Annotated in this window: 47 protein-coding genes (2 of these 47 running past the window's edge); 22 read left to right on the top strand and 25 right to left on the bottom strand. The window is 73.4% G+C overall.

Annotated features, from left to right (window positions below):
• Nucleotides 1–1,092, bottom strand: the 5' portion of a protein-coding gene (locus tag ACIQZN_RS11145; RefSeq protein ID WP_403990673.1) for a lysine N(6)-hydroxylase/L-ornithine N(5)-oxygenase family protein. 255 nt of this gene lie to the left of the window's left edge; the window shows 1,092 of its 1,347 coding nt (coding positions 1–1,092); its start codon is at nt 1,090–1,092; its stop codon lies beyond the left edge, outside the window.
• Between the two features lie 247 nt (nt 1,093–1,339).
• Here ACIQZN_RS11145 and ACIQZN_RS11150 point away from each other — a divergent pair, with 247 nt between their 5' ends.
• Nucleotides 1,340–2,287 (top strand): methionyl-tRNA formyltransferase, encoded by a 948-nt coding sequence (locus ACIQZN_RS11150; protein WP_403990676.1) that lies wholly within the window; start codon nt 1,340–1,342, stop codon nt 2,285–2,287.
• A gap of 58 nt (nt 2,288–2,345) precedes the next feature.
• Here ACIQZN_RS11150 and ACIQZN_RS11155 read toward each other — a convergent pair whose 3' ends face one another.
• From ACIQZN_RS11155 to ACIQZN_RS11190, 8 genes are all read right to left on the bottom strand, one after another.
• A complete protein-coding gene (locus ACIQZN_RS11155; protein WP_403990679.1) occupies nt 2,346–3,746 on the bottom strand; it encodes an MDR family MFS transporter in 1,401 nt (466 codons plus the stop codon).
• Nucleotides 3,743–13,723 (bottom strand): amino acid adenylation domain-containing protein, encoded by a 9,981-nt coding sequence (locus tag ACIQZN_RS11160; RefSeq protein ID WP_403990682.1) that lies wholly within the window; start codon nt 13,721–13,723, stop codon nt 3,743–3,745. Before ACIQZN_RS11160 ends, ACIQZN_RS11155 begins: the two co-directional genes overlap by 4 nt.
• Before the next feature lies 1 nt (nt 13,724).
• Nucleotides 13,725–14,510: an ABC transporter ATP-binding protein gene (locus tag ACIQZN_RS11165; protein ID WP_403990684.1), complete on the bottom strand. Its 786-nt coding sequence runs from the start codon at nt 14,508–14,510 to the stop codon at nt 13,725–13,727.
• Nucleotides 14,507–15,502 (bottom strand): FecCD family ABC transporter permease, encoded by a 996-nt coding sequence (locus ACIQZN_RS11170; RefSeq protein ID WP_403990687.1) that lies wholly within the window; start codon nt 15,500–15,502, stop codon nt 14,507–14,509. The genes ACIQZN_RS11165 and ACIQZN_RS11170 overlap by 4 nt, the downstream gene beginning before the upstream one ends.
• Entirely contained in the window at nt 15,499–16,524 is a 1,026-nt protein-coding gene (locus ACIQZN_RS11175; RefSeq protein WP_403990690.1) for a FecCD family ABC transporter permease, read from the bottom strand. The genes ACIQZN_RS11170 and ACIQZN_RS11175 overlap by 4 nt, the downstream gene beginning before the upstream one ends.
• The gene (locus tag ACIQZN_RS11180) at nt 16,521–17,522 is read right to left on the bottom strand and encodes an ABC transporter substrate-binding protein (RefSeq protein ID WP_403990693.1); all 1,002 of its coding nucleotides are present in this window, start codon (nt 17,520–17,522) and stop codon (nt 16,521–16,523) included. Before ACIQZN_RS11180 ends, ACIQZN_RS11175 begins: the two co-directional genes overlap by 4 nt.
• 95 nt (nt 17,523–17,617) lie before the next feature.
• Entirely contained in the window at nt 17,618–18,496 is an 879-nt protein-coding gene (locus tag ACIQZN_RS11185; protein WP_403990696.1) for a siderophore-interacting protein, read from the bottom strand.
• Nucleotides 18,493–18,732 carry a phosphopantetheine-binding protein gene (locus ACIQZN_RS11190; RefSeq protein WP_403990699.1) on the bottom strand — a complete coding sequence of 80 codons (240 nt, stop codon included), beginning with the start codon at nt 18,730–18,732 and terminating at the stop codon, nt 18,493–18,495. The genes ACIQZN_RS11185 and ACIQZN_RS11190 overlap by 4 nt, the downstream gene beginning before the upstream one ends.
• Before the next feature lie 483 nt (nt 18,733–19,215).
• Here ACIQZN_RS11190 and dhbC point away from each other — a divergent pair, with 483 nt between their 5' ends.
• On the top strand, nt 19,216–20,412 hold the full coding sequence (gene dhbC, locus ACIQZN_RS11195) for an isochorismate synthase DhbC (protein ID WP_403990702.1): 1,197 nt from the start codon (nt 19,216–19,218) through the stop codon (nt 20,410–20,412).
• A gap of 69 nt (nt 20,413–20,481) precedes the next feature.
• Here the strand turns inward: dhbC and ACIQZN_RS11200 are convergent, their stop codons facing one another.
• On the bottom strand, nt 20,482–21,144 hold the full coding sequence (locus tag ACIQZN_RS11200) for a lysophospholipid acyltransferase family protein (protein WP_403990704.1): 663 nt from the start codon (nt 21,142–21,144) through the stop codon (nt 20,482–20,484).
• A 113-nt stretch (nt 21,145–21,257) separates the two neighbouring features.
• Nucleotides 21,258–21,851, bottom strand: a complete 594-nt coding sequence (locus ACIQZN_RS11205) for a TetR/AcrR family transcriptional regulator (protein ID WP_403990707.1) — start codon at nt 21,849–21,851, stop codon at nt 21,258–21,260.
• Nucleotides 21,852–21,923: 72 nt separating this feature from the next.
• Here ACIQZN_RS11205 and ACIQZN_RS11210 point away from each other — a divergent pair, with 72 nt between their 5' ends.
• The gene (locus ACIQZN_RS11210) at nt 21,924–22,736 is read left to right on the top strand and encodes a class I SAM-dependent methyltransferase (RefSeq protein WP_403990710.1); all 813 of its coding nucleotides are present in this window, start codon (nt 21,924–21,926) and stop codon (nt 22,734–22,736) included.
• Here ACIQZN_RS11210 and ACIQZN_RS11215 read toward each other — a convergent pair.
• Together ACIQZN_RS11215 and ACIQZN_RS11220 are read right to left on the bottom strand one after the other, a co-directional pair.
• Nucleotides 22,733–24,688, bottom strand: coding sequence for an acyl-CoA dehydrogenase (locus ACIQZN_RS11215; protein WP_403990713.1), 1,956 nt, complete (start codon nt 24,686–24,688; stop codon nt 22,733–22,735). The genes ACIQZN_RS11210 and ACIQZN_RS11215 overlap by 4 nt on opposite strands.
• Nucleotides 24,689–24,825: 137 nt before the next feature.
• On the bottom strand, nt 24,826–26,316 hold the full coding sequence (locus tag ACIQZN_RS11220; RefSeq protein WP_403990716.1) for a DHA2 family efflux MFS transporter permease subunit: 1,491 nt from the start codon (nt 26,314–26,316) through the stop codon (nt 24,826–24,828).
• A gap of 256 nt (nt 26,317–26,572) precedes the next feature.
• On the opposite strand from ACIQZN_RS11220, the gene ACIQZN_RS11225 reads away from it, so the two are divergent.
• Complete coding sequence (locus ACIQZN_RS11225; protein ID WP_403990719.1) at nt 26,573–27,169, top strand: TetR/AcrR family transcriptional regulator; 597 nt, start codon at nt 26,573–26,575, stop codon at nt 27,167–27,169.
• A gap of 6 nt (nt 27,170–27,175) precedes the next feature.
• Here ACIQZN_RS11225 and ACIQZN_RS11230 read toward each other — a convergent pair whose 3' ends face one another.
• Both ACIQZN_RS11230 and ACIQZN_RS11235 read right to left on the bottom strand, forming a co-directional pair.
• Nucleotides 27,176–27,451, bottom strand: a complete 276-nt coding sequence (locus ACIQZN_RS11230; RefSeq protein WP_403990722.1) for a hypothetical protein — start codon at nt 27,449–27,451, stop codon at nt 27,176–27,178.
• Nucleotides 27,360–28,391, bottom strand: a complete 1,032-nt coding sequence (locus ACIQZN_RS11235; protein WP_403990726.1) for a hypothetical protein — start codon at nt 28,389–28,391, stop codon at nt 27,360–27,362. Before ACIQZN_RS11235 ends, ACIQZN_RS11230 begins: the two co-directional genes overlap by 92 nt.
• Before the next feature lie 180 nt (nt 28,392–28,571).
• Between ACIQZN_RS11235 and ACIQZN_RS11240 the strand changes: the two genes are divergently transcribed.
• Nucleotides 28,572–29,957, top strand: coding sequence for an MFS transporter (locus ACIQZN_RS11240; protein ID WP_403990729.1), 1,386 nt, complete (start codon nt 28,572–28,574; stop codon nt 29,955–29,957).
• A gap of 54 nt (nt 29,958–30,011) precedes the next feature.
• On the opposite strand, the gene ACIQZN_RS11245 is transcribed toward ACIQZN_RS11240, so the two are convergent.
• Nucleotides 30,012–30,491, bottom strand: coding sequence for an NUDIX hydrolase (locus tag ACIQZN_RS11245; protein ID WP_403990732.1), 480 nt, complete (start codon nt 30,489–30,491; stop codon nt 30,012–30,014).
• Nucleotides 30,492–30,520: 29 nt separating this feature from the next.
• Nucleotides 30,521–32,116, bottom strand: coding sequence for an apolipoprotein N-acyltransferase (gene lnt / locus ACIQZN_RS11250; protein WP_403990734.1), 1,596 nt, complete (start codon nt 32,114–32,116; stop codon nt 30,521–30,523).
• A 194-nt stretch (nt 32,117–32,310) separates the two neighbouring features.
• Here lnt and ACIQZN_RS11255 point away from each other — a divergent pair, with 194 nt between their 5' ends.
• On the top strand, nt 32,311–33,450 hold the full coding sequence (locus ACIQZN_RS11255; protein WP_403990737.1) for an O-antigen ligase family protein: 1,140 nt from the start codon (nt 32,311–32,313) through the stop codon (nt 33,448–33,450).
• Here ACIQZN_RS11255 and ACIQZN_RS11260 read toward each other — a convergent pair.
• Together ACIQZN_RS11260 and ACIQZN_RS11265 are read right to left on the bottom strand one after the other, a co-directional pair.
• Nucleotides 33,398–33,961 (bottom strand): hypothetical protein, encoded by a 564-nt coding sequence (locus ACIQZN_RS11260; protein WP_018102770.1) that lies wholly within the window; start codon nt 33,959–33,961, stop codon nt 33,398–33,400. The genes ACIQZN_RS11255 and ACIQZN_RS11260 overlap by 53 nt on opposite strands.
• A 69-nt stretch (nt 33,962–34,030) precedes the next feature.
• A complete protein-coding gene (locus ACIQZN_RS11265; RefSeq protein WP_403990741.1) occupies nt 34,031–34,813 on the bottom strand; it encodes a glutamate racemase in 783 nt (260 codons plus the stop codon).
• A 58-nt stretch (nt 34,814–34,871) separates the two neighbouring features.
• Between ACIQZN_RS11265 and ACIQZN_RS11270 the strand changes: the two genes are divergently transcribed.
• On the top strand, nt 34,872–36,044 hold the full coding sequence (locus ACIQZN_RS11270) for a glycosyltransferase (RefSeq protein WP_403990743.1): 1,173 nt from the start codon (nt 34,872–34,874) through the stop codon (nt 36,042–36,044).
• A 21-nt stretch (nt 36,045–36,065) separates the two neighbouring features.
• Here the strand turns inward: ACIQZN_RS11270 and ACIQZN_RS11275 are convergent, their stop codons facing one another.
• Together ACIQZN_RS11275 and ACIQZN_RS11280 are read right to left on the bottom strand one after the other, a co-directional pair.
• Nucleotides 36,066–37,421, bottom strand: coding sequence for a TerD family protein (locus ACIQZN_RS11275; RefSeq protein ID WP_403990872.1), 1,356 nt, complete (start codon nt 37,419–37,421; stop codon nt 36,066–36,068).
• 127 nt (nt 37,422–37,548) lie between these two features.
• Nucleotides 37,549–38,658 (bottom strand): DUF5954 family protein, encoded by a 1,110-nt coding sequence (locus ACIQZN_RS11280; protein WP_403990746.1) that lies wholly within the window; start codon nt 38,656–38,658, stop codon nt 37,549–37,551.
• Nucleotides 38,659–39,033: 375 nt separating this feature from the next.
• Here ACIQZN_RS11280 and ACIQZN_RS11285 point away from each other — a divergent pair, with 375 nt between their 5' ends.
• The 3 genes from ACIQZN_RS11285 to ACIQZN_RS11295 all read left to right on the top strand — a co-directional run bounded on the left by ACIQZN_RS11285 (nt 39,034) and on the right by ACIQZN_RS11295 (nt 43,097).
• Nucleotides 39,034–39,510: a DUF6643 family protein gene (locus ACIQZN_RS11285; RefSeq protein WP_403990749.1), complete on the top strand. Its 477-nt coding sequence runs from the start codon at nt 39,034–39,036 to the stop codon at nt 39,508–39,510.
• A 225-nt stretch (nt 39,511–39,735) separates the two neighbouring features.
• Entirely contained in the window at nt 39,736–40,335 is a 600-nt protein-coding gene (locus ACIQZN_RS11290; RefSeq protein WP_403990750.1) for a hypothetical protein, read from the top strand.
• Nucleotides 40,336–40,670: 335 nt separating this feature from the next.
• Nucleotides 40,671–43,097, top strand: a complete 2,427-nt coding sequence (locus ACIQZN_RS11295) for a right-handed parallel beta-helix repeat-containing protein (RefSeq protein WP_403990752.1) — start codon at nt 40,671–40,673, stop codon at nt 43,095–43,097.
• On the opposite strand, the gene ACIQZN_RS11300 is transcribed toward ACIQZN_RS11295, so the two are convergent.
• Nucleotides 43,057–45,615 carry a hypothetical protein gene (locus tag ACIQZN_RS11300; protein WP_403990754.1) on the bottom strand — a complete coding sequence of 853 codons (2,559 nt, stop codon included), beginning with the start codon at nt 45,613–45,615 and terminating at the stop codon, nt 43,057–43,059. The genes ACIQZN_RS11295 and ACIQZN_RS11300 overlap by 41 nt on opposite strands.
• A 153-nt stretch (nt 45,616–45,768) precedes the next feature.
• Here ACIQZN_RS11300 and ACIQZN_RS11305 point away from each other — a divergent pair, with 153 nt between their 5' ends.
• Together ACIQZN_RS11305 and ACIQZN_RS11310 are read left to right on the top strand one after the other, a co-directional pair.
• Nucleotides 45,769–46,602, top strand: a complete 834-nt coding sequence (locus ACIQZN_RS11305; RefSeq protein WP_403990757.1) for a DeoR/GlpR family DNA-binding transcription regulator — start codon at nt 45,769–45,771, stop codon at nt 46,600–46,602.
• Between the two features lie 48 nt (nt 46,603–46,650).
• Complete coding sequence (locus ACIQZN_RS11310) at nt 46,651–47,103, top strand: SRPBCC family protein (RefSeq protein ID WP_403990760.1); 453 nt, start codon at nt 46,651–46,653, stop codon at nt 47,101–47,103.
• A gap of 4 nt (nt 47,104–47,107) precedes the next feature.
• Here the strand turns inward: ACIQZN_RS11310 and ACIQZN_RS11315 are convergent, their stop codons facing one another.
• Nucleotides 47,108–48,244, bottom strand: a complete 1,137-nt coding sequence (locus ACIQZN_RS11315; protein WP_403990762.1) for a PLP-dependent cysteine synthase family protein — start codon at nt 48,242–48,244, stop codon at nt 47,108–47,110.
• A 226-nt stretch (nt 48,245–48,470) separates the two neighbouring features.
• Between ACIQZN_RS11315 and ACIQZN_RS11320 the strand changes: the two genes are divergently transcribed.
• The 6 genes from ACIQZN_RS11320 (at nt 48,471) to ACIQZN_RS11345 (ending at nt 52,089) form a co-directional block, all read left to right on the top strand.
• Complete coding sequence (locus ACIQZN_RS11320) at nt 48,471–48,812, top strand: hypothetical protein (protein WP_403990763.1); 342 nt, start codon at nt 48,471–48,473, stop codon at nt 48,810–48,812.
• A gap of 186 nt (nt 48,813–48,998) precedes the next feature.
• Complete coding sequence (locus ACIQZN_RS11325) at nt 48,999–49,517, top strand: ATP-binding protein (protein ID WP_328898927.1); 519 nt, start codon at nt 48,999–49,001, stop codon at nt 49,515–49,517.
• Between the two features lie 82 nt (nt 49,518–49,599).
• On the top strand, nt 49,600–50,175 hold the full coding sequence (locus ACIQZN_RS11330; RefSeq protein WP_403990766.1) for a TetR/AcrR family transcriptional regulator: 576 nt from the start codon (nt 49,600–49,602) through the stop codon (nt 50,173–50,175).
• 29 nt (nt 50,176–50,204) lie between these two features.
• A complete protein-coding gene (locus ACIQZN_RS11335; protein WP_403990769.1) occupies nt 50,205–50,603 on the top strand; it encodes a cupin domain-containing protein in 399 nt (132 codons plus the stop codon).
• Between the two features lie 11 nt (nt 50,604–50,614).
• Nucleotides 50,615–51,196 (top strand): DUF4865 family protein, encoded by a 582-nt coding sequence (locus tag ACIQZN_RS11340; RefSeq protein ID WP_403990771.1) that lies wholly within the window; start codon nt 50,615–50,617, stop codon nt 51,194–51,196.
• Complete coding sequence (locus tag ACIQZN_RS11345) at nt 51,190–52,089, top strand: phosphotriesterase (protein ID WP_403990774.1); 900 nt, start codon at nt 51,190–51,192, stop codon at nt 52,087–52,089. The genes ACIQZN_RS11340 and ACIQZN_RS11345 overlap by 7 nt, the downstream gene beginning before the upstream one ends.
• A gap of 6 nt (nt 52,090–52,095) precedes the next feature.
• Here ACIQZN_RS11345 and ACIQZN_RS11350 read toward each other — a convergent pair whose 3' ends face one another.
• Nucleotides 52,096–53,310, bottom strand: a complete 1,215-nt coding sequence (locus ACIQZN_RS11350; protein ID WP_403990776.1) for an ROK family protein — start codon at nt 53,308–53,310, stop codon at nt 52,096–52,098.
• Nucleotides 53,311–53,442: 132 nt separating this feature from the next.
• Here ACIQZN_RS11350 and ACIQZN_RS11355 point away from each other — a divergent pair, with 132 nt between their 5' ends.
• The 3 genes from ACIQZN_RS11355 (at nt 53,443) to ACIQZN_RS11365 (ending at nt 55,919) form a co-directional block, all read left to right on the top strand.
• Nucleotides 53,443–54,666, top strand: coding sequence for an MFS transporter (locus tag ACIQZN_RS11355; RefSeq protein WP_403990779.1), 1,224 nt, complete (start codon nt 53,443–53,445; stop codon nt 54,664–54,666).
• Between the two features lie 79 nt (nt 54,667–54,745).
• The gene (locus ACIQZN_RS11360) at nt 54,746–55,120 is read left to right on the top strand and encodes an SCO4225 family membrane protein (protein WP_403990782.1); all 375 of its coding nucleotides are present in this window, start codon (nt 54,746–54,748) and stop codon (nt 55,118–55,120) included.
• Nucleotides 55,121–55,163: 43 nt separating this feature from the next.
• Nucleotides 55,164–55,919, top strand: coding sequence for a maleylpyruvate isomerase family mycothiol-dependent enzyme (locus tag ACIQZN_RS11365; RefSeq protein WP_403990785.1), 756 nt, complete (start codon nt 55,164–55,166; stop codon nt 55,917–55,919).
• A 26-nt stretch (nt 55,920–55,945) separates the two neighbouring features.
• Here ACIQZN_RS11365 and ACIQZN_RS11370 read toward each other — a convergent pair whose 3' ends face one another.
• Nucleotides 55,946–56,689, bottom strand: a complete 744-nt coding sequence (locus ACIQZN_RS11370) for a TetR/AcrR family transcriptional regulator (RefSeq protein ID WP_403990788.1) — start codon at nt 56,687–56,689, stop codon at nt 55,946–55,948.
• A gap of 139 nt (nt 56,690–56,828) precedes the next feature.
• Here ACIQZN_RS11370 and ACIQZN_RS11375 point away from each other — a divergent pair, with 139 nt between their 5' ends.
• On the top strand, nt 56,829–56,865 hold the 5' portion of the coding sequence (locus ACIQZN_RS11375) for a nitroreductase/quinone reductase family protein (protein ID WP_403990791.1). The gene runs 434 nt beyond the window's last position; only the first 37 of its 471 coding nucleotides appear in the window; the start codon lies at nt 56,829–56,831; its stop codon lies beyond the right edge, outside the window.

Raw genomic sequence — 56,865 nt, forward strand, 5'->3', positions numbered from 1 at the left:
GCCCAGGAGGCCCAACGGGTCGGCCGGGCTGTACCCGGTGGCGAACACCACGACGTCGGCGTCGAGCACGGTCTCCTCGCCGGTGACGAGGGACTTCACTGTGGCGCGCACCGTGTCCGGGGTCTCCTCGGCCGCGGTGAGCCGGGACACGTTGAGGAAGCGCAGCCGCTCGGTGCCGAGCACCTTCTCCTGGTACATCTGCCGGTACAGGTCATCGATCAGATCGATGTCGACCACGGAGTAGTTGGTGTTCCCGTGGTAGTCCATCAGCCGGCGCTTGACGTTCTCGGGCGCCGCGTAGAACTCGTCCACCGCGTCCGGGTCGAAGATCTTGTTGGCGAAGCTGCTGTCGTCGGCCGGGCTGTAGCCGTAGCGGGAGAAGACCGCGCATATCTCGGCGCCGGGGAAGCGGCGGTGCAGATACGCGACGTTCTCGGCGGCGCTCTGCCCGGCGCCCACGACGACGAAGCGGGAGGGCGAGGTGCCGTCCAGCTCGCCGACCCGGGTCAGCAGTTCGGAGTTGTGCCAGACGCGGTCGCCGCGCTCGACGCCCTCGGGCACCAGCGGGCGCAGTCCCGTGCCGATGACGAGGTTGCGGGCGCGGTGGACCGTCAGCCCCTCGCCGGACCGGACGGTGACGTCCAGGTACTCCACGACGCCGTCCTCGACCACCTGGGTCACCCCGACGACCTCGTGGTCGTAGGAGACGAGGTCGTCCACCTGGGAGGCGGCCCACTCGAAGTAGTCGTGGAACTCGACCCGCAGCGGGAAGAGGTTCTTGTGGTTGATGAAGTCGATCAGGCGTCCCCTGCTCTTGAGGTAGCAGAGGAAGCTGAACTCACTGGCCGGGTTGCGGAGCGTCACCAGGTCCTTGAGGAACGAGACCTGCATGGTGGCGTCGTCGATGAGCATGCCCCGGTGCCAGCCGAAGGCCGGTTGCTGCTCGAAGAACTGGGCCGTCACCGCTTCCCGCGTCCCGGAGCGCGCGTTGTGCTCGCTGATCGCGATCGCCATGGCCACATTGGACGGGCCGAAGCCGATACCAATGAGGTCGTGGACCGGTGCTGCGTCGCCAGGACGAGCCTGTGACATGTCACTCCCATCGTGCGGGGAAGCCGCCTGTCGGATGTGGGGAACGGGCGAAGGACGGGCACGCCGAAACAGCGGCCCGATGAACTTAGGTGAGCCTAAGCTAATCAGTCAACGCTTGTCGATAGGTGCGATTCGGGCACCTCCGGCACAGGGTCACCCCAACTGGGGCACTCCGCACCTCCGTTGCAAGATAAGGTAAGCCTTGCTTTACTTACCTGTCTTTGTTTCTACGTCGAGGAGGAACCCCATGCGGGTCGTCATGTTCGGTTACCAGACCTGGGGCCACCGCACCCTGCAAGCCCTCCTGGACTCCGAGCACGACGTGGTGCTGGTCGTCACCCACCCCAGGAGCGAGCACGCCTACGAGAAGATCTGGAGCGACTCCGTCGCCGATCTCGCCGAGGAGCACGGAGTCCCGGTCCTCATCCGCAACCGCCCGGACGACGACGAGCTGTACGAGGCTCTGAAGGCCGCCGAGCCCGATGTCATCGTGGCCAACAACTGGCGTACGTGGATCCCGCCGCGCATCTTCGCGCTCCCCACCCGGGGCACCCTGAACGTGCACGACTCGCTGCTGCCGAAGTACGCGGGCTTCTCGCCGCTGATCTGGGCGCTCATCAACGGCGAGAGCGAGGTCGGCGTCACCGCGCACATGATGAACGACGAGCTGGACGCCGGCGACATCGTCCGGCAGGAGTCCGTCCCGGTCGGCCCGAGGGACACCACCACCGACCTCTTCCACAAGACCGTCGACCTCATCGCCCCCGTCACCACCAAGGCACTGGCCCTGATCGCGGACGGGCAGACGGAGTTCACCCCGCAGGACCGCTCGCAGGCCACCTTCTTCCACAAGCGCGCCGAGGAGGACATCCGGATCGACTGGACCTGGCCGGCCGAGGACCTGGAGCGTCTGGTGCGCGCCCAGTCGGCCCCGTACCCCAGCGCCTTCGCCTTCCACCGGGGCAAGCGGATAGAGATCCTGGCCAGTGTGGTCTCCGAGGGGCGTTACGGCGGAACGCCCGGCCGGATCTTCTACCGCGAGGGCGAGGGCGTGGTCATCGTCGCCGGCGCCGACGCCCGCACCGGTCGCAACCACGGACTGGCCGTCACCCGGGTCCGCACCGAGGACGGCCGCGAGCTGCCCGCGACGGAGTACTTCACCTCCATGGGCGGCTACCTGACCAGCCGCCCCTGACCCCACATGGGTGTGCCCCCGGCCCGAAGGCCGGGGGCACAGCCATGTGTCCTGCCGGTCAGCCCTTCCGGGGCCGGGTACGGGGCAGCCGCGTCGCGGCGGCCGCGGCGAACAGGCAGAAGCCGAGCACCCACCAGAAGGTGTCGCCGAAGGCCGCGGGGACGTCCGCGCCCGTGGCGGCGAGCCGGTTCTCCAGGATCACCGCCACCGCCGCCGTGCCGACCGAACCGCCCACGGTGTTGAGGAGGTTGAGCGCACCGGCCGCCCGGGGCAGCTGCTCCGGCTCGATCCGGCTGTAGACGATGTTCATCACGGGCGCACCGACCATCGACATCCCGAAGCCCCGCACCACCAGCGCCGAGGCGATCACCGCGTCCGGGACCCCGTGCCCCAGCCAGGTGAACGGGGCGGTCCCGGCGACGATGAGCACGATGCCGGCGACCACCAGGGTCCTCGGCGCGACCTTGCTGATGGTCCGGTTGACGAGCACCGAACCGGCGGCCGCGCCCAGCCCCTGGGGGGCGAGCAGCAGCCCCGCCTCCCAGGCCGACATCCCCCGCCCCGACTGGAAGTACAGCGGCAGCAGGAACGTCGTGCCGAACACCGAGGCCCCGAGCACCACCAGCGCGAGCGCGGCGGCCCCGAAGGGCGGTCGGGCGAACAGCCGGGGGTCCACCAGCGGGGTCCCCCGGGTGCGCAGCCCGTGCACGGTGAACGCGACCAGCATCACCACCCCGGCCACCACGCCGATCGTGGCCGGGACGGCGCGGTCGTGGGCGACCTCGGTCAGCCCGTACACCAGCACCGCGAGCCCCGGTGAGAGCAGCAGCGCCCCCCGCAGGTCGAACGCGGTCCGCTGCGGGGCCGGGGGCACCACCGGCACGTAACGGCGGGCCAGCAGGACCGCGGCCGCGCCGATCGGCAGGTTGACCAGGAACAGCCAGGGCCACGGCGCGACCGCGAGCACGGAGCCCCCGGCGAGCGGCCCGAACACCGGGGAGAGCAGCGGGACCACGGCGACGATGCTGATCACCTTGCCGGTGCGGCCGGGGCCCGCGACCCGGGCGAGCAGCGCCTGCCCGGTCGCGGGGAGCAGGCCGCCGCCGAGCCCCTGGATCACGCGGAACACGATGAGGCTGGTCGCCGACCAGGCCGAGGCGCACAGCACCGAGCCGACCAGGAACACGCCGATGGCCGCGAGCCAGACCCGCCGGCCGCCGAACCGGCCGGCCAGCCAGCCGGACGCGGGGACGGCGGCGACGACGGCGAGCAGGTACGCGCTGGAGACCCACTGGATCTCGGCGACCGAGGCGTCGAACTCCTCGGTGAGCCGGTCGAGTCCGACGCTGACGATGGTCGCGTCGAGCGTGGCCATGAACGTGCCGAGGACCAGGATGAACGCGATCCGCAGCAGCTCCCGGTCCACGCGCTCGGCGGGCGGGGCGGGTGCCTCGGTCATCGGTCCTCCAGGAGGGCGCTCACGTCTGCGTCCAGGTGCTGCTCCATGTTCCGCAGCAGGTCGACCAGTTGGCCGGCGAGCCCGTCGGTGTCGGTGCCGCCCCGGTGGGCGAGCACACCGGTCCAGCCGTCGCCGTCCGGCATGACGGTCAGCGTGGCGGGGTGGTGGGTGGACTCCCGGAAGCGCGTGGCGAGCACGGTGAGTCCGGGCGCGGGTTCACGCAGGCGGTCCGGGTCGACCGGGTAGTTCTCGAAGACGACCATGCTGTCGAAGAGCCTGCGTCGGCCGGTGAGCCGTTCCAGGTCGGACAGGGCCACATGGTGGTGCTCGACCAGGTCGCGCTGGCGGCCCTGGAGGTCGGTGAGCGCGGCGGCGAGGGTGCCGGTGAGCCGGGCCCGTACCGGCACGGTGTTGGCGAGCAGGCCGATGATCTCCTCCACGCCCTCCAGCGCCGGGGGCCGGCTCGACACCATGGCGCCGAAGCAGACGTCCCGCCGCCCGGAGCGCCGGGCCAGCAGCACCGACCAGGCGCCCTGCACCAGGGTGTTCGGGGTCAGCCCGCGCCGCGCGGCGAGCCGGGTGAGCCCGGCCACGAGCGCCGCGTCGAACGTGATGACCTCGGGCTCCTGCCAGGCCGGGCCGCTCCCGTCGCCGCCGAGGTGGTCGCCCTCGGGCAGCCCGTCCAGCTCGGCCGCCCAGGCGTCGAGGTCCGGCTCGTTCGCCGCGCACCAGTCCAAGTAGTCCGCGAACGGCACGGGGTCCGGCAGGGCGGGGGCGGTGCGACCGGTCCGCGCGGTGTACAGGGCGAAGAGCTCGCCGAGGATGCGTGGGGCGGACCAGCCGTCGGACAGGGCGTGATGGCTGGTCAGGACGAGGTCGGCGCGGTCGGGTCCGAGCCGGATCACGGTGATCCGGTAGAGCGGGCCGCGCGCCAGGTCGAAGGGATCGGCCAGGTCGGCGGCGAGCACCTCGTCGGCAGGGGCGTCGGTGACCCGGAACTCCGGCCGGGGCGCGTCCGGGATGACCGCGAGCGAGGCCGGGAAGACCGCGCCCAGGTTGGGGTGCCGGGCCAGCAGATCGTCGCCGGCGCCCCTCAGCGCCTCGGTGTCGAGCGGGCCCGCGAGCGAGAACACCGACTGCACGGTGTACGGGTCGGGGCGCTCGGTGCGCGAGTGCCGCAGCATCACCTCCTGCAACGGGCTCAGCGGCTGTACGGCGGCGACCGGCCGGTCCCCGAGCGCGACGGTCTCCGGCGCGGCGGCGACCCGCAGCAGCGCGGCCCTCAGGTGGACCGCCAGCTCCTCGATCTCGGCGCCGGTGAACAGCGCCCGGGGCCAGGTGATCCGCACCCCGAGCGCGTCGTCGCGCACCAGCGCGTTGACCATCAGGCTGTACGGCAGGGGCATCGGACCGGAGCCGTCGGAGCCGAGCGGGTCGGCGTCCGGGGCGGGCTGCCACGGCGTCTCGGTCTCCGGGGCGCCGGGGTACTGGCCGAGGTAGTTCCAGGCGAGCTCCGGGCGGACCGGGTCGAGCAGGCCCGCCGTGGTGAGGATGCCGTGTCCGAGGCCGTCGCCCTGGGCGCGCAGCCGGTCCCGGACCGCCCGCACGTCGTCGGAGGCGTCGAGCCGGACGGGGTGGATCGCGGTGAACCAGCCGACGGTCTGGGAGAGGTCGACCTCGCGCGGCCGGCCGTGGCTCTCCAGGGCGACCAGCAGTTCGGGGACGCCGCGCCAGTCGCGTACCGCCTGGGCGAGCGCCGTCAGGAGGACGGCGTCCGGGGTGGTGCGGTGGGCGGCGGGCAGGGTGGTGACGAGGGCGCGGGTGGTGTCCGCGTCGAGCCGGATCTCGTGGTGCGCGGCGGTGCCCACGGTGTCGCGGGCGGGGTCGAGCGGGCGGGTGAGGGGCTCGGTCGCCGTCATCCGCCGCCAGTGCGGGAGTTCGGCGCGCCGGTCGGCCTCGCGCAGGGTGCGGGCCCAGCCGAGGAAGGACTGCCCGTGCCGGATCAGCTCTCCCCCGTCGTGGGCGTGCCGGAGGTCGTCCAGGAGGATGCGCCAGGAGACGCCGTCGGCCACCAGGTGGTGGGCGATCAGGACGAGCCGGCCGGGGCGGTCGGGCCCGGCGTCCACCCAGACCGCGCGCAGCATCGGTCCGGTGCGCGGGTCCATCGCCGCGCGTGCGGCGGCGGTCGCGGCGTCGGCGGCGGCGCGCGGGTCGCCGTTCGCCGGCACGCGGGTCAGGACGTCGGCGCCGCTGAGTTCGCCGGCCGGGGGGATGTGAAGGGTGTCGTCGTCGAGGCGGGCGCGCAGCACGTCGTGCCGGGCCAGCAGGGCATCGAGCACGGCCCGCCAGCTCTTCTCGTCGCCGCCGGCCGGGACGCAGACCTCCACCCACTGGCAGAAGCCGTCGGCGGCCTTCCCCGCGCGGTGCAGCAGGTCCCGCATGACCGGGGTCAGCGGGGCGTCCCCGACCGCCGGGGCGGCCTCGCCGTCCAGGGCGCGGGCCCGGGCCGCGATACCGGCGACGGTCTCGCCGTCGAACACGTCCTTCGGGCTGAGCCCGAGCCCCTGGCGGCGGACCCGGGAGACCAGCTGGAGGGAGACGATGCTGTCGCCGCCGACGTCGAAGAAGTTGTCGTCGGGGCCGATGTCGTCGCGGCCCAGGACGTCCCGGAACACGGCGAGCAGCAGTGCTTCCGCCTCGGTGGCCGGTTCGCGCCGGGCGGCGGAGACGGTGGCGGGGGCGGGCAGCGCCGAGGCGTCGAGCTTGCCGCTGGGGCTCAGCGGCAGCCGGTCCAGCGGCACGAGCGCGGTCGGCACCATGTGGTCGGGCAGCCGCTCGGCGAGGTACGCGCGCACCCCGGCGGTGTCCAGGTCGGCGTCGTCGGTCGGGATGACGTAGCCGACGAGCCGCCCCTCCCGCATCACGACGGCGCTGGCGCGGACGTCGGGGTGCCCGGTGAGCGCGGTCTCGATCTCGCCGAGCTCGACGCGGAAGCCGCGCACCTTGATCTGGTGGTCGGCGCGGCCGAGGAAGACCAGCTGCCCGTCGTGGCGCCAGCGCACCAGGTCGCCGGTGCGGTACATGCGGGTGCCGGGCGGGCCGTACGGGTCGGCGACGAACGCGCCGGAGGTCAGCCCTGGACGGCCGAGGTAGCCGCGGGCCACGCTCGGGCCGCCGAGGTAGAGCTCGCCGGTGACGCCGACGCCGACGGGCTGGAGTCCGCCGTCGAGCACATAGGCGCGGACGTTCGGGTCGGGGCGGCCGATGGGCAGCGGTCCCCCGTCGTCCGGGTCGTAGTGCCAGGTGGTGGAGTTGATGGTGACCTCGGTGGGCCCGTAGGCGTTGAAGAGCGCCCGGCGGCCCCGGCCCCAGCGGTGGGCGAGCTCCGGGTCGAGCCGTTCGGCGCCGACGACGAAGAACACGTCGGGGTCGACGGTGCGGTCGTCGGGCATCGCGGCGAGGAACGACGGCAGCAGGTTCACTCCGGTGACCCGGTGCTCCACGATGTAGTCGAGGAGTTCGTCGCCGGGTACGCGCACCTCCTCGGGCGCGATGACGGACGTACCGCCGGACAGCAGCGGCACCATGGTCTGCCAGAACGCCACGTCGAAGCTGGTCGACGCGAAGTGCAGATAGCGGTCGTGCTCGGTGACGCCGACGACCTCCTCCTGGAGGGCGATCAGGTCGGGCACGCCCCGGTGGGTGACGCCGACGCCCTTGGGGCGGCCGGTGGTTCCCGAGGTGTAGATGACGTACGCGAGTGCGTCGTCGGTGAGCCGGGCACGGGCCCCGGCCGGGTCGGTGTCCGGTACGGAGGCGAGGGTGGCCGGGTCGTCCAGGCGCAGGACGGGGATCTCGCGGTCGACGGGCAGCTCGGCACCGGTCGTCACGACGGCCGCGGGCAGGATGTCGTCGAACATGTACGCGAGCCGTTCGCGCGGGTAGGCCGCGTCCATCGGCACGTACACCGCGCCCGCCTTGGCGACGCCGAAGAGCGCGACGGTCATCTCGATGTCCCGGCCGATGAGGACCGCGACCGGGTCCTGCGGGCGGACGCCCTGGGCGATGAGCGCGTGCGCGAGGCGGTTGGCCTGCCGGTCGAGTTCCTCGTACGAGAGGCTGCGGTCACGGCAGACCAGCGCCTCCCCGGCGGGCTTGCGCCGGACCCAGCCGGCGAACTCGTCCAGCCAGTGGCCGCGTTCCTTGACGGCGACGATCTCGGTGCCCGTACGCAGCATGCGGGCGCGCTCATCGGCGTCGAGGGCGGGCAGCGCGACGGCGGCCCTGCCCGGGTCCTCGGTGATCTCGTGGAGCAGGTTGCGCAGCCAGCGGCCGTAGTCGCGCACGGTGTCCCGGTCGAACGCGCCGGGCTGGTAGCCGAGGCCGACGGTGATCTCGTCGCCCGGGATCACGATGACGGTGAGCGCGTAGTGCGTGGCGTCCGTGATGTCGACGCCGGTGAGGTCGAGCCCGGGGGCGAGCGGGGTGCGGGTGCGGCTGGAGAGCGGGAAGTTCTCCATGACGAGCATGGTGTCGAAGAGTTCGCCGATGCCCACGGCCCGCTGGATGCCGGGCAGTCCGACGTGGTGGTGCTCGACGAGGGCGACGCTCTCCGCGTGCACCTGGGCCATCAGGTCCGTCGCCGTGCGGTCCGGGGTGTACCGGACGCGTACCGGGACGGTGGTGCCGAGCTGGCCGATCATCGATTCGACGCCGTCGACCTCGGCGGGCCGGCCGGAGACCGGGCAGCCGAACACGACGTCGCGGCGGCCGGTGAGCCTGCCGAGGAGCAGGCCCCACGCCGTCTGGAGGACCGTGGTCAGGGTGATGCCCCGCTCCCGGGCGAAGGCGCGCAGCCGGTCGCTGAACTCGCGGCCCAGCTCGACGGTCTCCCGCCCCGGCCGTTCCACCGCGTTCCCGGTGCTCGCGGGGGCCAGCCGGGTCGCGTCGTCCACGCCCGCGAGGGCCTCGCGCCAGGCGGCGACGGACGCCTCCTGGTCCCGGCCCGCCAGCCAGTGGAAGTACTCCGACAGCGGCGGGGATACGGGTGCGGCGGGGCCGCCGCCGAGTTCCGCGTAGATCGCGAGGAGGGTGCGGCCGACGATGGGCATCGACCAGCCGTCGAGCAGGGCGTGGTGGTTGGTGATGACGAGCTTGTGCTCGGCGGGCCCCACCCGCGAGAGCAGGAAGCGGATGAGCGGCGGCCGCGCCGGGTCGAAGGGGCGCGCCAGCTCGGCGCGGGCCGCTTCGGCGAAGTCGTCGTCCTGCCGCCAGTCCAGGGCGACATCGGCCGGGATCACCTGCACCACGTCGTCCCCGACGGTGCCCAGGTGGACGCGGAGCGCGGGGTGGCGGCGCAGCAGCTCATGGGCGGCGCGGGCCATCCGGTCCGGGTCCAGCTCCCCGGACAGGGTGGTGACGGCCTGGACGACGTAGACGTCGGTGTCCGTGTCCTCGCGGACCAGGGTGTGGAAGGAGAGGCCGAGCTGGAGCGGGGTGGCGGGCAGCACGTCGCTGACCCGGCCGGTGCGCTCCAGGGCGTCGATCGCGCCCTGGTCGAGGGAGACCAGCGGAAGGTCGGAGGGGGTGAGCCCGCCCGTGGTGTGCAGGGCGTGCGCGGCCAGCGCGTCGAGCGCGGCGGCCCAGCAGTCCTGGAGGGCGGCCAGGGCGTCGGGGCCCAGGACCTCCCCGGCGGCGGTCCATTCGACGGCGAGCCGGGGTGCGTCGCCCTCGTGCACGAAGCAGTTGAGGGCCAGCACCTGTTCGAGGGCCTTGGCGTCGGGCTCGGTCACCGAGAACGCGTCGTGCTCGGGGAGCCGCCAGCCCTCGGCGGCCGGCGGGGCGAACCTGCCGAGGTAGTTGAGCAGCACGTCCGGGGGCGGTGTCGCGCCCAGCTCCGGGGCCGTCTCCGGGTCGAGGTGGCGCAGCACCCCGTAGCCGACGCCGTTGTCGGGGACGGCGCGGCGGGCCTCCTTGGCGGCGCGCAGCGTGGCGCGGACGTCGTCGAAGGCGGGCACGCGGACGGGGTACTCGCTGGTGAACCAGCCCACCGTGCGGGCCAGGTCGAGGTGTTCGCGGCCGTGGCCCTCCATGGTCACGGTGACGGAGTCGTCGCGCAGGCCCCAGCCGCGCAGGGCGAGGACGAGGGCGGCGAGCAGGACCTCGTCCACGCCGGCCCGGTAGGCGGCGGGCAGCGTGGTGAGCAGGGCCTCGGTGGCCTCGGGCGAGGCGGTGGTGACCGAGCGGTGCGCGGTGGCCACGGTGTCTCGCACGGGGTCCAGGGGGCGGGCTCCGAGCCGGGAAGCGGAGTTCGATGCCGTACGCCAGTGGGCGAGTTCACCGCGCCGGGCGCCGGTCCTGCCCTGTTCGGCGAGGACCTGGGCGTGGCGGCGCCAGGAGGTGGTGACGGGTTCGAGGGCGCCGCCGGAGCAGGCGGTGTGCAGGTCGGGCAGGAGGACGCGCCAGGAGACGCCGTCCATGGCGAGGTGGTGCACGACGAGGACGAGGCGGTCCGCCGTGCCGTCCGCCGCGCCGTCCCCCGTGCGGAGCAGGGCGGCGCGCACCAGATCGCCGGTGCGCGGGTCGAGCTGTCCGGCGAGCCGACGGGCCAGGGCGGTCACGTCCTCGCCGACGGCCTCCTCGACGGCGGCCCGGACCGCGCCCCGGGGCAGGATCTCCGGCTCGCCGGCCACCCGCAGCCGCAGCGCGTCGTGGTGGTCGAGGAGGGCCTGCACGCCCCGGGTCAGCCGGTCCGGGGTGAGCTCGTCCACGTACAGGGCGGTCCACTGGGCGTATCCGGCGACGGTGTCGATGTCCGGGTGCGGGTCGAGCAGGGCGCGCACGATGGGCGGGGCGGGCACCGGGCCGACCGGCTCGTCCGCCGGGCCGGCCGCCCCGTCGAGCAGCTCGGCGGAGGCGGCGAGCGCGGCGAAGGTGCGGCGGGCCAGCAGGTCCTTGGGGCGCAGGCCGAGGCCGAGGGCGCGCAGCCTGCTGCTGACGGTGATCGCGGTGATGCTGTCGCCGCCGAGGGCGAAGAAGTCGTCGTCCACGCCGACCCGTTCGACGTCGAGCGCGTCGGCGAGGACGGTGCACAGGAGCCGTTCGCGTTCGGTGCTCGGTTCCCGGCCGCCGCCGGGGAGGGCGGGCGCGGGCAGGGCGGCGCGGTCGAGCTTGCCGTTGGGCGTGACGGGCAGGGAGCCGAGGACCACGACGGCGGCGGGCACCATGTGTTCGGGCAGCCGCTCGGCGAGCCGGGCGCGTGCCTCGTCGCCGGTGACGGAGGCGGACACGATGTAGCCGACGAGCCGGGACGACAGGACCCGGGCGGCGGCCGCGGTGACCCCGGGCAGGGCGGCGAGGGCTTCTTCGACCTCGCCGGTCTCCACCCGGTGGCCGCGGATCTTGACCTGTCCGTCGCCCCGGCCGCCGTATTCCAGGCCCCGGCCGGGCACCCAGCGGGCGCGGTCGCCGGTGCGGTACATCCGGTCGCCGGGGGCGCCGAAGGGGTCGGCGACGAAGCGTTCGGAGGTGGCGCCGGGGCGGCCGAGGTAGCCGCGGGCCAGGTGGGGTCCGGCCAGGTACAGTTCGCCGGCCGTGCCGGGCGGGACGGGCTGGAGGGCGTTGTCCAGGACGTGGACCCGGGTGCCGGCGAGCGGGTGTCCGATGACCGGGTCGCCGCCGTCGATGCGGGCGGTGGTGGCGTCCACGGTGGCCTCGGTCGGCCCGTACATGTTGCGTGCGGCGATCCCGGAGGCGGCGACGCGGCGCCACAGGGCGGACGGGGTCGCCTCGCCGCCGAGGAGCAGCAGCGCCGGGGGCAGGTCGAGCAGTCCGGCGTCGATGAGCGGGGCGGCCATCGAGGGCGTGGTGTCGATGACGTCGATGCCGTCGCGGGCGTACGCGGCGAGCAGGGCGTCCGCGTCGCGGGCCGTGTCGGCGTCGTACACGTGGAGTTCGTGCCCGCAGAGCAGCCAGATGAGGTGCTCGAAGGCGGAGTCGAAGGCGAAGGAGTAGGTGTGCGCGGCGCGCAGCCGGCGGCCGGTGGCCTGTTCGGCCTCCGCGACGACCGTGGACCGCTGGTGGTGCAGCAGCGCGGCGAGCCCGCCGGTGCGGCCGAGCACGCCCTTGGGGCGGCCGGTCGATCCGGAGGTGTGGATGACGTAGGCCAGGTGCTCGGGGTGGCGGGGCCGGGAGAGCTCGGCGGGGGCCAGCGGGGCGCCGGACAGGTCCGCGGCCTCGTCCAGGAGGGCCTTCCAGGGCAGTCCGTCGACGGTGCCGTCGGTGAGGACCAGGACCGGGCGGGTGTCCGCGATGAGTTCGCGCAGCCGCTCGGGCGGGTGCGCGGCGTCCAGCGGCAGGAAGGCGGCGCCCGCGTCCAGCACGGCGAGCAGGGCGACGACGGCGTCGGCCGAGCGCGGCAGGGCGAGCGCGACGACGTTCTCGGCGCCGACGCCCCGCGCGCGCAGGGCGCGGGCCACCCGGTGGACGCGGTCGGCGAGTTCGGCGGCGGTCAGCCGTTCGGCGCCGCAGACCAGTGCGGTGTTCCCGGGTCCGGCGGCGGCCATCGCGTCGAAGGCGGCCGGCACGTCGAGGGGGGTGCCTGGCAGGGCGGGCGGGCTCCACTCGGCGAGCTGGGCGCCGGTGTCGCCGGTGAGCGCGATCCGGGCGACGGGCAGGCCCTCGATGAGCCCGGTGAGCAGGGCGCGGAGCCCGGTCATCAGGCTGTCGACGGCCGCCTGGTCCTTGGCGCGGGCGTCCACCTCGAAGCCGAGCAGGAGGCCGCCGTCGCGGGTGGGCAGGACGCTGAGGCCCATGTCCTCGGGCGGTCCGCCCGCGACGTTGCGCATGACGCCGGCCGCCCCGGCGAAGTCGAGCGTCAGGTCGAACGCCTTGAGGTTGATGCCGCGTCCGTGCAGCAGCGCGCCGGCGCCGGGCACGCCGAGGTCGCGGGGCAGGTCCTCGCCCCGGTAGCGCTGGTGGTCGCGCATCTCGCGCATGGCGGTGGCGACGCGCCGGCTGAGCTCGCCGAGCCGGTCGTCGCCGCGCACGGTGACCCGCATCGGCAGCACGTTGACCGCCATGGCGGGGGTGCGCAGCGCGACGGAGCCGGTCCGGCACATGAGGGGCAACGCGAAGACGACGTCGGTGCGGCCGAGCATGCGGTGCAGGAAGGCGGCGTAGCAGGCGATCAGGGCCTCGCCCCAGGCGACGCCCTCCGCGTCCGCGAACGCGCGCAGGGCGGCGGTCTCGTCGGCGCCGAGTTCGGCGCGTGCGGTGAGCGTGCGGACGGGCGCGCCGTCCGTGTCGGGCCCGTCGTGGGCGTCGACGTCGGGCAGCGGCGTGAACCGCTCGACCCAGTAGGCGCGGTCCTCGGCGGCCCGGTCGCTCGCACGGTAGGCGGTGTCCTCGGCGACGAGCGCCGCGAAGGCACCGAACGTCGAGCGGGGAGGTTCGGTGCCCCGGACGAGGGCGGTGTAGCGGGCGGCGGTTCGGCGGGCGAGCTGGGCGGCGGTGTAGCCGTCGAAGACGAGGTGGTGGCCGAGCTGGGTGTACCAGACCTCGCGGTCGGAGAGCTTGATGACGGTACGGGAGTACAGCGGGCGGTCCGTCATGGACCGGCAGTCCTCGGCGAGCCGGGCGCGTTCGGCGTCGACCAGCGCCTGGGCCGCCGCGACCGGGTCGGCCTCGGCGCTGACGTCGACGAGCGGCGGCAGGGCGACGGCTTCGGCGCCGACCGCCTGACGGGGGCCCTCGGGCGTCTCGTACACCCTGAGCCGCAGGCTCTCGGCCTCCTCGGTGGTGGCCCGGACGGCCTGCGCGAGCGCGTCCGTGTCGACGGGTCCTTCGCCGGATATCTCGATCACGTCACCGACCACGTAGTACGGCGAGTCGGGTTCGATGCGCTGGGCGTTCCAGATGCCGAGTTGGGCGCCGGTCAGGGGAAGGAGGCCGTCCGGGGACACGCTCGCGGTGGTCAACTTACTCTCCTTGCAGTGTGGGTACGACCATCGGAGTGCCGGTCACGGGGTCCGGGACGACGACGCTGGGGAGGTCGAAGACGTCCTTGATCAGCGTGGCGTCCACGATCTCCGCGGGGTCGCCCTCGGCGACCACCTCGCCGGCCTTCATGGCCACCAGGTGGTCGGCGAACCGGCATGCCTGGTTGATGTCGTGCAGGACCGCGACGACGGTGCGGCCCTCGTTGCGCAGCTTGGCGAGCAGGCCGAGCAGTTGGTACTGGTGGGTGATGTCCAGGAACGAGGTGGGTTCGTCCAGCAGCATGTAGGGCGTCTCCTGGGCGAGCACCATCGCCATCCAGACGCGTTGCCGCTGCCCGCCGGAGAGCTCCTGCACGGGCCGGTCGGCCAGGTCCGCGACGCCGGCGGCGGCCATCGCCCCGTCGACGGCCGCCTGGTCGCCGTCCGACCACAGGGCCAGCAGGGACTGGTGCGGGAAGCGGCCCCGGGCCACCAGTTGGCGGACCTTGATGTCCTCCGGCGCGGTGGGGTCCTGGGGCAGGAAGCCGAGTTGCTTGGCCAGTGCCTTGGTGCCGTACGCGCCGACCTCGCGGCCGTCGAACTCCACGTGTCCGGAGTGCGGTTTGAGCAGCCGTACGAGCGCGCTCAACAGAGTCGACTTCCCGCAGGCGTTGGGGCCGACGATGGCGGTGAACGCGCCGTCGGGTATGTCGAGGGTGAGCCGTGTGGACACGACGCGGTCTCCGTAGCGCAGGGTGATCTCCCGCGCCGTCAGGCGTGCGGTCACGCGCGCCTCACCTCCTTGGTCAGCAGCCAGATCAGATAGCAACCGCCGATCGCGGTGCTCACGACGCCCACGGGCAGCGCCACCGGGGCCAGCAGCATCTGCGCCAGCAGGTCCGCGCCCTGGAGCAGGACCGCCCCGGTCAGCGCGGCCGGGAGCAGCGGGATGCCCGCCGCGCCCGCGAGCCTGCGGCCGATCTGCGGCGCGGCCAGCGCGATGAACGCGATGGGCCCGGCCACGGCGGTCACCGTGGCGGTGCAGCCGACGCCGACCAGGACCATCAGCAGCCGCAGCCGGTCGAGTCCGACTCCGGTCGTCACGGCGATCGGGTCGCCGAGCGCCGCCTGGTGCATGGCGTGCGCCCGGGTGGTCATGAGGGCCAGCAGGACGGCGATCACGGTGAACGGGATGCCGAGGTCCTCCCAGCCCACGCCGTTGAGCGAGCCCGCGCTCCAGCCGACGGCGGCGATCGCCACCTCCAGGTCGGCGCGGAGCACGATCCACGAGTTGATCGCGGTGACCATCGCGTTGATGGCGATACCGATGACGACGAGCCGGAGGCCGGAGAAGCCGGTTTCGAGCGACAGCAGGTAGATGGCGGCCGCGACGACGAGTCCGCCGACCACGGAGCTGACGGCGAGCTGCGCGGAGGTGCCCGACAGCACGGTGAGGGCGACCAGGGCGCCGGTGTAGGCGCCGGCGTCGAGACCGATGACGTCGGGGCTGCCCATGGGGTTGCGGGTGAGGTTCTGGAAGAGGGCGCCGGCGACGCCGAGCGCGGCGCCGAAGACCAGCCCGGCCAGTACGCGCGGCAGCCGCCAGTCCCGGATCACCACGGAGTGCTCGGAGCCGGTGAGGACGGCGAACACCTTGCCGGGCGGCGCCCATTGGGCCCCGTAGCACAGCCCGAGCAGGCCGAGCCCCAGCATCAGGGCGACCAGGACGGCGACGAGTATCGCCGTACGCCGTTCGAAGTGGAATTTCAGCACGTTCACAGGGACCCCGCCCCGTAGCGGCGGACCGCCCAGATCAGCATGGGGCCGCCGAGGAAGGCGGTCACGATGGCCACCGGCACCTCGCCGGTGGGCAGCAGGACCCGCGCGGCCATGTCGGCGGCGAGGAGCAGGATGGGGCCGAGGACCATGGTGTAGGCGATGAGCCAGGGCACCGATCCGGAGGCCGGTTTGCGCACCAGGTGCGGCACGATCAGCCCGACGAACAGGATGGGTCCTGCCACCGCCGTCGCCGCGCCGCTGAGCACGGTGATGAGGACGAGGGTGGTGACGCGGACCCGGCCCACGTTGGCGCCCAGGGTGTGCGCCACGTTCTCGCCGAGCGTCAGGGCGTTGAGCGCCTTGCTCAGCAGCAGCGCACCGGCCAGGGAGACCGCGATGGCGGTCAACGGCCAAGCCAGGGAGGCCTGTTCGCGCCCGGCGAGCGTCCCCACCGACCAGAACCGGTAGAGGTCGAAGGTGTCGGGGAGCATGAGGCGCAGCCCGAGGGCGACGCCGTTGAGCACCGCGGTCACCGCCACACCGGTGAGCACCAGGCGCAGCGGTGAGATGCGGCCGACCGCGGCGACCAGGAGCGCCGCGGCCACCGAACCGACGATGGCGAAGCCGAGTTCGCCGGCCTGGCCGCCGGCCAGGCCCGCCGCCGACCCGAGGGTGACGGCGAACCCGGCGCCCGCGGTGACCCCGAGGATGCCGGGCTCGGCCAGCGGGTTGCGGGCTAGCGTCTGGATGAGCGCGCCGGCCACGGCGAGCGCGGCGCCGACGGCGACGGCGAGCAGCGCACGCGGTGCCCGCACGTCCCGTACGACGACGTGGTCGTCGGTGCCCTGGTAGTCGAAGAGTGCGCGCACGACTTCGCCGGGTGCGACGTGGCGGGCCCCGACGCCCATGCTGAGTACGGCGAGAACGGCCAGCAGTACCAGTCCGCCGACGAGCAGGGCGGTCTGCGGAACGGCCCGCCGGTTCTTTCCAGCCGCCTCGGACGCGCGGCCCGCGACGGTCACGGCTTCAGCAGCGGAGCGAGCGACTTGTCGATCGCGTCCAGGGTCAACAGGGCCTCACCATAGGTGGCGGCTTCGGTGTAGCGGTACGGGAACGCCTTGCCGGCCTTGACGGCGGGCAGGTTCTTCCAGAGCTTGGAGTCCAGGACGTACTTGACCGAGGGCGGGACGCTGCCGTCGGCGTTGACCGAGTACGTCAGGACGTCGGCCTCGCGGAAGGCGGCGGGCAGTTCCTCGATGGAGGGGTATTCGCTGACGGCCGCGGACCCCGGACCGGCCTTCTTGACCTTGCCGTAGTAGGTGGCGCCCAGGTCCTCGGCGATGTTGGTGCCCCAGGAGCCGTTGAACTCGCGCTGGAAGGTGCCCTTGGCTGCGTCGCCGTAGGCGCCGACGTGGCCGAGCTTCAGCTTCGGCAGGACGTCCTTGTACTTGGCGGCCAACTCGGCGGCCTTGTCGTCGTACGCCTTCTTCTGGGCGTCGAACTGCTTCAGCGCGCCGGCCGCGTCGGACTGCTTGCGGGAGAGGTCGCGCCAGGCGGACGGCAGGCTCGGGCCGATCGCGACGACGGGGGCGATAGACTTCAGCCGCTTCATGTCGATGTCACCGAGCACGGGCGCGGGGACACCGATGACGATGAGGTCGGGCTCGGCCTCGGCGATGGCCTCGTAGTTGGTCTCGGTCGCCTGCTCGCCCGCGATCTTCTTGAGCTTCTTGTAGGTGGCGAGGTCGTCCTTGGTCATCATCGGCTCGCCGCGCTTCCACGACGAGATGCCGACCAGCGGTGCGTCGGCCTCGATCAGCGCGGGCACGGCATAGCCGGTGGCCACCACACGCTTCGGGTTCGCCGGGATCGTGATCTTGCCGTTGTCCGCGGTGAACACCCGGGTCTTGGTCTTCTCCGAGGCGGAGTCCGACCCGCCGTCCGAGGATGACCCGCATCCAGCCAGTACGAGGGCCAGCGCGACGGCGCCGACCAGGCCGGACGATCTGCGTATGGACATTCCGAAGCTCCTTGCTACTTAGGTAAGGCTCACCTTACTTGATGGCCTTTCGGGGGGACAACTCGCGGGTGGCCCGCCCCTGGTGCTGCGATGAATCAGTGGTCGTGACCGTGCTCGTGGTCGTGCTCGTGGTCCTCGTCGAAGTCCGCGACGCCCCGCTTCCAGTAGCCGGTGATGTCGTAGTCGGCCTTGTCCAGGCGCAGTTCGTCCCGGACCCAGCGGCGCAACGGCTTGATCTGCCCGGCCTCGCCGGCCACCCAGACGTACGCCCGCTCACCCTCGGGCACGGTGACGGACGTCGCGGCCCGGGTCAGCGCGTCACCGGAGCCGGCGGGCACGCCGTCGCGGTGCAGCCAGCGGACCTCGACGCCCTCCGGCGCGGAGAGCTCGATCTCCTCGGCGGCGTCCGCGACTTCGATGAACGCCCAGCCCCTGGCGGTCCTCGGCAGCTCTTCCAGCCATCGCGCCACGGCGGGCAGGGCGGTGAGGTCCCCGACGAGCAGATAGCGGTCGTAGCTGTGCGGGACGATCAGCCCGCCGGGCGGCCCTGCGATGTGGACGGTGTCGCCGGGCTGCGCCTTGCCGGCCCAGCCGGAGGCGAGTCCGCCCTCGTGCACGGCGATGTCGATGTCCAGCTCGCCGGTGAGGGAGTCGTAGCGGCGCACGGTGTATTCCCGCGAGGTGGGCAGCGGCCTCGGCCAGCGCAGCATCGCCCCGTTCCGCTCCGGGAGACGCAGGGTGCCGTCCGGTTCCCGGAAGATCAGCTTCACGTGCTCGTCGGGCGCGTGGGCCTCGAACCCCTCGGTGCCGGGTCCGCCGAGCGTCACCCGCACCAGGCCCGCGCCGACGGAGGCCGTGCGCACGACCTCGGCCTCCCGGATGCCGATCGGATAGCCGACCTTCTCGGCGTGCAGCCCGGCGCGCACCTCGGCGATCCGGTCCAGGTGGCGCTCGCGGTGGTCGGTGCGGCTCATGCGGCCTCACCCGCCAGCAGCGTCTGCCAGTGGCCGAGTTCGGGGAGCTCGAAGAGGTCGGGGAACTCCAGCGCGGTCGCCCCCGCCGCGCGCCAGCGCTCCACCAGGACCATGATCCGCATCGAGTCGAGACCGAGGTCGACCAGGTTCTCGTCGGGCGCGATCTCACCGGGCTCGCAGCCCAGCAGTTCGGCGATGTCGGCCCGGACACGGTCCGGCGACAAGGTCTGACTCATCGGAGTACTCCTCAGTGGGTGGGCGCCGACAACGGGTCGGAGCGAGAGTTGCGGTGCTTACGGGGCCGGCGCGGCGATGCGCGCGCGTGAAGGCCCGCCCGGGGCGGGTCCCGTCACGGGGCGCGCGAGGGCGCGGCTCGGCCCGCCGACGGGTACGGCGGCCCGCGGCGCAGGTTGATGGAATCGGCCACAGTCCCCCCTCAGGCCGAGGCAAGGCTAACCTAACATCGACATACGCGACACGAGCGCCCACCCCATCAACCAGGCTTCCGGAAAGCGCAGTTCGGACACCGGATCCATGACCCGACCCCCACCGCCCTCCTGCGCGAACACCTGAACTTAGGTTACCCTCACCTAACCTACCGTAGGTGCTGCTCCGGGTGAAGACCCGCCGCAGGCGTGCCAGCGCGCCGTACCGGCGCAGCTCCTCAGCGCATCCTCATCCCTGGCCCCGCCCGTGGGGCCATCGAGAACGGAGTCCCCGTGTCGACGGCATCCCGAGTCGCCACGCCCATACCCACGGCTCATCCGGCCACCGGGGCGGCCACCTCTCTGCTGGACGCCTACGCGCCCGGCGCCCGCTTCCTCGCCACCCCCAGGCGCACCCTGCTGGCCCGGGGCGCGGCACTCCAAGTGCCGCACGGCGCACAGCCGGTGGACCGGCGCGTGGCGGACACCCTGGCCCAGGCCGCCGACGCCGGGCAGCAAGCGCCGGTGGTGATGGGCGCGATCCCGTTCGACCACACGGAACCGGCCGCCCTGAGCGTGCCCACCGCGCTGCGCACCGGGCCGCCGCTCACCACCGACCCCCTCATCGCCCTGCCCTCGCCGGGGGCGGACTCCCCCGGCTGGGAGATCCGGCCGGTCCCGGAGCCGGAGGTCTACGCCAAGGGCGTGGCCGCGGCCGTGGAGCGGATGTGGCGCGGCGAGTTCAGCAAGGTCGTCCTCGCGCGCACCCTCGAACTCACCTCGCCCGCACCGCTGGACGTGCCCGCCATGCTCCAGCGCCTGGCCCGCCGCGACCCCTCCGGCTACACCTTCGCGCTCCCCACCGGACCCGGCCGCACCCTGATCGGCGCCAGCCCCGAACTCCTGGTCTCCCGCCGGGGCCGCCAGCTGGTCGCCAACCCGCTCGCCGGCTCCGCCCCGCGCAGCGACGACCTCGCCGAGGACGTCCGCCGGGCCGCCGCACTCCTGGAGTCCGCGAAGGACCTCCACGAGCACGCCGTCGTCGTGGACGCCGTGCACCAGGCGCTCGCCCCGTACTGCTCGGGGATGACCGTGCCGCCCCGGCCGACGCTGATCCGCACCGCGACCATGTGGCACCTGTCCACCACGGTCACCGGCACCCTCACCGACCCGGACACCTCCGCGCTCACCCTGGCCTGCGCCCTGCACCCCACGCCCGCGGTGTGCGGCACGCCGACGGCGACGGCCCGGCAGGTGCTCACCGAGACCGAGCCGTTCGACCGGGGCTACTTCACGGGGATGGTCGGCTGGGGCGACGCGAGCGGCGACGGGGAATGGGTCGTCACCATCCGCTGCGCCGAGGCGGAGGAGCGCACGCTGCGCCTCTACGCCGGCGCGGGCGTCGTCGCGGCGTCCGAGCCCGAGGCGGAGACCGCCGAGACCGCCGCGAAGTTCCGCACCTTCCTGAGCGCGGTGGGTGCCGAACTCTGAGCCGCCGGTTTCCGGGCCGCCCGTTTCCCGGCCGCCCGTTTCCCGGCCGCCGGTTTCCGAGCCGCCTGTTTACGCGGTCGGGGCGGCGGGCTCGCCCAGCCGGGCGGCCGCCGTCCGCCAGGCGGCGGTGACCGCCAGCCGGGCCTGGGCGGTGGCCCCAGGGCCGTCGCCGTCGAGTCGCAGCGGCGGCCCGACGTGGACGTGCAGCCGGGGGCGCCGCAGCGGGGCGGTGGCCAGGCCCGCGAGCTGCTTGGCGGCCGGGCCCGAGACGACGCGGCGGGCTCCGGCCTGGCCCACCGGGATCACCGGCGCGCCGGTGCGGTACGCGAGCCGGGCGAGCCCGCGGTGGAAGGCGCCGGGCGCCGCTTCGGCCGCGTCCGCGCGGTCCGGCAGCCCGCCCTCCGCGTAGATGAGGATGTGCCGGCCCTGTTCCAGCGCCTCCTGGGCGAGCACGACGGCCCGGCCGGCGCGGGGGTCGCCGCGGTGCACCGGGATATGGCCCTCGCGTGCGAGCGCGCGGCCGAGGACCGGGACGCGCCAGAGCCCGGCGGCCGCCATGACGACGGGCCGGGCGCCGAGGCGGCGGAGCGCCGCCAGGACGATCGCGGGGTCCGCGAGCGAGGTGTGGTTGGCGGCGATGATGCCGGCCGGGGGCAGCGCGGCGTCCGTGTCGGTGGTGAGCGTCAACCGCCCGAAGGCGGGCACCAGTTGACCGGCAAGACGGCTGAGCATGGGGATCTCCGGTTCGCTCGGGCGGAGTTCCATCGTTCCGCGCCGAACGCCCGTTTGGCTGAGCGGTGGTACTCATCCGCCGTGGGTACCCGGACGGCCCCGCCGCCCGCACCTCATCGCCGTACGACGTCCGCGAGCACCGTGGTCACCAGCTTGCCGACCGCCGCCGCGTCCGGCGGACCGGGATCGCGGTCCGCGAAGAGCAGATGCCCGCCCCCGACCAGGGAGAGGGTGAGCGAGTCGATGTCGGCACCGGCCGAGACCCGCCCCCGTGCGCGCTCCTGGGTGAGGTAGCCGGAGACGGCGGTCGCGATCTGGGCGAGGATCGCGATGCCGCCCCCGGGTGTCGCCTCCCTGAGGCGCGCGCGCAACTCGTCCCGGAAGGTGATGAGGGGGATGATCGCCACCGGCACCGGCCCGAAGAGGGCGGTCAGCGCGTCGGTGAGGTTGCCCGCCACGGTGCCGGTGCCGGCGCTCTCGCCCAGCGTCCGCGCCCGCGCTTCGAGGTCCGCCGCCCGGTCGAGCACGAGCTCGGCGAGGAAGGCGTCGAAGTCCGCGAAGTGCCGGTGCAGGACACCCTTGGCGCAGCCCGCCTCGTCAGTGACGGCCCTGCTGGTCAGGCCGCCCGCGCCGTCCCGCAGCAGGACGCGCTCGGCGGCGTCGAACAGCTGCTGCCGGGCGTCGCGAAGGTGCACTCCGGTCGGCACGTACCCACTCCTCATGTCGTCCGCGTCCTGCCACACCTTGGCTTGTGGGCGCTTGCCCACTAAAGTGAACGCATGCCCACTCTACCGCGAGAGCAGCCCGGACCTCAGCAGCCGCATCACGCCCGGCGGACCGCCGAGTCCTTCGGCACGGACGCACGGCGATACGACGAGGCCCGCCCCGCCTACCCCGACGAGCTGGTGGCCCGCGTGGTCGCCGGGAGCCCCGGGCCGGATGTGCTCGACGTCGGCTGCGGGACCGGGATCGCGGCCCGTCAGTTCCGGGCGGCCGGCTGCGCGGTGCTCGGTGTCGAACCGGATGCCCGGATGGCGGACCTGGCACGCGCGCACGGCGTCGGGGTCGAGGTGGCGACCTTCGAGGCGTGGGACCCGGCGGGCCGGATGTTCGACGCGGTGACCGCCGCCCAGTCGTGGCACTGGGTGGATCCGGCGGTGGGCGCCGGGAAGGCGGCCCGGGTGCTGCGGCCGGGCGGGCGCCTTGCGGTCTTCGGCCATGTCTTCGAGCCGCCCGCCGAGGTGGCGGAGCCGTTCGCGGCGGCCTTCCGCCGGGTGGCCCCGGACTCGCCGTTCAGCGGCCGGCCGGCCCGGCGCCCGCTGGAGGCGTACCGGGCGGGGTACGCGAAGACCGCCGAACAGATCCGCGCGACCGGGCAGTTCCACGAACCGGAGCAGTGGCGGTTCGACTGGGAGCGCCCGTACACCCGGGACCAGTGGCTGGACCTGCTGCCGACCACCGGGGGCCTCACCCGACTCCGCCCGGACCAGCTGACGGAGATCCTTACGGCGGTGGGCGAGGCCATCGACGCGCTGGGCGGCGGCTTCACCATGCGGTACGTGACCCTGGCGACGACCGCCGCGCGCAGTTAGCCCAGAAGGTCCGGGGCGCGCAGCATCTCGTCCGGGATGCCCCAGGCGTCCACGAGGTCCACCGCGAGCGGCCGGACCTTGCGGCAGAGGTCGTTCACCTCGCGGCTGATCGCCTTGGAGCGCTGGACGGTGAGCCGGCCGTGCTCCATGAACCAGGCCCGGTCCGCCTCGATGGTGGAGAGGGCGAAGAGGTCGCACAGCAGGCGCAGCGCCTCCTTGTCGCCGCCCTCGGGCAGGGCGTGCACCTGGTCCGTGAACGCCTCCAGGACGAGCCGTTCGACGTGCGCGCGGGCGACGGCGATGACGTGGTCCTGGACCCGGGAGAAGACGGCGCCCGGGTCCTCGTGCGCGTCCATTCCGCGCTTGAGCCTGCGGGCCACCCCGGCGAGCATGTGCTCCTCGCGGAAGCGGACCATGGCGAGCTGGTACTCCGGGTCGAGCAGCCCGGCCTCGCGGTCCCACTCGTCGCCGCCCGGCAGCAGGTCCCGTACCCGTTCGAGGAGCTTGTGGGCGGAGGTCTTCTCCAGGACCGTCTCGACGGCGAGCCCGGCGACATGGCGGACGGTGCCGAGCTGGTCCAGGTCCTCGAACTCACTCGCGTAATGGGTGAGCAGGCCCTTGGCGACGAGCTGGAGCAGGACGTGGTTGTCGCCCTCGAACGTGGTGAAGATGTCGCTGTCGGCCTTGAGCGCCGCGAACCGGTTGACGCTGAGGTAGCCGGCGCCGCCGCACGCCTCGCGGCACTCCTGGACGACCCGGGTGGCGTGCCAGGTGGCGAGCGCCTTGGTGCCGGCGGCCCGGGACTCCAGGAGGCGCCGGGCCTGCGGGTCGTCCCCGGCGCCCGAGAAGACGTCGTGCAGCTGGGTGCGTACGGCGTCCTGCGCGAAGTGCAGCGCGTACGTACGGGCGAGGAGCGGCAGCAGGCGGCGCTGGTGCAGTCCGTAGTCGAGGAGCAGCTGCTCCTCCGTGTCCGGGGCTGCCGCGAACTGCCGCCGCCGCACGGCGTACTTGGTGGCGACGGCGAGGGCGACCTTGGCCGCGCCGACCCCGGCTCCGGCGACGCTGACCCGGCCTTGCACGAGGGTGCCGAGCATCGTGAAGAACCGCCGCCCGGGGTTCTCGATCGGGCTCTCGTAGACGCCCTCGGCGGTGACGTCGGCGAACCGGTTGAGCAGCGCCTCGCGTGGCACGCGCACCCCGTCGAAACGGATGCGGCCGTTGTCGACGCCGTTGAGGCCCATCTTGCGCCCGTCGTCCTCGATCCGGACGCCGGGCACCACCTCGCCGTCCCGCCGGACCCGTACGACGAAGGCGTGCACGCCCTCGGCCCTTCCGCCGACCTCCAGCTGGGCGAAGACGACCGCGAGCTCCGCGTGGCGGGCGGCGTTGCCGATGTAGTCCTTGCACGCCCCGTCGTCCGGGGTGGTCAGGACGAACTCCTCGGCGCCGGGGTCGTACCGCGCGACCGTCCCGAGCGACTGGACATCGGAGCCGTGCCCGGTCTCGGTCATCGCGAAGCAGCCCATCAGGCGCCCGGTGATCAGGTCCGGCAGATACGCCTCATGGTGGCGCCCGGTGCCCAGCTGGAGGATCGCCCCGCCGAAGAGGCCGAACTGCACCCCCACCTTGACCAGCACGGACAGGTCCCCGAAGGCGAGCGTCTCGAACGCGGCGATGGACGCCCCGACGTCCCCGCCTCCGCCGTACTCCTTCGGAAACCCCATGCCGGTCTGCCCGGTCGCGGCCATCTCGACCACGATCTCCCGCACCCGCTCGCGATACGCGTCGATCCCGAGTTCCTCCGCCTCCTCCAGCACGGAGGCGTACGCGACGAGATTGCTCCGGACGAGATCGCGGATTCCGGCGTACTCCCCGTCGAGCACCCGGGTCAGCCCCGGCACGTCGACCTCGGGCTGTACGTATCCGGCAGCGGGTGTGTTCTCAGTGGCCATGCACTCTCGCTACCCCGCCCCGGGACGATCAAGCGACCACCGCGGTCGTCTCCTCCGGCGACGCGAGAACGCCGCCGGGCCGGAGGCGGCGCGAGGCCGTTCCGGCCCGGCGGCGTTCGCCGGGCTGTGCCGTTGGGTCAGTGGCCGACCATCGCGGTCGGGTCCGCCGCCTTGACCTTCCTGCGGGGCAGCAGCAGGGCGGGGACGAGGCAGACCGCGATGAGGACGGCCGCCACCAGGAACACCGAGGCGAACGCGTCGCCCATCTGGTCCTTGATGCCGTCCGGGGTCCTCGCGGTGATGTCCTTGAGGCCGTTGGTGAGGAGCACCGAGAACAGGGCGGTGCCGATGGAGGCGGCGACCTGCTGGACGATGTTCATCAGGGTCGAGCCACGGGCGACCGTGTGCTCCCTCAGGGTGGCCAGCGCCGAGGCCATGATCGGCATCATCGAGGCGCCCATGCCGAGGCCCATGATGAACAGCGCGGTGATGATGTACGCGTAGGACGTGTCGGCGGCGAGCTGCGTGAACATGCCCATGCCGACGGTGATGACCACGATGCCGGTGATGACGATCTTGCCGGGGCCGATGCGGTCGGCGAGCATGCCGGCGATCGGCATGGTGATCATCGCGCCGATGCCCTGCGGGGCGAGCAGCACGCCCGAGTCGAGCGCCGACTCCCCGCGCACCTGCTGGAAGTAGAGCGGGAACAGCAGGCTGGCGCCGAAGAACGCCATCGCGAACAGCGACATGGCGATCACGGCGACGCTCAGGTCACGGTTCTGGAAGAGCCGCAGATCGATCAGCGGGTGGATGTTGGCGGGCCGCAGCGCCCAGGGCACGAACGCGGCGACGAGCACCAGACCGATGAGCGCGGGTACGAGGACCTTGGCGGCCCAGACGGTGCCGGTCTCCGGGATGGAGGAGACGCCGTACAGGAAGGCCGCGAGGCCGGGCGAGAGCAGCAGCACACCCACCCAGTCGAAGGTCTCGGACGGCTCCACGTTGTCCTTGGGCAGCACGAGCGCCGCGTACACGAGCGCTATCGCGCCGATCGGCAGGTTGATCAGGAAGATCCAGTGCCAGGAGGCGATGTCGATCAGCCAACCGCCCAGAATGGGGCCGAAGATGGGGCCGAGGAGCATCGGAATGCCGAGCACGGCCATCACCCGGCCGACCCGCTCGGGGCCGGCCGCACGCGTCAGGATCGTCATACCGAGCGGCATCAGCATGCCGCCGCCCAGGCCCTGGATCACCCGGAAGGCGACCAGCATCTCCAGCGAGTTGGCCGCGGCGCACAGCGCCGACCCGGCCGCGAACAACGCGACCGCTAGCAGATAGAGACGTTTCGTCCCGAACCTGTCGGCGGCCCAGCCGGTGAGCGGGATGACGCTCGCCAGTGCCAGCGTGTAGCCGGTCATCGTCCAGGCGACCTGGGCCGAGGTCGCCTCGAACTCCTTCTGGAACGTCTGCAGTCCGACCGAGACCACGGTGATGTCGAGGATCGACATGATCCCGCCGAGCACGACCACTCCGGCCACGAGGAGGACCTTGCTGTCCAGCTTGTCGCTGGAGGCGCCACCACCTCCCCCCGGAGGGCTCGACTCATTCTTCTGCAACGTGGTCATGACTCACCTTTCGGAGAAGCTGCGGGGCCACCCGGGGCCCGCTCGATCTGTCCACCCCCCGCGACCTCCGGCTGGTGGCAACGGTGCGCTCCGGCGGGCGTGGATACGGAATCCGCCCTTCCGTCGGGCGGTCGGAGCTCCACCGGTGCACGGTCCACGACGGACGACTCACCGGGCGGGATTCATGCGATCCGTTGTGGAACATGAATGTACCAGCGCCGGTAGGCCAGTATCTTTTGGATTGATGACAAGAAACGTGCACCTTCGCGATCGCGTCGCGGTCGCGATCCTCGACGCCGCGGCGATGCTGCTCGCCCGACGGGGCGAGAGCGTCAGCATGGCGGACGTCGCGGCGGCCGCCGGCGTGGGCCGCACCACTCTGTACCGCCACTTCCCCAGCCGCGAGACCCTGCTGGACGCCCTGTCCCAGGAAGCGTGCGCCGAGCTGATCGGCAAGCTGGCGGACGCCGGCCTGGACCGCGTCACGGTGCCCGAGGGCGTGGCGCGGGTGAGCCGGATCGCGATGAGCCAGGCCGCCAAGTACCAGGCCCTGATGTGCATCCACGGCAAGCCCGCCATGCCCGACGAGACCGCCCGCCGGCTCATGGAGCCCCTCACCGCCCTGTTCGTACGCGGCTCCGCCGACGGCACCTGGCGCACGGACCTCGGCCCCGACACGCTCCTCGACCTCTACAGCGCGCTCCTCCAGGGCGCGCTGGGCCAGGCACTGCACGCCAAGCTGGGCGTGGAGCCCGCTGCCGCCGCCGTCACCTCGGTCTTCATGCACGGCGCGGGAACGCGGCGGCCGGCGAACGAGGGCCTGGTGAACAGCCCGTCCCCGGCGGGCTTCTGAGGCGCGTCAGCCGACGGCCGCGCTCCACCCCTTCTCCGTGGCGACGTACAACGCGCCCTGATGCAGGTCCAGGCTGCTGGGGCCGGTGGCCCTCCCGGTACGGGCGAGCGCGCCGGGCCCCTGGAACGCGGCGACGGCGAGGCGGAAGGCGTGGGGCTCGGCGCAGCTGACGGTGCGCGGTCGCCACGGCTCACCGGGCCCGGCCGGGAGGGCCAGTTGGAGCTGGGCCTCGGCGGGATGCTCGGTGCGGTAGCCGGCGCGGGCGGCCGTCCAGGCGGCCATGACGAGGGCGGCGCGGCGTGGCGGCTCCGTGGTCCGAGGCGATGCGGTGAGCGGGGAGGGCGCTCGTACGGGGTCCTCGCCGGCCTCGGCGTACGGGAACACGGTCGGCCTTGCCGGGGTACCGCACTGTGCGGATCTCCCACATGACGTGCCGCAGCAGCACGGCGTCGGCGCGCCGGCCGGCGGCGGAGCGGTGCCAGGAACGGTCGTCGCACCAGTACTCGGCGGCTTCCGCGCGGAGCCGGCCATTCGCCCCCACGGATACGGCGATCCCGTCGGACCGGGGGTCCAGGACCGCGCCCCGCGTGTCCGACAGGTCGAAGGCCGCCTCGGTGACGCGGTCCAGGGCGACGTTCAGCAGCGCGGGGTCCGCGGCTTCGCTCTCCTCGACGGCGAACTTCCGGGGCACGGCCAGCTGGAGCTGGGCGGTCAGCTCCCGGCCGGCGCGCTCCACCCGTAGATGGCTCACCTCGGCCGCCGACAGGTCGTAGTCGGGGAGCAGTTCCGCCACACGCCTCCCGGTCACCGCCTGGGGCAGGGGCGCCATGACGTGTCCGCGATAGTCCCGGCCCGGGACGTACGGCCCGGCCGAGGGGAGCAGCGGGCCGATGTCGTACCCGGCGACGGCGGCCTGCTCCCTCATCCATCTGCGGCGGCGCTCGCTGATCCCGGCCATCCACTCCAGGGCGGCCAGCGCCCGCCGTTCCCGCTTGTGCGCATGGGCCGAGTGCGCGGCCCGGAAGAGCGGGAACAGGTTGTTGTCCCACACGTCGGAGGCCGCCCGGATCGCTTCCCGGTCGTACCGGCGGGCATCCGCCGCGGCCTCGGCGATCCGGACCACCGAGCGGTCCAGGAGCGCCGCCAACACGGCCATGGCCGGGCCGTCGTTCACGCCTTCGAGGGAAACGCCGGACGGCGGCGGGGCGGCGGGGGGTGTCATGACCGCGATCGTCGCACAGCCCCGACCGCGCCAACCGGCCGCGTACCCGGCAATTCCATGGTGCCCCCGCGCACACCCCCGCCGAGAACTGTGGTGTCCCGCCACATACGCCCCTGACCTGCCCCTTCCTACGGTGTGGCGACACGTCCCCCGTCCCCCGACCGCCCGGAAGTGGTACCCATGGCCGACGCAGCATCCGCTCCCCCGCCTCCCTTGCACCTCCGGCGCATCGTCGCCGCCAGCCTCATCGGCACGACCATCGAGTGGTACGACTTCTTTCTGTACGGGTCGGCGGCCGCGCTGGTCTTCAACAAGCTGTTCTTCCCGGACTCCGAACCGCTCGTCGGGACGCTGCTGTCCTTCCTGACGTACGCGGTCGGCTTCGCCGCACGGCCCATCGGGGCGCTGGTGTTCGGCCACTACGGCGACCGGCTCGGGCGCAAGAAGCTGCTGGTGCTGAGCCTGCTGATGATGGGCGGGGCGACCTTCGCGATCGGGCTGCTGCCGACGCACGCCACCGTCGGGGTGGCCGCGCCCGTGCTGCTCACCCTGCTCCGGCTGGTGCAGGGATTCGCACTCGGCGGCGAGTGGGGCGGGGCCGTGCTGCTGGTGTCGGAGCACGGGGACGCCGAGCGGCGCGGGTTCTGGGCGTCGTGGCCGCAGACCGGTGCGCCGGCCGGGCAGCTGCTGGCCACCGGGGTGCTCTCCGCGCTCACCGCGCTGATGTCGGACGCGGCGTTCGAGTCCTGGGGCTGGCGCATCCCGTTCCTGCTGTCCGGGGTGCTCGTGATCCTCGGTCTGTGGATTCGTCTCTCTGTCGATGAATCGCCTCTGTTCAAGGAGGCCCTGGCCCGCGCCGACGAGCGGAAGGCCGCTTCGGGGGCCGCCGAGAAGATGCCCGTCGTGGCCGTGCTGCGGCACCACTGGCGCGATGTGCTGGTCGCCATGGGGGCGCGGATGGCGGAGAACATCAGCTACTACGTGATCACCGCGTTCATCCTCGTCTACGCGACGACCGCGGCGGACCTGAGCAAGCAGACGGCGCTCAACGCCGTGCTCATCGCGTCGGCCTTCCACTTCGCGGTGATCCCGCTGTGGGGCGCGCTCTCCGACCGGGTGGGCCGCAAGCCCGTCTATCTGGTGGGCGCGGTCGGCGTGGGCCTGTGGATGTTCCCGTTCTTCGCGCTGATCGACACCCGCGGCTTCGGGAACCTGCTGCTGGCCGTCACGGTCGGACTGTTCTTCCACGGGGCGATGTACGCGCCGCAGGCGGCGTTCTTCTCGGAGCTGTTCGCGACCCGGATGCGCTACTCGGGCGCGTCGATCGGCGCGCAGTTCTCGTCCGTCGCGGCGGGCGCGCCCGCCCCGCTCATCGCCACGGCCCTGCTCGCCGACTACGACAGCTCGACGCCCATCGCCCTGTACGTGATAGCCGCCGCGCTCCTCACGGTGCTGGCCCTGGTCTGCGCGAAGGAGACCCGCCATCGGGATCTCGCCGAGGTCGGTCCGGGGTCCGGTCCGGGGGCGGAGGCCGAGGCGCCCAAGGACGCGGCGCACACCGCCTGACCCGGGTCCGGGAAGCACGAGAGCCGGGCGGACCGCCCGGCTCTCGTGTGGTGCCTACTCCGGCGAGGTGGCCTCGAACCAGGTGGGCCCGTCGGTCAGCGCCTGCTTGATCCGCAGCAGCGCGAACTCGGCCAGCTCGGGCAGCGCGTCCACGGAGAACCAGCCCACCTCCAGCGACTCGTCGTCGTTGACCCGGGGCGTACCGCCGGTGGCGCGGCAGCGGAAGGTGATGTCGAGGAACTGGCAGCGGTCGCCGTTGTCGTACTGGATGGGCGGCAGCGCCTGGGTGAGGACGACCCGCTCCGCGACACAGCGCACGGCGGTCTCCTCGTACACCTCGCGCTCCGCCGTCGTCGCGGGCTGTTCGCCCGGCTCGGAGATGCCGCCGATCACGGACCACTCGCCGGTGTCGGCGCGCCGGCCGAGGAGCACTCTTCCCTCGTCGTCGAAGACGACGGCGGTGACGCCGGGCAGCAGGAGCAGCTGCTGCCCGGCGGTGGCACGGATCTCGCGGATGAAGTCAGGAATGGCCATGTGTCGACCCTACGTGGCGTGCCACCCGGTCAGCGGACCCGCCTTGCGCGCACCGCGACGGCGCCCGCCCAGCCGAGCGCGCCGAGCGCGAGCAGGATCAGGATGCCCTCGGGCAGCGGCCCCATCCGGGTCGCGGGGGTCAGCGAGGAACGCAGCGGCACCTCGTCCACCAGGGCGTCCGGGGTGAACATCTTGGTCTTCTCGGCCACCGTGCCGTCCGGGCGGATGATCGCGCTGACGCCGCTGGTGACGGGGACGACGACGGACCGGCTGTGCTCGACGGCGCGCACCCGGGACATCGCGAGCTGCTGGTAGGTCATCTCGCTGCGGCCGAAGGTGGCGTTGTTGCTGGGGACGGCGATCAGCTGGGCGCCGTGCTCGACCGTGTCGCGTACGGCGTCGTCGAACGCGGCCTCGTAGCAGGTGACGAGCCCGGTGTAGGTGCCCGCGAGGTCGAAGACGCCGACCTTCTTTCCGGGGCCGAAGTCGCGCTGCACCCGGTCGACGTCCGAGCTGAAGATGCGGACGAAGGAGCGCATCGGCATGTACTCGCCGAACGGCTGGATGTGCCGCTTGTCGTACGTGGCGACGGGGCCCTTGTCCGGCTGCCACTGGATGAGGGTGTTGCGCAGGGGGCCCGAATCGGGCTCGACCACCGCGCCGACGACGGTCGGCGCCCCGATCGCCTTCACGGCGTCGTCGATGACGATCCGCGCGTCCGGGTTGCGGTACGGGTCGAGGTCGGAGGAGTTCTCCGGCCACAGGACGAAGTCCGGCTGCGGGACCTTGCCGGCCTTCACGTCCCGGGCCAGCTGCTCCGTACGCTTGGCGTGGTTGTCCAGGACCGCGCGGCGCTGGGAGTTGAAGTCGAGGCCGAGGCGGGGCACGTTGCCCTGGATCGCGGCGACGGTCGCGGTGCCGTCCTCGGCGGAGTCGTCCACGAGCGGCAGCGACGCGAAGGCCGCCGCCACGGGGACGAGGACGGCCGCCGCGGCCACGGCGGCGGCCCCGCGGCGGAACTCACCGGCGGACCGGTGGCGGGCGAAGCGGCGCACCGCCTCGAAGAGGCCGAAGCCGCAGAGCACCACGGCGAAGGAGAGCAGCGGGGTGCCGCCGAGCGCGGCGAGCGGCAGGAAGACGCTGTCCGCCTGGCCGAAGGCGATCTTGCCCCAGGGGAAGCCGCCGAACGGCACCCGGGCGCGGACCGCCTCGTCCAGCGTCCAGACCGCGGCCGCCCACAGCGGTGCGCCGGGGAGCCGGGAGACGGCGGAGATGCCGATGCAGCCGACCGCGACGAACAGCGCCTCGGCGGCGGCGAGGGCCAGCCACGGCACCGGGCCGACCTCCTCGCCGGTCCAGTGCAGCAGGGGCAGCATGAAGCCGAGCCCCGCGAGCAGCCCGAGCCCGAACGCGGCCCGGGCCCGGCGCTCGGACAACACCCAGCCGAGCAGGGCGAAACCGGGCAGAACCAGCCACCACAGGGGCCGGGGCGGGAAGCTGAGGTACAGCATCACACCGGAGAGGACGGCGGCCCCCGGCCGCACGAGACGCTTCGGCAGCCCGCCGGTCCGGGGGGCGGGGGCAGGGCTCTGCGATTCGCCGACCTGGGCGATGGTGGTGCTCACCCGGCGGAGTCTACGGTGACCGCCGGGCCGCACGGGAGCCCCGTCCCGATGGCGGAATCCCGACCACCGCATCATTTCTCCGCATCTTCCCCTCATATGACCGATGCGGCCGTTAACCTGTGCGCCAGTCCCCCGCCGACGGGCCGGTTCCGGCCCTCGCGTACGGGACGGTCACAGGCCGGGGGACGGACGTGATGGCTGAATCAGTGGGGCGGGGGCCCGAGCGGGGGAATGCTTCCGATGCCGCCGGTGCGCTGATCCTCGCCGCCTGCGCGGTCTGGTCGCTGATCAGCGCGGCGGGACGGGAGACCCGGCCCGAAGGGGTGCTGCTCGCCCTGCTCGCCGTCGCGGCGGGCTTCGCCTGCGGGCGCATCTGCGGCACGCTGCTGCCGGTGGCGACGGCCACCTGCGCCGCGCTGGCCGCCCTGTCGCTCGCCCTGCTCTGGCGGCACGGCATGCCGGGCGCCACGGCCACCGCGGAGCACGCCCCGGGACAGACCGGTGGAGCCGCCGCTCTGCTGGTCCTCGCCGTCGGGGCGGCGTGCTGCGCGGCGGAGGGGGCCGGGAGGCGGGGGGCGCGTACGGCCCTGCGGCTGCTGGCGCTGGGCACCGCCGGCGCCTCGTTCGCACTGGACTCGACGGCCGGGTTCGCGGCGGCGCTCGGGGTCCTGGTCTGCTCGCTGGCCGCTGCCCGGACGCGGCGCCGGCTACTGGCGCTCGGCGGCCTCGCGCTGGTGGCCGGGCTGGTCGTCGGCACCTCGTGGGCCCTGGCCGAGGAGGTGCTGCCCGAGGGACTCACGGTCTCGCTGGAGGGCCAGCTCACCCGGAACCGGGTCGAGCTGTGGCAGGACGCCGCCCGGCTGGCCGGGGAGCACCCGGTGCTCGGGATCGGTCCCGGCCGGTTCGACGAGCTGAGTCCGACCGCGCAGCAGAGCCTCGGTTCGGACGGTAAACCGCACTCGGCGCCGTGGCAGCAGGCCGCCGAGCAGGGGGTCGTGGGGGTGGTGCTGCTGGGCGCCGCGTTCGGCTGGCTGCTGTACGCGCTGTGGCGCTCGCCCCGGCCCACGGCGGTGGTCCTGGCGGCGGGGGCCACGCTCACGGCGCTGGCCGTGCTGGCGAGCGTGGGCAACGCGCTGAGCTTCACCCCGGTGACGGCGGGGGCGGGGCTGCTGGCCGGGCTCGCGTCGGCCAGGCGGCCGATCGGCGCGGACGGGCCCGGCGGGCCGGACGGGGCGGAGGGCGGGGCGGAAGCCCGGGCGGAGGACGGAGAGACGGACGGGGTCAGGCCCCGGCCGGGAAGCCCGAGGACGGCAGGTGCAGCCGGGCCCGGATGAACCGCACGCCCGCCTCGGCGTCGTCCACCGTGATGGTGAAGGTGCGGCCGTCGCCGAGGCGCAGCACCAGCCCCTCGCCCCGGCGCACGACCACGGCCGTGCCCTTCTCGGGGCGCCAGCGGTAGCCCCAGCCGCCCCACTGGCGGGGGTTCACGTGGGGCGCGAAGTCGGCGGCCACCACGTGGGTGAGCAGGATGCGGCGGCGCGGGAGGCCCATGTGGCCGCAGCGCACCTCCAGGGCGTCGCCGTCGACGCGGACGGCGACGTTCACGAAGGCGAGGGTGCCGAACAGCATGAGCAGGCCGGCGGCCACGCAGCCGATCACCGACATCAGCAGCGGGGCGATGCCGGAGGTCCAGTTGGAGCTGACGGCGAGCTGGATTCCCAGGGCCAGGCAGGCGGCGCCCAGGGCCGCGAGGACCCACTGGGTGCGGTTGGTGGCCCGGCCGACCCAGACCTGCGAGTGGGTGCCGGTTCCGGTGCGCTTCGGTTCTCCGGGGTGCTCCCTCATGCCGAACAGCGTACTGAAGAACGCGCGTCCGGGGAGGGCTCCGACGGCTCCGGCCGACCGGTCGGGAGGTCAGCGGACGGAGCCGACGGCGGCCAGTCCGCGCCCTTCCGGGTAGGTCAGAGCGGCCTGCGGCAGCTCCGAGACGCGTCCGCTGAGGATGACCGCGATGGAGGAGGAGGGTTCGGCCGACGGAGCGGGTCCGGCGCCGATCCGGCGCAGTGCCTGGGCGGCGACGGCCTCGGCGGACCCGTGCAGGGTCACCGGTCGCCGGCCGGGGCCGCCGACGGCCTCGCGGATGCGCTCGGCGACGAGCTCGTAGTGGGTGCAGCCGAGGACCACGGCGCGGACGTCGGGCGGGGTGAGCGCGGCGGCGGCGGCGATCGCCTTCCCGATGGCGTCCTCGTCCGCGTACTGCACGGCGTCGGCGAGCCCGGGGCACGGCACCTCGGTGACGGCGGCGGACCCGGCGAACTCGCGGATCAGCCCGCGCTGGTACGGGCTGCCGGTGGTGGCCGGGGTCGCCCAGATCGCGACGGAGCCGCCGGCCGCGGCGGCGGGCTTGATCGCGGGGACGGTGCCGATGACCGGCAGGCCCGGTTCGAGCTCGGCCCGCAGCAGCTCCAGCGCGTGCACGGAGGCGGTGTTGCAGGCGACGATCAGCGCGTCGGGCCGGTGCGCGGCGGCGGCGCGGGCCACCGCGAGCGCGTGGGCCTGCACGCCCTCGGGGGCGCGGCCCCAGGGCATGTTGTCCGGGTCGGACGAGAGCACCAGATCGGCGTCCGGCCTCAGCCGGCGCACTGCGGCGGCGGCGGCGAGCAGTCCGATTCCGGAGTCCATGAGCGCGATCTTCACCCGGTCACCATAGTCGACCGCCCTTGCGGTCCCCGCTCAGTGGTGCAGACTTCCGCCAATGAGCGCCGTTGCCTGGATCGCCGTGGGTTCGCTTGTCGCATGGGTGTGGCTGCTGCTGGGTCAGGGGTTCTTCTGGCGCACCGACCAGCGGCTGCCGAGCCGGGCGGCCCCGGAGCGCTGGCCCTCGGTGGCTGTGGTCGTGCCGGCGCGCGACGAGGCCGCGATGCTGCCGGTGAGCCTGCCGTCGCTGCTGGCGCAGGACTATCCGGGGACCGCCGAGGTCTTCCTCGTGGACGACTGCAGCAAGGACGGCACGGGGGACGTCGCCCGCGCCCTGTCCGTGCGGTACGGCGGCCTGCCGGTGACCGTGGTGTCGCCGGGCGAGCCCGAGCCGGGCTGGACGGGCAAGCTCTGGGCCGTGCGCCACGGGATCGCGCTGGCCCGGGCCCGGGAGCCGGAGTACCTGCTGCTCACGGACGCCGACATCGCGCATGAGCCGGACAGTCTGCGGGAGCTGGTGGCGGCGGCGGAGTCGGGCGGCTTCGACCTGGTGTCGCAGATGGCGCGGCTGCGGGTGGCGAGCGTCTGGGAACGGCTCGTCGTGCCGGCCTTCGTCTACTTCTTCTCGCAGCTCTACCCGTTCCGGTGGATCAACCGGGAACGGGGGCGGACTGCCGCCGCGGCGGGCGGCTGTGTGCTGCTGCGCACGGAGGCGGCGGTACGGGCGGGGGTGCCGGATTCCATCCGGCAGGCGGTGATCGACGACGTGTCGCTGGCCCGGGCGGTGCGGCGCTCGGGGGGCCGGATCTGGCTGGGGCTCGCGGACCGGGTGGACAGTGTGCGCCCGTATCCGTGCCTGGCAGATCTGTGGCGGATGGTCTCGCGGAGCGCGTACGCCCAGCTGCGGCACAATCCGCTGGTGCTGGCCGGCACGGTGCTCGGCCTTGCGCTGGTCTACCTCGCGCCGCCGGTGACGCTGGTCGCCGGGGTGCTCGGCGGGGGCGCGGTCGCGGCCTGGGCGGGGGGCGTCGCGTGGGCGGTCATGGCGGGGACGTACATGCCGATGCTGGGCTACTACCGGCAGTCGCTGTGGCTGGCCCCGCTGCTGCCGTTCACCGCGCTGCTGTATCTGCTGATGACCGTCGATTCGGCGGTCCAGCACTACCGGGGGCGCGGTGCGGCCTGGAAGGGGCGTACGTACGCCCGTCCCGAGGCCGCACCGGATCAGTGACTCAGGGATGTCCGGGCCGGGTCACTTGCGGCCCGGGGTCCAGTTCATGCCCCAGCCGTAGGCGTGGTCGATGGTGCGCTGCGGGCTGACGCCGCGCTGCGGCACCAGGTAGCGGGCCTCGCGCTGCACGGTGAGGTCGCTCCCCGTGTTGGTGATGAGCGCGAGCGCGCAGACGGTCGACGGGACGGTGCACTCGTCCAGCGAGAAGTCGATCGGCGCGCCGTGCTGCGGCTGGAGGGTGACGGTGGCGTGCAGGTCGGCGAAGCTGCGGGCGCCCTCGTAGATGGTGACGAAGATCAGGACCCGGCGGAGCTGCGCCTTGTGGTCGAGGTTGATCGTCAGGTTCTCGCCGGTGGAGACGGCACCGGTGCGGTCGTCTCCGTCGAGCTGCATGAAGGGTGGCTGGTGGAGCGCGCCGAAGGCGTTCCCCAGGGCCTGGACGACGCCCTTGCGGCCGTCGGTCAGCTCGTACAGGGCGCAGAGGTCGAGGTCCAGGTCCGAGTGGTTCGCCACGGCCCGGCCCAGCTTGCTGCCCCAGCCCTTGAACTGCTTGCGCACCTCCCAGTTGAGGTTGACGCGCATGGCGCCGGACGTGCCGCCCTGCTTGGTGAGCGAGACGGACGGCGCCTCCTTGGTGAGCGTCACCTTGGTCAGCCGTACGGGCTGGGTGACGGGCGGTGCCGGAGGGGCCGGGGGGACCGGCGGGGCCATCGGGGGCGCCATGGGCGCGGCGAGCGTCGGCTGCTGCGGCTGCGGGTACTGCGGAGGCGGCGGGGTGGCGGTGACCCGGGTGGCCGGGTGGGGCGGCTGGGGCTGGGGTGCCGCGTGGGGCTGCTGGGGTTCGTCCACGGAGATCCCGAAGTCCGTGGCGAGCCCTTCGAGTCCGGAGCCGTAGCCCTGGCCGACCGCCCGGAACTTCCAGGCGCCCTGGCGGCGGTAGAGCTCGCCGAGGAGGAAGGCCGTCTCCACGGTGGCGTCGGAGCTGTCGAAGCGAGCCAGTTCGGCGCCGTTCGCCGCGTCCAGGACGCGTACGTACAGTCCGCTCACCCGGCCGAACGTGCCGCCGTCGGCCGAGGCGGCCAGCACCACGCGGTCGATGGCCGGTTCCACCCGGGCCAGGTCGACCGCGAGGGTGTCGGTCGCCGCGCCGCCGGTGGTGCGCTTGCCCTCGTGGCGGACCGCGCCGGAGGAGTGGGACGGCTGGTTGTAGAAGACGAAGTCCCCGTCGTTGCGCACCTTGCCCGAGCCGAGGAGAAGAAGCGCGGAGGCGTCCACATCGGGTGTCCCCGGGGCGGTGCGCCACCCCGTCTCGACACGCACGGCCTGGGCCGCCACTGGGACATTGGTTCCCTTTTGCATGGTCATGCTCGCCCCCATCATGAGTCCGCTTCCGAGACCTTTCCGGGTCAACCTAATGCCCGCCCCGCCACCGGACCCACCGAGGTACGGGTACGGGCACCGTGTCCGCGGGTCCGGGCGCCCCGCCTCTCCCCTCTCCGCCGGATCAGGGGGCGTCGGTGTCCTCCGGCCGTGTGCCCTCCTCGCCGTTGTGGATGACGCCGTACGCGTCCAGACGGGGGTGGAGGGCCATCGGCTCCACCGTGGTGACGTCGGACGGCCGTTGGCTCTCCGGGCCGTCGGACCCCCAGCGCAGCAGGCGCCGTGAGCGGGCGATCCGGTACACGGTGCCATGGGCCTCGACCTCGTTGAGCCGGCCCGCGCGCAGCCGGTCGGCCGCGTCGGCGAGGACCTTCATGTCGGCGAGGTCGGGGTGGGTGCCCTCGGCGACGAGACTGCGCGCGTCCACGTCCGCCCCGGCGGTGACCGGGATGACGCCCGCCTGGCGGGGCTTGAACCAGACCAGCGAGTAGTCGAGGGCGCGTCGCGCGTCCTGCGGGGTGGCGTGCGGCCCGCCGCCGACTCCCCACCGCTCGTTGCCGGTCCGTTTCACGATCATGAAGGTCGTCGGCAGCAGCAGGACGTCGGGGTGGCTGTCCACGGCGCGCGCGGAGTCGCGCAGGACGCCGCCGGGATAGCGGCTCCCCTTGTACGCGAAGGTGCGCATGGTCAGCATCTCCGCCGCCTGGAGGGGCGTCACGGGCGCGTCGGGGTCCAGGACGAGTCCGTCGTCGACCTCGGCGGTGTCCGTGATGCGGTCCCACTCGGGCACGGCGGGCTCGGGGTCGGTGGGGCGCGGCAGCTCGACGCCTCCGTCGGCGTCCAGCCCGGCGTACTCCTCGGCGCGCACCACGCGGTAGCGCGTGCCGAGGACGCTGACCTCGGACGGTTTCCCGGTCTCCAGCCGGGCGACCGCGCCGAGCAGGGCCCGCCGCTCCGCCTCGGTCTCCGCCTCGTCCTTGGCGCGGAACCACAGCTTGGACTGCAGGTCGTCCCTGGCCTGCTGGGGGCAGCCATTCGTGATCGGGTCGATCACCTTCCACCGCTGTCCGTCGCCCTCAGACCATGTGGCCACCCCGAACAGCGGGCCGCGGACGGCCAGTCTGTTCCGGGAGGCCGCGTCAAAAGCGTCTGCCTCGATCGCGGCCTCGACGGGCTCCACCGGAATCCTCACCAGCACCGGCCGGGCAGCGGGGCGCACACCGTGTTCATTCATGCCGTCATCCTGACGTCAACGAACCGCGTGTACGCGGCTTTCGCCGGATCATCCACCGTAAGTGCCGTCCGGGATTGTGGTGTTGCCGCCTTCGATCCACGCCGGGTAAGGCTCAGGGCCGAGCCTCGGCGCTCTCCGCGCCCCCATTGCCGCCCGGTGCGCGCGCACCGGAATTGCGCCCGGGAAATCGGCGGGGTTCACGAAGCGACGGCGCGCCCCGTAGATCAGCGGTGAATCGGGGGGCTGATTCCTCTCGGTACGGGCCCGGGAAGACAACGATGTTTCGGCAGGTCAGACAGGTAGGGCGAGGGTAAATCCGATGACCACAAAATTGGGACTCCCCAATCTGCACATCGTGGGCTTAACTTAGGTGTCATGACCTCCCCCCGCTCCACCTACGGCGGCGGCTACTACGCCGCGCCGTCGTTTGCCGACACCCCGATCTACGACTCCCTCGTCGCGGAGCGGGGCACCCCTCAGATCGCTCCGATCCGAGTGCCCGCCGCCTACGACACCGGCAACAGCTATCTGCCGGCGCTCCCGTCGGCCCTGCCGGCGCTTCCCGCGGCCCCCTCCCAGCCCCAGCAGTCCTACGGCTACCCCCAGCCGGCGGCTCAGCAGGGCTACACACCGATGCAGCCCGCGCAGCTCCAGCACGCGCCGGCGCCGTACATCCCGCAGCAGCCGGCCGGTGGCCGCGGCATGTACCAGGCGCCCCCGCCGCAGCAGCAGCGCCCGGCGCCGGCCTCGGGCTACGAGTCGATGCGCCCCGCCGCGGCCCGGCCCGCCCCCGCGCAGTCCCCGTACGAGGACCCTTACGGCCGGCCCTACCAGGGCGGCCGGGGCTACTAGACCCTTCGGATCAGGCGGCGCACGGCCCGGGGCGGGGTGCCCGGCAACACGGGTCCGTGCGCCGTTCCGTGTGCTCCGCGTGCCCGGCCCGGGGGGCCGGGAACTCACGGGGGCAGGCCGTGCGTTGAGCACGGTGGGCCGCCCGGACCGTGCGGCCTCTGCGCGTGGACGGCACCGTGCCGGGTGGGGACGGGTGCGGAAGGGGGTGCGGGGACTGTGCGAGCGATGGCGGGCGTCTGGCGCTGGCGCCACAATCCGCTGCGCCGGGCGACGGACCGGTGCGAGGCGTGGCTGGCGCTGGTCGCGTTCCTGATGCTGATGCTGGCGGCCCCGGCGGTGGGCTGGCTCTGCGGGGTCCGGACGGACGCGGCGCTCCAGGCGTCGGTGCGCACCCAGCGGGCGGACCGCCACCTCACCACGGCCGTCGTGGTGCGGCGGGTGGCCGGCGCCCGTTTCGCCTCCGATCCCGAGATATCCGGGGACTCCATGCGGCGGACCGAGGTGGTGGCCCGGTGGCACACCCCGGACGGCGCGGCCCGCACGGCGAGGGTGACGACCGCTTCGCGCAACGCGTCGCCGGGGGCCCGGGTCCGGATCTGGACCGACCGCAGAGGCTCTCCGGCGCTCCGGCCGATGGACATACCGACGGCGCACACGCATGCCGCGCTCGCCGGCTTCGGAGCCGCGATGCTCTCCGCCCTGCTGATCGAGTGCGTCCGGCGCCTGGTCCTCCGGCGCATGACCTGGCGGCGGTACGAACGGCTCGACCGGGCCTGGGCGGCGGTCGGCCCGGACTGGGGCAGGACGGGCACCGGAAGCAGCTAGGGCCTTTCGTTTGGATCAGGCCGGATCAGGGAGCGGGGCCTGGTGCGTGCAGCTGCAAGGCGGAGGATTGAGGCAACGCGGAGCGTTGGTGATTGACGACAACGCCGCAGATGCGCGTGCCAGGCCCCGCGAGCCCGGCATGATCCAGACGAAAGGCCCTAGGCCTGTCCGGGCGGGCGCCGGGACCTGCGCATCGGGTCAACTCCCGGCGTCCGCGCGCGCTACGGTGGACCGGCCCGCCCGTCGCTCTCCGGCAGGCGGAGTCCGGCTGGTCGCTGCCGCGAGGCAGGTGACACGGGCATCACACACGCACGAGGCGGGGGCACGACAGCGCCATGGCACAGGGCACGGTCCAGGTGACGCACACCGGCACATCGCGGTGGCGGCGCCGCACGGGCGAATACGCCTCCCTCACCGCGGCGCTCGAAGCGGCGGCGGACGGTGATGTGCTCACCGTCGCGCCCGGCACCTACCGGGAGAACCTGGTCATCGCCCGCGCGGTCACGCTGCGCGGCCCCGAGGGCTCCGTCGGCTCCGTGCGCATCGCCCCCGCCGACGGGGTGCCGCTGACACTGCGCGCCTCCGCCGTCGTCCAGGACCTCCACGTGGAGGGGCAGGACTCGGCGGCCCCGGCCGTGCTCGTCGAGGACGGCGCACCGGAGATAGCGGACGTACGGATCGTGACCCGCTCGGCGGCCGGCGTCGAGGTGCGCGGCGAGGCCCGGCCCACCGTGCGCCGGTGCACCGTCGACAATCCGGCCGGCGTCGGCATCGCCGTGCTCGACGGGGCGGGCGGGGTGTTCGAGGAGTGCGAGATCGTCTCGGCCGGGCAGTCCGGGGTCGCCGTACGCGACGGCGGTCACCCCCGCCTGGAGCGCTGCCGGGTCCACCACGCCTCGGGCGCGGGCCTGTCCGTCACCGGCGAGGGCAGCGGCCTGGAGGCGCTGGGCTGCGAGGTGTACGAGATCAAGGGCAGCGGGATCCAGGTGACCGCCCGCGCCTCCGCCCATCTCACCGACTGCACGGTGCACCGCACCTCGGCGGACGGCGTCACGCTGGACACCGACGCGGTGCTCACCCTCGCCGACTGCGACATCCACGACATCCCGGAGAACGCAGTGGACCTGCGTTCGCGGGCGGTGCTGACGCTGACCCGCTCGACGGTGCGCCGCTTCGGCCGCAACGGGCTCTCGGTGTGGGACCCGGGCACCCGGGTGGACGCCAACCAGTGCGAGATCCACGACAGTACGGGCGACTACCCGGCGGTCTGGGTCAGCGACGGGGCGACGGTGATACTGGATTCCTGCCGGGTCCACGATGTGCCGGACGCCCTGTTCGTCCTGGACCGGGGCTCGCGCGCCGATGTCGTGGACAGTGATCTCTCCCAGGTCCGCAACACCGCGGTCTCGGTCAGCGACGGGGCGACCGCGCAGCTGGACGACTGCCGCATCCGGGAGGCGTCGACCGGCGCCTGGTTCCGGGACCACGGCAGCGGGGGCACGCTGAACAACTGCACCGTCGACGCCGTGCAGACCGGCGTGATCGTCACCAAGGGCGCCGACCCGGTGATCGAGCGGTGCGCGGTGACCTCCCCCGCCGAGGCCGGGTTCTATGTGTCCGCCGAGGGGCGGGGGACGTTCAACGGCTGCCGGGTCACGGGCAGCGAGGGGTACGGCTTCCATGTGATGGAGGGCTGCCGGACGACGCTCAGTCGGTGCCGCACCGAGCGGTGCGCGCGCGGCGGTTACGAGTTCCCGGAGGGCGCGGGCGCCGGGAACGGCACGGGCAGCGGACCGGTCGTGGAGGACTGCACGAGCGACGAGAGCGGCCTGCGCACCAGCACTCCCCCGCCGGCCCCGGTCCTGACGGCCACGCAGACCTCGCCCGGGCTGCTCGGTTCGGTCCCCGCGCCGCGCCCCGTGGAAACGGAGACGCCGCCCGCCGAGCCCGCGCGCACTTCCGGGGAGGTCCTGGGCGAGCTCGACGCACTGGTCGGCCTGGACAGCGTCAAGCGGGAGGTACGGGCGCTCACGGACATGATCGAGGTGGGGCGCAGGCGCCGGGAGGCGGGCCTCAAGGCCGCGTCGGTCCGCCGCCATCTCGTCTTCACCGGTTCCCCGGGCACCGGCAAGACCACGGTGGCACGGCTGTACGGGGAGATCCTGGCCGCGCTCGGGGTGCTGGAGCGGGGCCATCTGGTTGAGGTGTCCCGGGTCGACCTGGTCGGTGAGCACATCGGCTCGACCGCGATTCGCACGCAGGAGGCGTTCGACCGGGCGCGCGGCGGGGTGCTGTTCGTGGACGAGGCGTACGCGCTGTCGCCCGAGGACTCCGGCCGGGACTTCGGCCGGGAGGCGATCGACACGCTGGTGAAGCTGATGGAGGACCACCGGGACGCGGTGGTGGTCATCGTCGCCGGCTACACCCAGGAGATGGAGCGGTTCCTGACCGTCAACCCCGGTGTGGCTTCCCGCTTCTCGCGGACCATCACCTTCAGCGACTACGAGCCCGCCGAGCTGCTGCGGATCGTCGAGCAGCAGTCCCAGGAGCACGAGTACAGCCTGGCGTCCGGCACCGGTGAGGCGCTGATGAAGTACTTCACGGAGCTGCCCAAGGGGCCCGCCTTCGGCAATGGGCGCACCGCCCGCCAGACCTTCGAGTCGATGGTCGAGCGGCACGCCGGCCGGGTCGCCCAGCTCGCCGATCCGAGCACGGACGACCTCACCCTGCTGTATCCGGAGGACCTCCCGGAACTGCCCTGACGTCCTCGCCGACGGGCTCCGCCTGCTGGGGCAGCACGGGGTCGAGCCGTTCCAGGAGGGCGGCCCGCTCCTCGGCGAAGACGGGGTCGGCCTGGTAGTCGGAGTGGCCGAGCACCGGCTCGGGCAGCGGGTGTTCGGGCGTCCGTCCGTAGACCAGCGGGTCCCTGAGCGGGCCCCGGTCGACCTCGGGGCCGGATTCCTCACCGAGCCGGATCTCGCCGCCGATGGGGTCGGTGGCCCGCCACAGATTGCGCCAGCAGTGCACGGAGCGGTGCAGTCCGTGGAGCTGCCCGGCTCCGAAGTAGGCCGGGAACCAGCGTCCGTAGAGCCGTTCGATCGGCGATCCGTACGTGAGCAGGGCGACCCGGGAGCGGGTGCGGGCGGGCAGCTGCCAGACCGCGGAGGCAGCGAGGACGCTGCCCTGGGAGTGGCCGGAGATGACGAGCCGGCCCCGCGTGCGGCCGGTCCAGCCGGACATGCGCGATGCCAGGTCGGGCACGGCGCGCTCCGCATAGCAGGGCGGGGCGAAGGGGTGGGCGGCGCGCGGCCAGAACGTGCCGACGTCCCAGAGGATGCCGATCGTGCGCCGGGCGGACGGGTCCCGGTAGGCCCGTCTGCCGCAGGCGACGAAGACGAGGAAGCCGAAGCCGATCATCCAGGAGCCGGTGGACTGCGCCGCCTCGGCCACCGATTCGAGGAACGGGCCGCTGCCGTCCAGCGCGCGTCCGGGGACCTCGCCGGTGGCCCAGGACCCGGCCACCGCCCCCGCGCCCAGGAGCAGGGTGGCGCCGGAGACGATCCCCACCACGCGGGGCGCCGAGTCGGTGAGCGCGGCGGTGGCCCGGATGCGGGCGATCCGCTTGGTCCGCGAGGGATCGGGGAACCGTTCGCCGTACTCCGCGTCGACCACGGGCTCCAGCCCGCGGGCCACCAGCCAGGTCCGTACGCCGAGGACGGCGCCCGGCACCAGGAGCAGCGCGAGGAGGACGGGGATGACCGACGCCTGCCAGCTGAGCAGCACCGGCGGCCCCTCTATCAGCGCGCTGCGCCCCATGCCCGGGCTGCCGGGCCCGTCGAGCCAGTCGGCGACGCGCTGGGCGACCCCGCCCGTCATCACGCCGCCGAGGGCGCACGCGAGCATCGCGACGGCCGGTCCGCCGAGGCCGCGCAGGACGGTGCGCGGCTCCGGGCAGCGCCGGTACAGGTGGAGGGAGATCGCCGCGAGGAGGACCACCAGGACACCCTCGGCGACGCTGACCGCGCGGAACAGCGTGGTGTCGCCGGGGAGCCGCCCGGAGGAGGTCCAGCCGGGGCGCGACCAGGCGGCGTGGACGGCGGCGAGGACGAGCAGGGCCAGCGCGGCGCCGGGCAGCCAGGTGATGACGGCCCGGTCCAGCCGGTTGTCGAGGCGCCGTTCGCTGCGGCCCCGGCGGCAGACCACCCAGAGCACGACGACGAGCCCGAGGGCGAGGGCCCCTTCGATGAGCCGGCCGAGGAGCGGGGCGACCGGTCCGGCGACGGCGCGGTCGTGGCGGGCGGCGGCCTCGGTGACGGCGGCGGCGACGGTGAGGAAGCCGGCCGCGGTGTGGGCGGCACGCAACCGGGCGACGAGGCGGCGCCCGTACCAGAATCCGGGCCGTCCCAGGGCCTGCCCGGAGAGTCCCGTCGTACGCCCGAAGGGCGTGGCCTGCGGCGCATGGTGCGTGCTCTCGGCGTGCCGGCCGCAATCCCTCGTACTGGACGTACTAGGGATTTCGGCCGGTGCGGCGAGAGTGCGTACCAGGCGTCGCGGGCCAGACGGGACTCTCCGGACAGGCCCTGGCGCGGGGCGGACGGGTTCGGCGGCGGGTGCGGGGCCGTCGTCCTCCTCGTCGTCCGGGTCCGCCTCGGTCAGCGGGCGCTGGGACTCGTAGGCGCTCCAGGTGCGGTTGGACAGGAACCAGAGCAGTCCGACCAGCGCGGCCGGCACCAGCGCGGCCAGGGCGAGGCGGCGGCCGGGCTGGGACCACCAGCCGCCCTGCTCGGCGGAGAGGAAACCGAGCCAGGAGCGCTTCTCGGAGCAGGCGGCGACGCCCGCGCACTGCCAGGCGGTGAGGTCGAGGGCGACCTCGCAGGCGGCGGCGGTCAGCAGCACGGTGAGGCTGAGCGCGATGAGCCGCACGAGGACGCCGTACAGCCGGATCGCGCGGGGGCGGCGCCGGGCGGTGGGGCGCATCCAGTGGGCCAGGTTGATCACCATGAACGGGAGCAGCAGCAGCCACAGCGCGCGGGAGCCGTTGCCGGAGGTGAGGTTGGACCAGCAGTACGCCTCGGCGATGGGTTTCTCGCGGTAGCGCTCGGGGTGCTGTTCGGCGTCGACGTCGGCGGAGCGCCGGTAGATGGCCGCGGTGGTGTCGCCGGTGACCCGGACCGTGCGCGGGTCGGTCAGCATGTCCTGGGGGGTGGTCCCGCCCACCCCGTGGACCAGTAATTCCAGCGCGGGGCCGGGGCTGCGCGGGGCAGGGGTGGGAGGGGGCACGTGCGTCTCGCTCTCGCAGGGGGAAGGCGGCTGATGGCCGGTCACCGCTACTGACGAATCTCCCCCGGGCGGGGGCCCGCGACACCGGGCGTGGCAGGATGACTCCGTCGATACGGACTCCTGTACGGCCAGAGGGAAGGGCGAGGCCCGGCGTTGAGCGAGAATCAGAACCTGCTCGCGGAGCAGCGGCGCGCGCTGATCCTTGACGAGGTGCGCCGGCGCGGCGGAGTGCGGGTCAACGAGCTGACGCGGAAGCTGAATGTCTCGGACATGACCGTCCGCCGGGATCTGGACGCGCTGGCCCGGCAGGGCGTGATCGAGAAGGTGCACGGCGGTGCCGTGCCGGTGGTCGAGGCGAGCACGCACGAGCCCGGTTTCGAGGCGAAGTCGACGCTGGAGCTGACCGCCAAGGAGGACATCGCCCGGGCCGCCGCCGCGATGGCGGTGCCCGGCAGTGCGATCGCCCTGTCCGGGGGCACCACGACATACGCGCTGGCCCAGCATCTGCTGGATGTACCGGACCTGACGGTCGTGACGAATTCGGTGCGGGTCGCGGACGTGTTCCACGCGGCGCAGCGGCCCGGCGCCCCGGGCGGGCGGCCGGGTGCGGCGACGGTGGTCCTCACCGGCGGGGTGCGTACGCCGTCCGACTCGCTGGTCGGCCCGGTCGCCGACCGGGCCATCGCGGCGCTCCACTTCGATGTGCTGTTCCTCGGGGTCCACGGGATCTCGGTGGAGGCGGGGCTGTCCACGCCGAATCTCGCGGAGGCGGAGACGAACCGCCGGTTCGTGCGGTCGGCGCGCCGGGTGGTGGTGGTCGCCGACCACACCAAGTGGGGCACGGTCGGTCTCAGCTCGTTCGCCTCGCTGGACGAGGTGAGCACGTTCGTCACGGACGCGGGGCTGCCGACGGATGCGCGGGCGGAGATCGAGGAGTATCTGCCGGGGCTGCTGGTGGCGGGCGACGCCGGGTCCGCCGAGGGCTGAGGATTCCGCTCCGCTCGCGACAGGGCTTTCACACCCTAGGATCGTGGTGTGGCCGTGTTCCGGATCGAGCGTTTCACCTCCTTGCCCGCAGCCGAGTCCTGGCGCCGGGTGACGGACTGGGAGCGGCATGCCGCGCAGGTGCCGCTCACCACGATCACGGTGCCGACGGGGCTGCCGACCCGGGTCGGCACAGTGTTCGTGGCGCGCACCGGGGTGGGTCCGCTGGCGTTCGACGATCCGATGGAAGTGGTCCGCTGGTCGCCGCCGGCCGGCAGCCGGGCGGGGATGTGCCGGCTGGAGAAGCGCGGCCGGGTGGTGCTGGGCCGTGCGTCGATCGACGTGTATCCGAACCGGGCCGGCTCCCATGTGGTGTGGGTGGAGGAGATGAGCGTACGGCTGCTGCCGCGCTGGGCCGACCCGGTGCTGGCCGGGGCCGGGAGTCGGGTCTTCGGCCGGGTGCTCGACGCCATGCTGGACCGTCCGGCGGGCCACTACGGCTGAGGCGTCACGCCTCCGGCCAGTCGCCGGTGGCCAGGAACTGGTCGATGGTCCGGGTGTACGGGGCGATGTCGAGGCCCTGGGCGGACAGCCAGGAGTCGGAGTAGTACTTGTCGAGGTAGCGGTCGCCGGGGTCGCAGATCAGGGTGACGACGCTGCCGCGGTCGCCCCGGGCGACCATCTCGGCGATCAGTTTGAACGCGCTCCACAGGCCGGTGCCGGTGGAGCCGCCCGCCTTGCGCCCGATGGCCCGTTCCAGGGCGCGGACGGCGGCGACGCTCGCCGCGTCCGGGACCTTCATCATCCGGTCGATGGCGCCGGGGACGAAGCTGGGCTCCATCCGGGGCCGGCCGATGCCCTCGATGCGGGAGCCGCAGTCGCTGGTGGCGTGCGGGTCGTGGTGGGTCCAGCCGTCGAAGAAGCAGGAGTTCTCCGGGTCGGGGACACAGATCCGGGTGTCGTGCTGCATGTAGTGCACATAGCGCGCGATGGTCGCCGAGGTGCCGCCGGTCCCGGCGGTGGCGACGATCCAGGTGGGCTCGGGATAGCGTTCGAGCCGCAGCTGCTGGTAGATGGACTCCGCGATGTTGTTGTTGCCGCGCCAGTCGGTGGCCCGCTCGGCGTAGGTGAACTGGTCCATGTAGTGGCCGCCGGTCTCGGCGGCGAGCCGCGCTGATTCCTCGTACATCCGGCGCGAGTCGTCCACGAAGTGGCAGCGCCCGCCGTGGAATTCGATGAGCCGGCACTTCTCGGGGCTGGTGGTGCGGGGCATCACCGCGATGAACGGCACGCCGATCAGTTTGGCGAAGTACGCCTCCGAGACGGCGGTCGAACCGCTGGACGCCTCGATGACCGGTTTGCCCGGCCTGATCCAGCCGTTGCAGAGCCCGTAGAGGAAGAGCGAGCGCGCCAGCCGGTGCTTGAGGCTGCCGGTGGGGTGGGTCGACTCGTCCTTGAGGTAGAGGTCGATGCCCCAGCTCTCCGGGAGCGGGAAGAGCAGCAGATGGGTGTCGGCGGACCGGTTGGCGTCGGCCTGGACCTTGCGGACGGCCTCCTTGAGCCAGGCGCGGTAGGCCGGGTCGGAGCGGTCGACGTCGACAGTCGGCGCGGCTGCGCCGCCGTGCCCGTGCTCGGTGGTGTCCATCTGCGCGCTCTCCTCGTACGACCGGTCTCGGCGGGGCCCACGATATGCCCCCCACCTGCACAAACGTTGACTTTGATGGTCCATAGCAGTGCCTTGGTGTCGCGGCCGCGCCCATGCGCCCCCGCGCGGCCCGAATGCGCCGTTTACGTACCGTCCCGCTCTGGTGTGCACGCCCCCGGATGGGCACACTTCGTCTCAGAGGTACGTCGAAGGGGGCGAAGGGGCCATGTCGGAAACGGAGTTCAGGGCGACGGGCGTGACGGAGTTCAGCGCGACCGGTGTGCGCATCGACCGGTGGGCGCGCTCGGTCACCAGGGCGGGGCAGGTGACCGTGAAGGACGGGCGGGTGGCCCTTCTGACGAGTTACGGGCGGGAGATCGACAGTGCGCCGGTGGGCACGGTGAGCGCCGGCAGACCGTGGTTCGCGGGGGCGGACGCCACGGTGGCACGGGTCAACGGGAGGCGGTACCGGCTGACGATGCGGCGGCCGGACGGCAAACCCGGCGACACGGCGCCCTCGCACCGGTTCCTGGAGGCGCTGTACAGCGCGGGGGGCCGCCGCTCCTGAGGCCGGTGGGGCGCGGGACACCGCGAGTTGCGGAGCCGTAGGCCCTGAGCGACATTGGAGTCACGTCACTCATGGTGTACCGGCGGTGACACTGTGATCCAGGCCGCCGGCCCGGACTCAGCAGCGAGCCATGTGCTGGATCCGTTCCTCCGTCTTCTTCCGGACCTATTTCGGGGAGTCGCAGCCGTGATCAGCGAGCCAAGCAGGCACTGCACGGTGGAGCTCCAGGCCCTGCCGTCGCGGATCGGTCAGGTCCGCAGAATCATTTCGGCGCAACTGCGCTACTGGCATCTCGATTCTCTGATCGACCAGACAGCGCTGGGCGTCACCGAGCTCCTCACCAACGTCCACCGGCACGCACAGCCGGACAAGTCATGCACCGTCGAGATCGAGCTGCTGCTCGAACGGCTCACGGTGTCCGTCCACGACCACGATCCACGGCTGCCGACCGTGCGCGAGGCCGACGACTCCAGTACATCGGGGCGCGGGCTCGCACTGATCGCCGCGGTCAGCGAGAGCTGGGGGGTGCGCCCCCGGGGCGGCGCGGGGAAGGTCGTGTGGTTCACGCTTCCCGCGGCCGCGCCGCCCGCCCCGCCCGCGCATGTGGTGTACGGGGCGACGACCGACGGGCCGTTCGATCTGAGCGTCCTGAAACATCTGGAGGGCTCACCGCCCTCGGCGTCGCGGTCGGCCGTGGTGGGCTGACACGACAGGAGCGGGGCATCCCCGAAGGGGGGTGTCCCGCTCACGTATGCGCGACGGCGGCTCCCATTCTGTACCTACTAGTATGTACACTGCTGGCATGAGCACTCCGGACCGTCTGATCGAAGCCACCCGGGAGCTCCTCTGGGAGCGCGGATACGTGGGCATGAGCCCCAAGGCCATCCAGCAGCACGCCGGTGTGGGCCAGGGCAGCATGTACCACCACTTCACCGGCAAGCCGGATCTGGCCCTCACCGCCATCCGCCGCACGGCCGACGAACTGCGGGAGGCCGCGGACCGGGTGCTCGACACGCCCGGAACGGCGTACGAGCGGATCTCGGCCTATCTGCTGCGCGAGCGCGATGTGCTGCGCGGCTGCCCGGTGGGGCGGCTGACCATGGACCCGGACATCATCGCGAGCGACGAGCTGCGGGAGCCGGTGGACGAGACCATCGCCTGGCTGCGCGGCAGGCTCGCCGGAATCGTCCGCGAGGGCGTCGACCGGGGCGAGTTCGCCCCCGGCGTGGTGCCCGAGGAGATCGCGGCCTCGGTCGTCGCGACGGTGCAGGGCGGCTATGTGCTGGCCCGTGCGTCGGGTTCGACGGACGCCTTCGACGCGGGCGCACGGGGACTGCTCAGCCTTCTCGCCCCGCCCGCCTGACCCGCCTACCGCTACAGGAGCAGCCGCACATGCGCATCACCAGGAACCGCCCCGACACCGAACAGGGTCCCTCCGCACACTTCAACGGCACGGTGTGGCTCGACGAGATCGCCGCCCCCGAACCGCCCTCCCGGCTGCGGATGTTCAGCGTGCACTTCGCACCGGGCGGCCACACCTCGTGGCACACCCACCCGCACGGCCAGGTCCTGCACGTCACCGAGGGCGAGGGCCTGGTGCAGCGCAGGGGCGGCCCGGTCGAGACGATCCGGGCCGGCGACACCGTCTGGATCGAGCCGGACGAGTGGCACTGGCACGGGGCGTCGCCGCGCACGTTCATGATCCATCTCGCCGCGGTCGAGGCGGCCGAGGACGGCAGCACCATCCACTGGCACGACGACGCACACGTCGCCGACTACCCGGCGTCCTGAGGAGCCCTTCGATGCATGCCATGCAGTACGAGATCACCCTGCCCGCCGATTACGACATGGGCGTCATCCGCCACCGGGTGGCGACCAGGGGCCATCTCCTGGACGACTTCCCGGGGCTCGGGCTCAAGGCGTATCTGATGCGGGAGCGCGGCGAGGACTCCCCGGTCAACCAGTACGCGCCGTTCTACCTGTGGACCCGGCCCGAGGGCATGAGCGCCTTCCTCTGGGGCGCCGGATTCCAGGGCATAGTCCAGGACTTCGGCCGGCCCGTGGTGCAGCACTGGACCGGACTTTCGTACGAGGAGGGCACCGCGTCGGGCGCGCTCCCCCGCACGGCCACCCGGCACCGCTCGTCCGTGCCGCAGTCGGTCTCCCCGGCGGACGCGGTGGAAGCGGCGCTGGAGGAGTGCCGCAGGCTCGCGAAGTCACCGGGCGCCGTCGCCTCGGCGCTCGCGGCCGATCCCCGTCATTGGGAGCTCCTGCACTTCACGCTCTGGGACCACGACGCCCCGGCCGCGCCCGGCGACCGCTACCAGGTGCTCCACCTCAGCAGCCCCGAGCAGGACCGGATCGTCAAGGGGCGCCAGTGGTAGCCACCGTCCGTACCGTCCTCGGTGACATCGCGCCCGGGGAGCTGGGGGTCTGCGACGCCCACGACCACCTGTTCCTGCGCAGCCCGATGCTGCCCGGGCAGGAGCTGGACGACCCCGTGTCGGCGGCCGACCGGCTGCGCGCCTTCCACGCACTGGGCGGCCGGGCCGTGGTCCAGTGGACGCCGCACGGCATGGGGCGCGGGGCGGACGCCCTCGCCGAGCTGTCCCGGACGACGGGCACGCATGTGGTCGCCGCGACGGGCCTGCACCAGGCGGCGCAATACGCACCGGAGCTGCTGGACCGGATCAGGGACGACCTCGCCGCGCTCTTCGTCGCCGAGCTGACCGAGGGCATCGGCACCACCGGGGTGCGGGCCGGCCTGATCAAGGTGGCCGGCGCCTTCCACACGCTCGACGCGCACGCGCGGCTCACCATGACGGCGGCGGCCGGGGCCCATCACCGCACGGGCGCGCCGATCGCCGTCCACCTGGAGCTGGGCACGGCCGCGCTCGACGTCCTGGAGCTGCTGTGCGGGGAGTTGGGCGTGCCGCCGCACCGGGTGATCCTCGGCCACCTCGGCCGCTCCCCGGACGGGGCGGTGCAGCGGGAGGCGGCGCGGGCGGGGGCCTTCCTCGCGTTCGACGGGCCGTCCCGGGCCAACCACGCCACGGACTGGCGGCTTCCGGAGGAGCTGGCGGAGCTGGCCGGGGCGGGGTTCACCGGGCAGTTGCTGCTGGGCGGTGACACGACGGTGCCGGAGACGCCGGGCATGCCGCACCTGCTGCGCCGGCTGCGGCCCCGGCTGGAGGAAGCGCTGGGCGCCGACCTCATGGAGACGGTGCTGATCGCCAACCCGGCACGGGCGTTCGCGTTCGAGGCGCCAGAGGTCTGACCCCGCTCAGGCCAGCGCTCCCAGCGGGTCGTCCAGGACCGGCTGCCAGGCCAGTTCCGCCGCCCCGACCAGGCTGTTGTGGTCGAGGGTGCACGCCAGGATCGGCACGCTCCCGCTGCGGCCCCACAGGCTGCGGTCGGCCACCACCGCCCGCAGCCGCTCGGGGTCCGCGTCGAGCAGGGCGCGGTGCAGCCCACCAAGGATGATGCGGTCCGGGTTGAGGATGTTGACGAGACCGGCGAGCCCCAGGCCGAGCCGGTCGATCAGCTCCTCGGCGGCGGTGCGCACGGCTGGGTCACCGTACTCGTTGCGCAGCAGGTCCCCGGACTGCTTGAGCAGCGACTCCTCGGGGCCCGGGAGGCGCCCGGCGGCGGTGAGGAAGGCGAGCGGGTCGGTCTCGACGTCCAGGCAGCCGCGCCCGCCGCAGTGACAGGGGCGGCCCTCGGGGTTGACGGTGAGGTGGCCGACTTCCAGGGCGAGGCCCGAACTCCCGGTGTGCAGGCGGCCGTCGAGGACGAGCGCCCCGCCCACGCCCCGGTGTCCGGTGGCGACGCACAGCAGGTGCTGGGCCTCGCGCCCGGCGCCGTGCCGGTGTTCGGCGAGCGCGGCGAGGTTGACGTCGTTGCCGGTGAACGCCGGTCCCTCGATGCCCGCTTCGCGTACGCAGGTGGCGAAGATCTCGCGGACCGGGGCGCCGGCGGGCCAGGCGATGTGGAGCGGGTTGAGGGCGGTGCCCTCCGGCTCGGCGACCGCCGACGGCACCGCGAGCCCGGCGCCGACGCACCGCAGTCCGCTCTCCCGCAGCAGCCGTGCGCAGTGGTCCACGACCTCACCGATGACCTGGGCCGGGTCGGCGGTGATGGTGACGCTGCCGGGCGCGGTCGCGACGAGCCGGCCGCCGAGGCCGACGAGCGCGGCGCGGAAGCCGTCCGCGTGCACCTGGGCGGCGACGGCCACCGGACCGGACTCCCGTACGGCCAGCCGGTGCGAGGGCCGGCCCTGCGAGCCCGCCGCCGAACCGGGGCTGGAGTCGACCCGGATGAGGCCGAGGGCTTCCAGCTCGGCGGCGACCGCGCCCGCCGTCGCCCGGGTGACCCCCAGCTCGGAGGTGAGGACGGCGCGCGTGGGCGCGCGCCCGGTGTGGACCAGTTCCAGGGCGGGTCCGAGCGCGCTGCGGCCCCTCTCCAACTTCGTCCGGGTGGTGGTCGCCTTGCCGTTCATGGGGGCGAGTCTCCCATGATCCGGAGGTGCGTTTGACGCCGTGGTGGCCTGCCTGCCCCTGGGGCCGAGCGCTTCGGGCCGGGTGGGACATCCGTCTTGCACCGGCCGCCGGGCCACCCCTATGCTGAGTTTGTGCCGCAACTAAACAAACTGCGGACGGCACTCCCGGGGGACCTTGGCGGCAACACCGCCCCGCTCTCCTCGGCCCGTCTCCGTACCGCGCTGACCGTGTTCTTCGCCCTCGACGGTTTCCTCTTCGCCGGCTGGGTGGTCCGTATCCCGGCCATCAAGCACCAGACCGGCGCCTCGGCCGCCACCCTCGGCCTCGCACTCCTCGGCGTCTCCGCCGGTGCCGTGATCACCATGACGCTCACCGGCCGGCTCTGCCGCCGGTTCGGCAGCCACGCGGTGACCGTGGCCTGCGGCGTCCTCCTCTCCCTCAGCATCGCGCTGCCCGCCCAGACCCACTCGGCGCTCTCGCTGGGGCTCGTGCTGCTGGTCTTCGGTGCCGCGTACGGCGGGATGAACGTGGCGATGAACAGCGCGGCGGTGGACCTGGTCGCCGCCCTGCGCCGCCCCGTGATGCCCAGCTTCCACGCCGCGTTCAGCCTCGGCGGCATGCTCGGCGCGGGGCTCGGCGGGCTCGTCGCGGCCGGCCTCTCGCCCGCGACGCACCTCTTCTTCCTGACCGGAATCGGACTGGTCGTCACCGCGCTCGCCGGTCCGGTCCTCCTGCGGCACCCGGCGCCCGTGGTCCCGGAGCGGGCGGACGCCCCGCCCGCCGGCCGGTCCGCGCGGCCGCTGTCCGGGCGGGCGCGCAAGGTGGTGCTGCTGTTCGGCCTGATCGCGCTCTGCACCGCTTACGGCGAAGGCGCGCTGGCCGACTGGGGCGCCCTCCACCTGGAACAGGACCTGCACGCCCGTCCCGGCCTCGCCGCCGCCGGATACTCCCTGTTCGCGCTGGCCATGACGGCGGGCCGGCTCAGCGGCACCGCCCTCCTCGAACGCCTCGGGCAGACCCGCACCCTGGTGGCGGGCGGTGCCACGGCGGCCGCCGGGATGCTCCTGGGCTCCCTCGCCCCGACCGCCTGGCTGGCGCTGCTGGGCTTCGCGGTCACCGGGATCGGCCTCGCCAACATCTTCCCGGTGGCGGTCGGCCGGGCCGGCGAGCTGGCCGGACCCGGCGGAGTCGCCGCGGCCTCGACGCTCGGATACGGCGGCATGCTGCTCGGGCCGCCCGCGATCGGCTTCCTGGCCGACTGGTTCTCGCTGCCGGTGGCCCTGACCACGGTGGCGGTGCTGGCGGGTGCGGCGGCGGCCCTGGGCTACGGCGCCCGCAAGGCGGCGCACACCTGACCGGATGAGTAGCGGTACTCAGGCAGGAACGATTCCCCGCGCGCACGATGGAGACACAGTCAACGACGGGGAGCAGACCATGAACAAGCCGGCCGTGAACCAGCGGACGATCCGCACGCTCGTACGGCTCACCTTCGGGAACGCCGCCTCGCTGCTCTACCTGGGCGCGGTCGCGGCGGCCACCGTGTTCGTCACCGTGGACACCCTGCTGGTCAGCCACGACGACGCCTCGTTCGCCGGTGTCTGGCTCTTCCTGCTGGCCGCGCCGACGGTGTTCGTGTTCCTGCTCGGCGGCTCGCTGGCCGGGGCGGAATCCTTCGGCCCGGCCTGGTTCATGTACCTGGCGCTGACGGTGTCCGTGCTGGTGCAGTCGCTGGCGCTGGGCTGGTTCGCACGGCTGCTGGTACGCGGCGGTGCCCGCCGGAGCCGTACGGTCCACCCCCAGGGCGCCTGACCGCGCGGCTCTCCGGACCCCGCCCGGCTGGCACAATCCGTCCATGAAGACCACGGAACACATAGCGGCCCTGGCCGCCGAGGGCCGTCTGCTGGCGGACGCGGCCGACGAGGCGGGCACCGGGGCACCGGTGCCGACCTGCCCCGACTGGCGGGTGCGCGATCTGCTCAGGCACACCGCGGTGGTGCACGCCTGGGCCGCCGCCTTCGTACGCGAGGGACACACCTCGTATGTCCCCTCCGGCGGGGAACCGGAGCTGGACGGCCCGGAGCTGGTGGCCCACTTCCGCGCGGGACACCGGCTCCTGGTGGAGGCGCTGGAGAACGCGCCGCAGGACGTGGAGTGCTGGTCGTTCCTCCCCGCCCCCTCGCCGCTCGCCTTCTGGGCCCGGCGCCAGGCCCATGAGACGACGATCCACCGGGTGGACGCCGAGTCCGCACGGGGCGGCGACCTCACGCCCGTCGCGCCCGACCACGCGCTGGACGGCATCGACGAACTGCTGCGCGGGATGCACGCCCGCCCCAAGAGCCGGGTGCGCACCGGGACCCCGCGCACGCTGCGGGTCCGGGCGACGGACACGGACACCGTGTGGACCGTACGGCTGTCCGCCGAGCCGCCGGTGGCGGTGCGCGAGGAGGCGCCGGACCTGACGTCCGCCGTGGACTGCGAGCTGAGCGGCCCGGCCCGGACGCTCTACCTCGCCCTGTGGAACCGGCTCCCGCTCAGCACCCTCACGGTGACGGGCGACGAGGAGCCGGCCCGGATCTGGCGCGACAACTCCTCGATCACCTGGTCGTGACCCGGTAGCGGGGGTCAGCCGGGGGGTCAGCCGCGCCGGCCCAGGAGGCCCACGGTGCGGGCCAGTTCCGTGACGGCCTGGCGGAAGAAGACCTCGCGGGCCTCCACCACCCGGTGGAACTGGCCGAACACCTCGAAGGAGATCAGCCCGAACAGCTGGGACCAGGCCGCGACCAGCGGGGCGGCCACCGCCGGAGCCAGCCCGGGGGCCACATCGGCGGCGAGCCGTTCGGCCTCCGGGCGCAGCTCGTCCGGGAGCGGCGGCAGCGCCAGGCCCTCGTCGCGGTGGGCCTCCTCCACGATGGCGATGAGCACCATGCCGACGCGCGCGGCGGGGCCGACGGTGTCCTGCGGCGCCGAGTAACCGGGCACGGGCGAGCCGTAGATGAGCGCGTACTCGTGCGGGTGGGCCAGCGCCCAGTCGCGTACGGCGCAGGCGACCGCGACCCAGCGGGCGATACCGGTGGCGGGAGCGCCGGGCGACGCGGCGGCGGTGCGCTCGGTGGCGCCGCGCTCGGTGGCGGTGCGATGGGCGCGCTCGGCGGCCTCGCCGACCGCGTCGTACGCGTCGACGATGAGCGCGGTCAACAGGTCGTCCCGGCTGGGGAAGTAGCGGTAGAGGGCCGAGGAGACCATGCCCAGCTCGCGCGCGACGGCGCGCAGCGACAGCTTCGCGGCGCCCTCGGCGGCGAGCTGCTTCCTCGCCTCGTCCTTGATGGCGGCGGTGACCTCGATGCGGGCCCGTTCCCTGGCTCCCCGGATAGCGCTCATGGGCCTCAGTCTGCCATGCGTACAGAGCAGCGACCAATAACGAGAGCAGTGCTCTTGCTTTTGAGCGCCGCTTCCGTGCACACTGATCTCAAGCGAGAGCAGTGCTCTCGGAAATGTTCTCTCCACCGTGGGGGTCACCATGTCGCAGTCGCCGTCGCAGACGCAGCCCTACTACC

The organism is Streptomyces sp. NPDC097595, assembly GCF_044761525.1.
Taxonomy (GTDB): domain Bacteria; phylum Actinomycetota; class Actinomycetes; order Streptomycetales; family Streptomycetaceae; genus Streptomyces; species Streptomyces drozdowiczii_A.

Bases quoted from the DNA above. Each gene is read 5' to 3' on its own strand.
- ACIQZN_RS11260 (WP_018102770.1), bottom strand. From the start codon at position 33,961: ATGAGGGAGCACCCCGGAGAACCGAAGCGCACCGGAACCGGCACCCAC.
- ACIQZN_RS11285 (WP_403990749.1), top strand. From the start codon at position 39,034: ATGACCTCCCCCCGCTCCACCTACGGCGGCGGCTACTACGCCGCGCCG.
- ACIQZN_RS11360 (WP_403990782.1), top strand. From the start codon at position 54,746: ATGAACAAGCCGGCCGTGAACCAGCGGACGATCCGCACGCTCGTACGG.
- ACIQZN_RS11185 (WP_403990696.1), bottom strand. From the start codon at position 18,496: ATGAGCCGCACCGACCACCGCGAGCGCCACCTGGACCGGATCGCCGAG.
- ACIQZN_RS11155 (WP_403990679.1), bottom strand. From the start codon at position 3,746: ATGACCGAGGCACCCGCCCCGCCCGCCGAGCGCGTGGACCGGGAGCTG.
- ACIQZN_RS11295 (WP_403990752.1), top strand. From the start codon at position 40,671: ATGGCACAGGGCACGGTCCAGGTGACGCACACCGGCACATCGCGGTGG.
- ACIQZN_RS11150 (WP_403990676.1), top strand. From the start codon at position 1,340: ATGCGGGTCGTCATGTTCGGTTACCAGACCTGGGGCCACCGCACCCTG.
- ACIQZN_RS11340 (WP_403990771.1), top strand. From the start codon at position 50,615: ATGCATGCCATGCAGTACGAGATCACCCTGCCCGCCGATTACGACATG.
- ACIQZN_RS11235 (WP_403990726.1), bottom strand. From the start codon at position 28,391: ATGACACCCCCCGCCGCCCCGCCGCCGTCCGGCGTTTCCCTCGAAGGC.
- ACIQZN_RS11220 (WP_403990716.1), bottom strand. From the start codon at position 26,316: ATGACCACGTTGCAGAAGAATGAGTCGAGCCCTCCGGGGGGAGGTGGT.
- ACIQZN_RS11370 (WP_403990788.1), bottom strand. From the start codon at position 56,689: ATGAGCGCTATCCGGGGAGCCAGGGAACGGGCCCGCATCGAGGTCACC.
- ACIQZN_RS11215 (WP_403990713.1), bottom strand. From the start codon at position 24,688: ATGGCCACTGAGAACACACCCGCTGCCGGATACGTACAGCCCGAGGTC.
- ACIQZN_RS11330 (WP_403990766.1), top strand. From the start codon at position 49,600: ATGTACACTGCTGGCATGAGCACTCCGGACCGTCTGATCGAAGCCACC.
- ACIQZN_RS11245 (WP_403990732.1), bottom strand. From the start codon at position 30,491: ATGGCCATTCCTGACTTCATCCGCGAGATCCGTGCCACCGCCGGGCAG.
- ACIQZN_RS11315 (WP_403990762.1), bottom strand. From the start codon at position 48,244: ATGGACACCACCGAGCACGGGCACGGCGGCGCAGCCGCGCCGACTGTC.
- ACIQZN_RS11320 (WP_403990763.1), top strand. From the start codon at position 48,471: ATGTCGGAAACGGAGTTCAGGGCGACGGGCGTGACGGAGTTCAGCGCG.
- ACIQZN_RS11365 (WP_403990785.1), top strand. From the start codon at position 55,164: ATGAAGACCACGGAACACATAGCGGCCCTGGCCGCCGAGGGCCGTCTG.
- ACIQZN_RS11270 (WP_403990743.1), top strand. From the start codon at position 34,872: ATGAGCGCCGTTGCCTGGATCGCCGTGGGTTCGCTTGTCGCATGGGTG.
- ACIQZN_RS11190 (WP_403990699.1), bottom strand. From the start codon at position 18,732: ATGAGTCAGACCTTGTCGCCGGACCGTGTCCGGGCCGACATCGCCGAA.
- ACIQZN_RS11335 (WP_403990769.1), top strand. From the start codon at position 50,205: ATGCGCATCACCAGGAACCGCCCCGACACCGAACAGGGTCCCTCCGCA.
- ACIQZN_RS11280 (WP_403990746.1), bottom strand. From the start codon at position 38,658: ATGAATGAACACGGTGTGCGCCCCGCTGCCCGGCCGGTGCTGGTGAGG.
- ACIQZN_RS11350 (WP_403990776.1), bottom strand. From the start codon at position 53,310: ATGAACGGCAAGGCGACCACCACCCGGACGAAGTTGGAGAGGGGCCGC.
- ACIQZN_RS11230 (WP_403990722.1), bottom strand. From the start codon at position 27,451: ATGGCCGCCTGGACGGCCGCCCGCGCCGGCTACCGCACCGAGCATCCC.
- ACIQZN_RS11240 (WP_403990729.1), top strand. From the start codon at position 28,572: ATGGCCGACGCAGCATCCGCTCCCCCGCCTCCCTTGCACCTCCGGCGC.
- ACIQZN_RS11200 (WP_403990704.1), bottom strand. From the start codon at position 21,144: ATGCTCAGCCGTCTTGCCGGTCAACTGGTGCCCGCCTTCGGGCGGTTG.
- ACIQZN_RS11210 (WP_403990710.1), top strand. From the start codon at position 21,924: ATGCCCACTCTACCGCGAGAGCAGCCCGGACCTCAGCAGCCGCATCAC.
- ACIQZN_RS11180 (WP_403990693.1), bottom strand. From the start codon at position 17,522: ATGTCCATACGCAGATCGTCCGGCCTGGTCGGCGCCGTCGCGCTGGCC.
- ACIQZN_RS11255 (WP_403990737.1), top strand. From the start codon at position 32,311: ATGGCTGAATCAGTGGGGCGGGGGCCCGAGCGGGGGAATGCTTCCGAT.
- ACIQZN_RS11275 (WP_403990872.1), bottom strand. From the start codon at position 37,421: ATGGGGGCGAGCATGACCATGCAAAAGGGAACCAATGTCCCAGTGGCG.
- ACIQZN_RS11290 (WP_403990750.1), top strand. From the start codon at position 39,736: ATGGCGGGCGTCTGGCGCTGGCGCCACAATCCGCTGCGCCGGGCGACG.